54 protein-coding genes and 1 pseudogene are annotated in these 55,831 nt (G+C 40.5%); 24 read left to right on the top strand and 31 right to left on the bottom strand.

Features of this window, described 5'->3' with window-relative positions; all coding sequences use genetic code 11:
- Nucleotides 1-356: KGG domain-containing protein (locus F993_RS20680; protein ID WP_004653275.1), on the bottom strand; the 356-nt coding region annotated here is incomplete at its 3' end.
- A gap of 387 nt (nt 357-743) precedes the next feature.
- Between F993_RS20680 and F993_RS13765 the strand changes: the two genes are divergently transcribed.
- From F993_RS13765 to F993_RS13775, 3 genes are all read left to right on the top strand, one after another.
- Nucleotides 744-1,169, top strand: coding sequence for a hypothetical protein (locus F993_RS13765; RefSeq protein WP_004653274.1), 426 nt, complete (start codon nt 744-746; stop codon nt 1,167-1,169).
- A 152-nt stretch (nt 1,170-1,321) separates the two neighbouring features.
- Entirely contained in the window at nt 1,322-2,200 is an 879-nt protein-coding gene (locus F993_RS13770) for an SDR family oxidoreductase (RefSeq protein WP_004653273.1), read from the top strand.
- 54 nt (nt 2,201-2,254) lie between these two features.
- Nucleotides 2,255-3,226 (top strand): N5-glutamine methyltransferase family protein, encoded by a 972-nt coding sequence (locus tag F993_RS13775; protein WP_004653272.1) that lies wholly within the window; start codon nt 2,255-2,257, stop codon nt 3,224-3,226.
- A gap of 51 nt (nt 3,227-3,277) precedes the next feature.
- Here F993_RS13775 and katE read toward each other — a convergent pair whose 3' ends face one another.
- On the bottom strand, nt 3,278-5,413 hold the full coding sequence (katE, locus tag F993_RS13780) for a catalase HPII (protein WP_004653271.1): 2,136 nt from the start codon (nt 5,411-5,413) through the stop codon (nt 3,278-3,280).
- 58 nt (nt 5,414-5,471) lie between these two features.
- Nucleotides 5,472-6,881: an iron-containing redox enzyme family protein gene (locus F993_RS13785; protein ID WP_004653270.1), complete on the bottom strand. Its 1,410-nt coding sequence runs from the start codon at nt 6,879-6,881 to the stop codon at nt 5,472-5,474.
- A gap of 231 nt (nt 6,882-7,112) precedes the next feature.
- On the opposite strand from F993_RS13785, the gene F993_RS13790 reads away from it, so the two are divergent.
- The 4 genes from F993_RS13790 to F993_RS13805 all read left to right on the top strand — a co-directional run bounded on the left by F993_RS13790 (nt 7,113) and on the right by F993_RS13805 (nt 9,200).
- Nucleotides 7,113-7,580, top strand: a complete 468-nt coding sequence (locus tag F993_RS13790) for a CinA family protein (RefSeq protein WP_004653269.1) — start codon at nt 7,113-7,115, stop codon at nt 7,578-7,580.
- A gap of 248 nt (nt 7,581-7,828) precedes the next feature.
- Nucleotides 7,829-8,011 carry a hypothetical protein gene (locus F993_RS13795; protein ID WP_004653268.1) on the top strand — a complete coding sequence of 61 codons (183 nt, stop codon included), beginning with the start codon at nt 7,829-7,831 and terminating at the stop codon, nt 8,009-8,011.
- Nucleotides 8,012-8,105: 94 nt separating this feature from the next.
- The gene (locus F993_RS13800; protein ID WP_004653266.1) at nt 8,106-8,426 is read left to right on the top strand and encodes a hypothetical protein; all 321 of its coding nucleotides are present in this window, start codon (nt 8,106-8,108) and stop codon (nt 8,424-8,426) included.
- 96 nt (nt 8,427-8,522) lie between these two features.
- Nucleotides 8,523-9,200: a DUF421 domain-containing protein gene (locus F993_RS13805; protein WP_004653265.1), complete on the top strand. Its 678-nt coding sequence runs from the start codon at nt 8,523-8,525 to the stop codon at nt 9,198-9,200.
- 30 nt (nt 9,201-9,230) lie between these two features.
- On the opposite strand, the gene F993_RS13810 is transcribed toward F993_RS13805, so the two are convergent.
- The 4 genes from F993_RS13810 to F993_RS20470 all read right to left on the bottom strand — a co-directional run bounded on the left by F993_RS13810 (nt 9,231) and on the right by F993_RS20470 (nt 10,778).
- Nucleotides 9,231-9,464: a hypothetical protein gene (locus F993_RS13810; protein ID WP_004653264.1), complete on the bottom strand. Its 234-nt coding sequence runs from the start codon at nt 9,462-9,464 to the stop codon at nt 9,231-9,233.
- Nucleotides 9,465-9,518: 54 nt separating this feature from the next.
- Nucleotides 9,519-9,947, bottom strand: a complete 429-nt coding sequence (locus tag F993_RS13815; RefSeq protein WP_004653263.1) for a hypothetical protein — start codon at nt 9,945-9,947, stop codon at nt 9,519-9,521.
- A 268-nt stretch (nt 9,948-10,215) separates the two neighbouring features.
- The gene (locus tag F993_RS13820) at nt 10,216-10,470 is read right to left on the bottom strand and encodes a hypothetical protein (protein WP_032812668.1); all 255 of its coding nucleotides are present in this window, start codon (nt 10,468-10,470) and stop codon (nt 10,216-10,218) included.
- A 146-nt stretch (nt 10,471-10,616) separates the two neighbouring features.
- Nucleotides 10,617-10,778, bottom strand: a complete 162-nt coding sequence (locus tag F993_RS20470) for a hypothetical protein (RefSeq protein WP_004653261.1) — start codon at nt 10,776-10,778, stop codon at nt 10,617-10,619.
- Nucleotides 10,779-11,075: 297 nt separating this feature from the next.
- Between F993_RS20470 and F993_RS13825 the strand changes: the two genes are divergently transcribed.
- Nucleotides 11,076-11,261 carry a sporulation protein Cse60 gene (locus F993_RS13825; RefSeq protein ID WP_004653260.1) on the top strand — a complete coding sequence of 62 codons (186 nt, stop codon included), beginning with the start codon at nt 11,076-11,078 and terminating at the stop codon, nt 11,259-11,261.
- 207 nt (nt 11,262-11,468) lie between these two features.
- On the top strand, nt 11,469-11,936 hold the full coding sequence (locus F993_RS13830; protein WP_004653259.1) for a hypothetical protein: 468 nt from the start codon (nt 11,469-11,471) through the stop codon (nt 11,934-11,936).
- A gap of 176 nt (nt 11,937-12,112) precedes the next feature.
- Here F993_RS13830 and F993_RS13835 read toward each other — a convergent pair whose 3' ends face one another.
- From F993_RS13835 to F993_RS13845, 3 genes are all read right to left on the bottom strand, one after another.
- A complete protein-coding gene (locus F993_RS13835) occupies nt 12,113-12,655 on the bottom strand; it encodes a glycine zipper domain-containing protein (RefSeq protein WP_004653257.1) in 543 nt (180 codons plus the stop codon).
- 241 nt (nt 12,656-12,896) lie between these two features.
- Nucleotides 12,897-13,376 (bottom strand): hemerythrin domain-containing protein, encoded by a 480-nt coding sequence (locus F993_RS13840; protein ID WP_004653256.1) that lies wholly within the window; start codon nt 13,374-13,376, stop codon nt 12,897-12,899.
- A gap of 79 nt (nt 13,377-13,455) precedes the next feature.
- Nucleotides 13,456-13,908 (bottom strand): hypothetical protein, encoded by a 453-nt coding sequence (locus tag F993_RS13845; protein WP_032812424.1) that lies wholly within the window; start codon nt 13,906-13,908, stop codon nt 13,456-13,458.
- Nucleotides 13,909-14,189: 281 nt separating this feature from the next.
- Here F993_RS13845 and F993_RS13850 point away from each other — a divergent pair, with 281 nt between their 5' ends.
- Both F993_RS13850 and dsdA read left to right on the top strand, forming a co-directional pair.
- On the top strand, nt 14,190-14,636 hold the full coding sequence (locus F993_RS13850; protein WP_004653254.1) for a hypothetical protein: 447 nt from the start codon (nt 14,190-14,192) through the stop codon (nt 14,634-14,636).
- Between the two features lie 88 nt (nt 14,637-14,724).
- Nucleotides 14,725-16,050 (top strand): D-serine ammonia-lyase, encoded by a 1,326-nt coding sequence (gene dsdA / locus F993_RS13855; RefSeq protein ID WP_004653253.1) that lies wholly within the window; start codon nt 14,725-14,727, stop codon nt 16,048-16,050.
- Nucleotides 16,051-16,134: 84 nt separating this feature from the next.
- Here dsdA and F993_RS13860 read toward each other — a convergent pair whose 3' ends face one another.
- Both F993_RS13860 and F993_RS13865 read right to left on the bottom strand, forming a co-directional pair.
- Nucleotides 16,135-17,967 carry a DUF1302 domain-containing protein gene (locus F993_RS13860; protein ID WP_004653252.1) on the bottom strand — a complete coding sequence of 611 codons (1,833 nt, stop codon included), beginning with the start codon at nt 17,965-17,967 and terminating at the stop codon, nt 16,135-16,137.
- Nucleotides 17,968-18,198: 231 nt separating this feature from the next.
- Nucleotides 18,199-18,792 (bottom strand): RBBP9/YdeN family alpha/beta hydrolase, encoded by a 594-nt coding sequence (locus tag F993_RS13865; protein ID WP_004653251.1) that lies wholly within the window; start codon nt 18,790-18,792, stop codon nt 18,199-18,201.
- Between the two features lie 299 nt (nt 18,793-19,091).
- Between F993_RS13865 and F993_RS13870 the strand changes: the two genes are divergently transcribed.
- A complete protein-coding gene (locus tag F993_RS13870) occupies nt 19,092-20,108 on the top strand; it encodes an AraC family transcriptional regulator (RefSeq protein ID WP_004653250.1) in 1,017 nt (338 codons plus the stop codon).
- A gap of 75 nt (nt 20,109-20,183) precedes the next feature.
- Here F993_RS13870 and F993_RS13875 read toward each other — a convergent pair whose 3' ends face one another.
- The 8 genes from F993_RS13875 to F993_RS13910 all read right to left on the bottom strand — a co-directional run bounded on the left by F993_RS13875 (nt 20,184) and on the right by F993_RS13910 (nt 27,632).
- Nucleotides 20,184-21,188: a YeiH family protein gene (locus F993_RS13875; RefSeq protein WP_004653249.1), complete on the bottom strand. Its 1,005-nt coding sequence runs from the start codon at nt 21,186-21,188 to the stop codon at nt 20,184-20,186.
- Nucleotides 21,181-21,507, bottom strand: a complete 327-nt coding sequence (locus tag F993_RS13880) for a Rieske (2Fe-2S) protein (protein WP_004653247.1) — start codon at nt 21,505-21,507, stop codon at nt 21,181-21,183. Before F993_RS13880 ends, F993_RS13875 begins: the two co-directional genes overlap by 8 nt.
- A gap of 5 nt (nt 21,508-21,512) precedes the next feature.
- Nucleotides 21,513-22,160, bottom strand: a complete 648-nt coding sequence (locus tag F993_RS13885) for a DsbA family oxidoreductase (protein WP_004653246.1) — start codon at nt 22,158-22,160, stop codon at nt 21,513-21,515.
- A complete protein-coding gene (locus F993_RS13890) occupies nt 22,157-23,497 on the bottom strand; it encodes an MFS transporter (protein WP_004653245.1) in 1,341 nt (446 codons plus the stop codon). Before F993_RS13890 ends, F993_RS13885 begins: the two co-directional genes overlap by 4 nt.
- A gap of 121 nt (nt 23,498-23,618) precedes the next feature.
- Nucleotides 23,619-24,671 (bottom strand): beta-keto acid cleavage family enzyme, encoded by a 1,053-nt coding sequence (locus tag F993_RS13895; RefSeq protein ID WP_004653244.1) that lies wholly within the window; start codon nt 24,669-24,671, stop codon nt 23,619-23,621.
- 60 nt (nt 24,672-24,731) lie between these two features.
- Nucleotides 24,732-25,580 (bottom strand): TauD/TfdA dioxygenase family protein, encoded by an 849-nt coding sequence (locus F993_RS13900; protein WP_004653243.1) that lies wholly within the window; start codon nt 25,578-25,580, stop codon nt 24,732-24,734.
- 11 nt (nt 25,581-25,591) lie between these two features.
- Nucleotides 25,592-26,578 (bottom strand): quinone oxidoreductase family protein, encoded by a 987-nt coding sequence (locus F993_RS13905; protein WP_004653242.1) that lies wholly within the window; start codon nt 26,576-26,578, stop codon nt 25,592-25,594.
- A 145-nt stretch (nt 26,579-26,723) separates the two neighbouring features.
- The gene (locus F993_RS13910) at nt 26,724-27,632 is read right to left on the bottom strand and encodes a LysR family transcriptional regulator (protein WP_004653241.1); all 909 of its coding nucleotides are present in this window, start codon (nt 27,630-27,632) and stop codon (nt 26,724-26,726) included.
- Nucleotides 27,633-27,879: 247 nt separating this feature from the next.
- On the opposite strand from F993_RS13910, the gene F993_RS13915 reads away from it, so the two are divergent.
- Nucleotides 27,880-29,025: a YbfB/YjiJ family MFS transporter gene (locus tag F993_RS13915; RefSeq protein WP_004653239.1), complete on the top strand. Its 1,146-nt coding sequence runs from the start codon at nt 27,880-27,882 to the stop codon at nt 29,023-29,025.
- 25 nt (nt 29,026-29,050) lie between these two features.
- On the opposite strand, the gene mobA is transcribed toward F993_RS13915, so the two are convergent.
- The 5 genes from mobA to F993_RS13940 form a co-directional block, all read right to left on the bottom strand.
- The gene (gene mobA / locus F993_RS13920) at nt 29,051-29,677 is read right to left on the bottom strand and encodes a molybdenum cofactor guanylyltransferase (protein WP_004653238.1); all 627 of its coding nucleotides are present in this window, start codon (nt 29,675-29,677) and stop codon (nt 29,051-29,053) included.
- Complete coding sequence (locus tag F993_RS13925; RefSeq protein WP_004653237.1) at nt 29,674-32,454, bottom strand: nitrate reductase; 2,781 nt, start codon at nt 32,452-32,454, stop codon at nt 29,674-29,676. The genes mobA and F993_RS13925 overlap by 4 nt, the downstream gene beginning before the upstream one ends.
- Nucleotides 32,455-32,773: 319 nt before the next feature.
- Nucleotides 32,774-34,393 carry a nitrite reductase small subunit NirD gene (gene nirD / locus F993_RS13930; RefSeq protein ID WP_004653236.1) on the bottom strand — a complete coding sequence of 540 codons (1,620 nt, stop codon included), beginning with the start codon at nt 34,391-34,393 and terminating at the stop codon, nt 32,774-32,776.
- Nucleotides 34,394-34,404: 11 nt separating this feature from the next.
- On the bottom strand, nt 34,405-36,951 hold the full coding sequence (gene nirB, locus F993_RS13935) for a nitrite reductase large subunit NirB (RefSeq protein ID WP_004653235.1): 2,547 nt from the start codon (nt 36,949-36,951) through the stop codon (nt 34,405-34,407).
- A gap of 28 nt (nt 36,952-36,979) precedes the next feature.
- Nucleotides 36,980-38,332 (bottom strand): MFS transporter, encoded by a 1,353-nt coding sequence (locus tag F993_RS13940; protein WP_004653233.1) that lies wholly within the window; start codon nt 38,330-38,332, stop codon nt 36,980-36,982.
- Nucleotides 38,333-38,864: 532 nt separating this feature from the next.
- Between F993_RS13940 and F993_RS13945 the strand changes: the two genes are divergently transcribed.
- From F993_RS13945 to accC, 5 genes are all read left to right on the top strand, one after another.
- Nucleotides 38,865-39,455, top strand: coding sequence for an ANTAR domain-containing response regulator (locus F993_RS13945; RefSeq protein ID WP_004653232.1), 591 nt, complete (start codon nt 38,865-38,867; stop codon nt 39,453-39,455).
- Nucleotides 39,456-40,490 (top strand): ABC transporter substrate-binding protein, encoded by a 1,035-nt coding sequence (locus F993_RS13950; RefSeq protein ID WP_004653231.1) that lies wholly within the window; start codon nt 39,456-39,458, stop codon nt 40,488-40,490.
- 724 nt (nt 40,491-41,214) lie between these two features.
- Nucleotides 41,215-41,664 carry a type II 3-dehydroquinate dehydratase gene (aroQ, locus tag F993_RS13955; RefSeq protein ID WP_004653230.1) on the top strand — a complete coding sequence of 150 codons (450 nt, stop codon included), beginning with the start codon at nt 41,215-41,217 and terminating at the stop codon, nt 41,662-41,664.
- Between the two features lie 27 nt (nt 41,665-41,691).
- Complete coding sequence (gene accB, locus F993_RS13960) at nt 41,692-42,111, top strand: acetyl-CoA carboxylase biotin carboxyl carrier protein (RefSeq protein WP_004653229.1); 420 nt, start codon at nt 41,692-41,694, stop codon at nt 42,109-42,111.
- 17 nt (nt 42,112-42,128) lie between these two features.
- Nucleotides 42,129-43,493, top strand: a complete 1,365-nt coding sequence (gene accC, locus F993_RS13965; RefSeq protein WP_004653228.1) for an acetyl-CoA carboxylase biotin carboxylase subunit — start codon at nt 42,129-42,131, stop codon at nt 43,491-43,493.
- Nucleotides 43,494-43,540: 47 nt separating this feature from the next.
- Here accC and F993_RS13970 read toward each other — a convergent pair whose 3' ends face one another.
- Nucleotides 43,541-44,020 carry a hypothetical protein gene (locus tag F993_RS13970; protein WP_032812423.1) on the bottom strand — a complete coding sequence of 160 codons (480 nt, stop codon included), beginning with the start codon at nt 44,018-44,020 and terminating at the stop codon, nt 43,541-43,543.
- A 202-nt stretch (nt 44,021-44,222) separates the two neighbouring features.
- Here F993_RS13970 and F993_RS13975 point away from each other — a divergent pair, with 202 nt between their 5' ends.
- A complete protein-coding gene (locus F993_RS13975; RefSeq protein ID WP_004653226.1) occupies nt 44,223-45,713 on the top strand; it encodes an amidase in 1,491 nt (496 codons plus the stop codon).
- Between the two features lies 1 nt (nt 45,714).
- Here F993_RS13975 and F993_RS13980 read toward each other — a convergent pair whose 3' ends face one another.
- The 3 genes from F993_RS13980 to F993_RS13990 form a co-directional block, all read right to left on the bottom strand.
- Nucleotides 45,715-46,884, bottom strand: a complete 1,170-nt coding sequence (locus F993_RS13980; protein ID WP_032812422.1) for an MFS transporter — start codon at nt 46,882-46,884, stop codon at nt 45,715-45,717.
- Nucleotides 46,885-47,213: 329 nt separating this feature from the next.
- On the bottom strand, nt 47,214-47,684 hold the full coding sequence (locus F993_RS13985; protein ID WP_004653224.1) for a nucleotide triphosphate diphosphatase NUDT15: 471 nt from the start codon (nt 47,682-47,684) through the stop codon (nt 47,214-47,216).
- A gap of 188 nt (nt 47,685-47,872) precedes the next feature.
- A complete protein-coding gene (locus F993_RS13990; RefSeq protein WP_004653223.1) occupies nt 47,873-49,261 on the bottom strand; it encodes an amino acid permease in 1,389 nt (462 codons plus the stop codon).
- A 356-nt stretch (nt 49,262-49,617) separates the two neighbouring features.
- On the opposite strand from F993_RS13990, the gene fahA reads away from it, so the two are divergent.
- The 4 genes from fahA to F993_RS14010 all read left to right on the top strand — a co-directional run bounded on the left by fahA (nt 49,618) and on the right by F993_RS14010 (nt 53,172).
- Entirely contained in the window at nt 49,618-50,922 is a 1,305-nt protein-coding gene (gene fahA, locus F993_RS13995) for a fumarylacetoacetase (RefSeq protein WP_004653221.1), read from the top strand.
- Complete coding sequence (gene maiA / locus F993_RS14000; protein WP_004653220.1) at nt 50,909-51,541, top strand: maleylacetoacetate isomerase; 633 nt, start codon at nt 50,909-50,911, stop codon at nt 51,539-51,541. The genes fahA and maiA overlap by 14 nt, the downstream gene beginning before the upstream one ends.
- A 19-nt stretch (nt 51,542-51,560) precedes the next feature.
- Complete coding sequence (locus F993_RS14005; RefSeq protein ID WP_004653219.1) at nt 51,561-52,109, top strand: VOC family protein; 549 nt, start codon at nt 51,561-51,563, stop codon at nt 52,107-52,109.
- Nucleotides 52,110-52,392: 283 nt separating this feature from the next.
- Entirely contained in the window at nt 52,393-53,172 is a 780-nt protein-coding gene (locus tag F993_RS14010; RefSeq protein ID WP_004653218.1) for an IclR family transcriptional regulator, read from the top strand.
- 68 nt (nt 53,173-53,240) lie between these two features.
- On the opposite strand, the gene hppD is transcribed toward F993_RS14010, so the two are convergent.
- Nucleotides 53,241-54,296, bottom strand: a complete 1,056-nt coding sequence (hppD, locus tag F993_RS14015; RefSeq protein ID WP_004653216.1) for a 4-hydroxyphenylpyruvate dioxygenase — start codon at nt 54,294-54,296, stop codon at nt 53,241-53,243.
- A gap of 469 nt (nt 54,297-54,765) precedes the next feature.
- On the opposite strand from hppD, the gene F993_RS20605 reads away from it, so the two are divergent.
- Nucleotides 54,766-54,999 (top strand): hypothetical protein, encoded by a 234-nt coding sequence (locus tag F993_RS20605; RefSeq protein ID WP_004653215.1) that lies wholly within the window; start codon nt 54,766-54,768, stop codon nt 54,997-54,999.
- Here F993_RS20605 and F993_RS20895 read toward each other — a convergent pair.
- A pseudogene (locus F993_RS20895) lies at nt 54,987-55,831 on the bottom strand (VENN motif pre-toxin domain-containing protein); the annotation flags it as partial. The gene F993_RS20605 and the pseudogene F993_RS20895 overlap by 13 nt on opposite strands.

The raw sequence follows: 55,831 nt of genomic DNA, 5'->3' as shown, positions 1-55,831 counted from the left end.
TCATAATCATCGTCGCTACGGCTGCGACCACGGCCGCCTGAACGATTGCCTCCACGATCATCATAATCATCGTCATCGCGACTACTAGAGCGACGATCATTTTTATGACTTAATGAACCCGCTTCGCGCGCTTCTTCGGACGTAAATTCATGAGCATTACCTCGTGAATGTGCAATGCGGCCAGCTTCGCGGGCCTCTTCTGAGGTAAATTCATGTGCATTGCCACTTGCATGAGCGGCACGTCCACCCATACTTGCTATTTCCTTTACTCTGTCTGGATCCATACTTGCAAATCCGCGAGTTGATGTACCAGAGTTATTATCTTGATCGTCTTGTCTAGAATTTTGATTAGCCATGATTATCTCATCCTCTATTAAAATTATATTTTCGCCGTTGTTATAAAGCGGCTTTATTCACCATAAGAGATAATAAATATTTAACCTAACCTAGCTATGTTTCAATATTTTTAAATGTTTCACATTTATTATTAATACAAAAAATTAATAGCTTGTTATTTTTATATTTTTTACTTTTATTTACCACCAAAAATATAGGTTAAAATTACGCCACAAATAAAAAAGGAACAATTGAATCATAAGAGCAACAGATATACATTCTTTTACAACCAGAATTCAAACCCCCAAAGAATATATAAAAAAATACAAATAAGTTATGCAAAAAAACATTTATATTTAGGAAATTTCAAATAGAATCTTTGTTAAAATTTATCAGGAGATTTTAAAATGACAATTCAAGATCACCATAAATCCATCCCAATTAAGCCGATATTTGTTCGTTTAATTGCCCCCGAAATTTTGTTAGCCCAAATCAACATCAATAATAATGAATGGATTCAATACACAGATGGATGGTTTTATAAGGTAGATAAAAAGGATATATCCTTACCATTTCAGCGCAACTTTTTCCTCACCAACAATTTTAAAAAAATAGAAGTATCAAATATTAAAAAGAGAAATTTAAAGAATAAGGATATTAAAACTGTTACACCTACAACTCAGCAATTAAAAAAGATTGAAACAATGATTAGAGCGATACTGAATTTGGAAAGATCAACTCCAATTGAAAATTGGAGTCAAGATACTGAAGAAAAAACACTGCTCGAGCATATGACTGCCAGTAATCATATTAAGATTTTATCCATAGAGTAATTGCAAGCTTGAAAAGAGAAAAATTTATATTTTTTTACGTCCTTCAACTGAAAATGTACAAACACAACTAATCAAAACATAGTCCTTACTAAAATTAACATGCTTTTAAAAGATGATTGAAGTTATTGTTTAAATGTATAGGACTCTTAAAAATGAATAACGAATCTAATCATTATCCTACCTCTGTCCCAGCTCAACATCAGCAGCATCAGCCTGGCGAACAGAATGTCATGCATCCCGAACCAGAGATAATTAAAAGCACGCATCAAGGTAGCAATAAACTGAAAGGTAAAGTTGCTCTGATTAGCGGTGGGGATAGTGGAATAGGTCGTTCTATTGCCGTTTTATTTGCACGTGAAGGTGCGGATATTGCAATTATTTATCTTGAAGAAAAAGAAGATGCAGAAATAACTAAACAACTTGTGGAGCAAGAAGGTCAACATTGTCTTCTTTTACAAGAAGATATTACTGAACCCAAAGTCTCGGAAAAATGTGTGGAACAAACACTTAAAGCTTTTAGTAAAATCAATATCTTGATTAATAATGCTGGCGTACAATTTCAACAAAAAGATTTGGTGAATATTAGTACTGAACAATTAGAAAAAACATTTAAAACCAATATTTTTTCTATGTTTCATTTAACTAAAGCGGTACTTCCCCATTTAAAAGAGGGAGATAGTATTATTAATACTACAAGTATTACAAGTTATCATGGCCATGATGAGTTAATTGATTACGCCAGTACCAAAGGGGCAATCACAACATTTATCCGCAGCCTATCCAATAACTTAATGAAGCAGAAGAAAGGAATTAGGGTCAATGGAGTAGCACCTGGCCCAATCTGGACACCCTTAATTCCTAGTAGTTTCGATGCAGAAACAGTTGCAAAATTTGGTAAAGACACACCTATGGGGCGCATGGGCCAACCCAGTGAAGTCGCGCCTGCCTATTTATTTTTAGCTTCTGATGATGCCAGTTATATGACAGGGCAAGTCATCCATGTTAATGGTGGCGAAATCGTCAATGGATAAGATAAGTAAAAAAACCTCCCATAGGAGGTTTTTTTATAACAGGATGAGATCAAAATGAATCAGCTTTTAAATAGTGAACTTATACAGCAAAAATCTCTACTTTCTTTATTACACTTTTTAAAAGAACAGCATTATCACTTTACTGTCATTACGCCACAAACTCATCAGCGTATTTTCATGCGTAAAATAAACTTATCGTCTGAGCCTAGAAGTCTCAAAGATATTTTTGGATGGAATCTTCCCTTTCATCCCGAAGACCTTGACCCACAACTTTTCAACACTTTAAAAAAAGCCCTGTTGATTCGACACGTAGGTGATCAATGGCTGAGTAATATTCGAGTAGCAGCATTAGAAGATGAACTCTTTATTCATTCTGCCTTTCCAACACTTGAACAGGATGCTGTTTTCTTTGGTCCAGACACCTATCGTTTTTACTATCATCTTAAACAGTATTTACTTAATCAATGCCAGCCTTTTGGACGCACGCTCGAGCTCTGTTGTGGTACCTCAGCCGTTGCGATTGTAATAGCCAAAACATTTCCCGAACTTAATGAAATTTTTACTGCCGACATTAATCCTAAGGCTTTATTTTATAGCCAAGTGAATAAAAAGTTCATTGGCTTAAAGCATATTTTTCCAATCCATAGCAATTTATTTTCCAATCTACAGGGCGATTTTGATCTTATTTTTGCGAACCCGCCTTATCTAATAGACAGTCATGAACGGCAATACCGACATGGAGGTAATTGCCTAGATGGGACAGATTTATCTTTTAAAATTCTACAGGAAGGCATCAAAAGGCTAACACCTCAAGGTAAATTATTTTTATATACAGGCATTGCCATAAGCCACCAAGGTAATAAGTTTTTAGAAGCATTAGAAAACTGGATACAACACTATCCTCATTTCAACTATAGTTATGAAGAAATTGATCCCGATGTTTTTGGTGAAGAACTCGATCAATGTGTTTATCAACACATTGAAAGAATTGCCGTTGTACTCATTACAATTTCAGCAATAAAATAGTTACGTTTAAGCTAGCAAATAAAAAAGCTCCATCAAGGAGCTTTTTAAGTTTTATGCTGGTATAGCATTCATCAGCGCTTCTCTAGACCAAATGCGGTGATGGCGCAACAACTGCTTTAACTTCTCAGCGACATTGCGAAAATCTTCTTGCAACAATGTTCCCTCATCAGGAGTTAACGATAACTGATCGAATAAATCGACTTTGTTTCCTAAAAAGACAACCGGTTTAAGATGCTTATATGCTTCAAATAAATAATGTTTGGTGACACCATCAGCCAAAACTGTATCCAAATTATCGCCATCCGCAATGATAACAGCATCATAAATAATAGACGGTTCAGCCTTTTGCATACCATCAGAGGTGATTACTTCACCTCTTGAGCCTTTTACGGGAGCAAGCATTGGTGTCAGCAAATGCGCAATTACATTTTCTTGCAATGACCAGTTAATAATGACTCTTAACGTTTCGGCATTCACCTGATCGTGAATCAGTACTGCAACTTTACGTCCTTGAATATCATCTGGAATAAAAGCCTGCATAGATAGGCGTTCAGATTTTTCAATACTGGCCTGTTTATAATTTTCTTGAGGCGGTACAACGTCTATTCCCAAATTTTGTCCGACTTGCTGCGCCAGATCAAGATCAATATTGGCCAAAATCTCTTGAACCTCTCGTGCCCGAATATGTGCTCTCTGTACTTTACTTAATTCAAAGGTATAGGCATCCACCACATGCTTCTGTTCATGAGGTGCAAGACTTTGATAATACAAGCGGGCTTGAGAGAAATGGTCTGAAAATGACTCGCTGCGCTGACGGATTTTGTGCCCATCAATTCTTTCTTGGTAGCTTTCAAAGCCACCATTTTGTGCTGCTGAAGGGACTTCAATCGGCCAGTTATTATCAATTGAGTTTGGTTGATACGAGGCTTGACCTTTATGAATCTCGTGCTGATGCATTGCATCACGTTGGTGGTTGTGAAATGGACAGACAGGTCTATTAATCGGAATCTGATGAAAATTGGGTCCACCTAAACGGCTTAATTGTGTATCTGTATATGAGAATAATCGGGCCTGCAATAATGGGTCATTGCTAAAATCAATCCCTGGTACGATATGTCCTGGACAAAATGCAATTTGCTCGGTTTCTGCAAAAAAATTATCAACATTACGATTCAGTATGAATTTGCCAATTGGGGTTATCGGCACTAATTCTTCAGGAATAATTTTAGTGGGGTCAAGCAAATCAAAATCAAAGCTCATTTCATCTTCTTCTGCGACAATCTGAACGCCTAGCTCCCATTCTGGATAAAGCCCCTGTTCAATGGCTTCATATAAATCCCTACGATGAAAATCTGGATCTTTACCTGCTAATTTCTGAGCTTCATCCCATACCAAAGCGCTGAGTCCTTGTTTAGGTGTCCAATGAAATTTAATAAAGCATGCTTTCTCATGTTCATCTATAAAACGGAAAGTATGAACACCAAATCCTTGTATCGAACGCAAATTACGAGGAATGGCACGGTCTGACATTGCCCACATCACTGTATGTGCTGACTCAGGCACCAATGAGACAAAATCCCAAAACGTGTCATGTGCAGACCCCCCTGTAGGCATTTCGGTATGAGGTTCTGGTTTAACTGCATGTACAAAATCAGGAAATTTGATTCCATCCTGTACAAAAAATACAGGTACATTATTTCCGACTAAATCAAAATTCCCCTCTTGGGTATAAAATTTTATCGCAAATCCACGAATATCCCTTACTGTATCCGCCGAGCCGCGCGGGCCTTGCACGGTAGAGAAACGAACGAATATCGGTGTTTGAATATTTGGGTCAGTCAAAAAGCCTGCTTTGGTAAAACGCTCATTACCTTCATAAGCTTGAAAATAACCATGGGCACCTACACCACGTGCATGTACGATGCGTTCAGGGATACGCTCATGGTCAAAATGCGTGATCTTTTCACGTAAAATAAAATCTTCAATCAAGGTTGATCCACGAACACCAGCCCTTAAACTGTTCTGATTATCAGAAATTTTAACGCCTTGATTGGTGGTTAACGCTTCGTTGGTCGCATCATTTCTGACAAGATCAAGCTGTTTAGTTTTTTCCGTCTCATTACTTTTGTCTGGTGTATTTCCAGCTAAAGCACTTTTTATTTTGCTATCTGTAATATTGTCATTCATTGGGCTACCCTATTTATTGTTGGCTAAAATGAGTGGATAAATCGTAAAATTCCTCTAATTAACGGGCAGAAACCGATAAATATGGGAATAATAATTCAACATATTTCTGGGTACTCCACAGACCTATGCTTTTATGGTGAGATTCGGGCGCTAAAAAAGGTGTTAATTTACAAAGCTTCAATGCAAAATTATCAGTTTGACTGACTCGTTTTTGTAAGCTCTCCAATTCACCATCAGAAATATAGCTAAACAGAAAGTCATGCAAAGGTTGCTCAGTATTCAAACCCTGATGGTAGGGTAAGAAATGGGTTGCGTATTGTTCTCCAGCAATCCAATCATAGATAATCTGTCTTTCTGCTGGGGTGAATACACCATACATTTTTCCATCTTCATGCCCGATCATCCTCCAAAACATACTTTGTTCAGGATCAAGATTGAACCTAATCCATTTTTTCTCGACCAATTGCTGAATAAAACTGCCAATTTCATGCGGATTTGCTAACCATTGATTGATTGATTTACAGCCAATCAATTGCTTTTCGTTGTGCACTAATTGGCCGATCATTGCCTTGCGCTTTAAGATTTTATGAACAAATTTTTCTAGATCTAAACTTTTTATGATCTGTGTAGATGATATGCCATGCTGATTTAAGGCATAGCCTTGTTTAACCTTTTGCATAAACAATTTTTTATCTTTATATTTTTTATAAACATTTTCGAGCACTTTTAAAGATTTGTGCGCATGACCATTGGCAAGATTATCAATGGTAATGTGTAAATTGAAATATTTTGCATCAATCCCTAATTCTTTAAGCTCATAGTTGGTAATTAAAAGATGTAACGGAAGTTGTTCGTAGCCTAAATTATAACCAATAATTTCTGGAATAAATTCAGGGGGTGCATAACCTAGAGCAAGTTGAACAGCGGCATGATGATAATATTCATCCTCTAAAAGAAATTCAAAATCATCCAATCCTAGGCAACGGAGCAAATCATCATACATACACACATGATTAGATTTTGCTTGTCCTAACCCCAACTCTTCCAAATAAATCAAAATAAGATCATGAAAAATAGGATCATTCCAATAATTCACAATACTATAAAGCCAAGAACCATCTACTTTTTTTGTAGGCGCCACTTTCACCAAGAATTCAAAGGCCTGACCTATGTTCTTAAAGTATGTCCGCTCACATCCAGACTTACGTTGAGTTAAATATGTCTGATAAAGTTGACATGCTTTACGATTTTCACTTTGGTACCATTCTTTTATTTCCTCTATATTTTCAGGTACAGATATTTTATTTAAGTTAACCGTATCTAATTCATGTCTTAATAAATGAACTGACTTCTTTTCTTTTTCAAAGTTAGAAATATCTCCATCAAGGAAGAAAGAAACTAACTCGTAATAATTTTTATGATCATCCTGCAATAAATCAATTAATCGTTTTTTTACGACAACAGACATTTCCATTCTCCGAATTGAAAATATAAAATCACCTTACTTTGCTCATCCTTTATTCCCATTTACATTTTGTTAAATCTAGTTAACATTGCAACAAAAAATATTAAAAATCATTCCATATCAATAGACTATAATTTATTTCTATTTACATTTTAATATTTTGAATTATTTATTTATAAAATAAGTTAAAAAAAAGGCAATAATTTAAGAAAATATCATTGATATGAGGCCACTATGTTGAATAAATCCTGTCAGCTTTTAGCTCAAGAAAAGTTAACTATATTTTTTATCGAAAGTGCATCAGCGGGTTACTTATCCTATCATTTCTCTTTGAGTCCTTTTTCTGGAGATATCTTAATTGGTGGTTTGGTTTGTTATGACTTAAAAGTTAAAGAGAAAATATTAAAAATTTCTCCAAAACTGATAGAAGAATACACTGCAGAATCATTACAAGTCACTGAAGAGTTAATCAAAAATGGAAAGAAAATATTTAAATCAGATATTTGTATATCTTGCACAGGATTGCTCAAGAAAGGCGGGTCAGAAACCAAAGAAAAACCAGTAGGTACTTTTTTTTACTGTATATATTTTAAAGATAAGATTCATCACTTCAAGTCCATTTATCATGGAAAGCCTGAATTAAAACTAAAAAGACTGCTCAACGATATCTGCAAGAATCTCATTATAATTATTAAAAAATAAGGAAAGATAATTTTCACGTGCTCTTCTGTTTTTTTATGTAAACAAAATATAAGGTTATATTAATACTGTTTTAATTCAACTCCCAACAAATAGGATAACCCCTTAGAAAACCTACAAATACTTAACCTTAGAATATTACATTTAAATATAGTGAAACAGCCTCTCACTATTTTAAATAAATTTTTATGTTTTAATTAAATCATCTGATTTGCTCAGATAATATCTAAAACCAAATGAGGTGTACGATCATGAGTAATACAAATAATCAACGCAATGAAGAGCGTAATAATCCACAGCAACAACAGAAAAATCAAAACAATGACAATCGTCAACAGCAGCAACAACAGCAAAATGACAATCGTCAACAACAAGGATCTCATCAAAAAGATTCTAACCGTCAAGGATCAAACCAAAATAATCAACAGAAGTAATTCTTGATTGTTTCCGATCTATAGCAATTTAGGAGAATAAAATAAATATTCTCCTAAATTTTATTTAAGCTGAAAAGTTTGCTGGAGAATTTTCATGACAAATCAAAATTTATCTAATCAACAGAATCAAGGTTCGCGTGTCAATATCGATCCAAATGATCATTGGCGTTCTAGTTATTTGACTCGTCCTTATTATCAAGAAGCTCAACTCGACACACCCGACTTAGATTATGATCGAGATTTTTCAAAAGCCTATGAATTAGGTAGCCGTGCACGTTCTGAGCATGATCGTAGTACGCAATTTGAAGATGTTGAAGGTAGTCTCAAAGAATCTTGGGAAGAGTTAAAAGCTGAATCCAGATTAAAATGGGAACATGCCAAGCAAGCCATCAAAGATGCTTGGGATCGAATATAGTATTGATCACTCGATAAAAATAATGAGCTTATTTAAAACATAAGCTCATTTTTTGTTTTCAGAATTTAATTATTCATTATAAAAAGAGAAAATTTCATGAATATCATCGACATTTTTATTTATGACACCAGCTGGGATCTTGTACTAGAGATCATTGTTCGGTGTTTTGTCATGTTTTTTCTGATTCTGATTTTCTTAAAGCTCTCAGGTAAACGTGGTATTCGACAATTGTCTATCTTTGAAGTGGCTATCATTCTAAGTCTAGGGAGCGCAGCAGGAGATCCGATGTTTATAGATGAAGCCCCCATCGCTCAAGCGTTTGTGGTGATGTGTACCATTATTGTCTTATATCGTCTGATCACTTGGGCCATGATGAAAAGTAAAAAGTTTGAAATACTTTTAGAAGGAAAACCTTTATGTATTGTGGAAAATGGCTTAATGGTGATTCAAGATATGCAGAAAGAGAAATATTCACATGATGAATTTTTTGCTGAAATGCGTCAGCAAAGCGTAGAACACTTAGGTCAAGTCAAAGTTGCTTTACTGGAAACAGATGGTTGTTTAAGCCTGTTATTTTTTACAAAAGATGAAACAAAATGGGGACTCCCGTTATTTCCACATGATTATAAAAAGACTGATTACCTGGATACTGAACTTTTTTATTCTTGTATGTATTGTGGAATGACGCAACGTTTATTAAACCTAGACCATGAATGTGTTCGCTGCAAAGGTAAAGATTGGACCAAATCCTTACAAACACCTCATATCAATTGAGCTCATTTAAAAGAAATTTACATTCCAAGCTTAAAAATCATGGATTCTAAAAACCTTGCCACTCCGTGGATGTGTAAATGTCAAATCGTCATTCAGTTGAATGACCATATCTCTAATCACAACTTTAAATATTGGTGACCATAAAGACACCTTATTGTTATCGGACTCAGGTGCCAATCCCTTCTCATAAATTTGCTCAACGATAATTTGATCTCCCCTTTCGCTACTTGCATTGACCTCCTTTAACATATAATGCTTTGCCATCTCAGAAACTCCTTTAGAGAAAAATTCGCAGAATTTTTGTTAAATTGGTTAGCTTTATATTGACTCTTTGTGTTTGAAATACGAAACAATGTCATCCCCATTATTATTAGAACTATTTACTATATTTCCCACTTCATCATAATAGTAACTCGGCATTACGACTTTACTTTTCATAGTGATAGATTTTTTATGAGAAGATATTGTAACTTTCTCTATAAAACTAGCAAGCCATAAAATATATTCAGTTTTATTTTTACTTTTAGGTAAAATACTTATGTCTAAAATAAAAGGTAAATCTTTAGAATTCATCAACAAATCTTCGAAATTTATATAGTTATAACGCATCTTAAAATCTGTATTTTTAATTTCACTTCTAAGCTCACACATCAAATTATTTAAATCTTCCAAAGGCTCATCTATAAACCCCTTTGACTCTTTAACATTTACATATATTTTTTCAGCTAATTTTAAATATTGAGGCATGAGATTATTCCTTTAATTTTTCTATTATGCGATTCTGCTCTATTTAAAGTAATCAATTGTTAATATTGTTTAGACTTATGCTACTAAAATAAAAAATTGTATACATAAGAATTACACAATAAGTGCCAAAAACATCATTAATAAAAAATAACGTAGATAGCATCACATAAAAATCAAAATCTAGCCTTATATCTCCTTCTAAAAAGGCTGAAGTTATTGCTCAAACTTCAGCCTTTTCTTATAGGTGTATTATATTTAGTATTTACAGCTAAGGTGTCTGCTGCGTGGTGGCGCTACCAGTATGTGCTTCAGATGTACCATCTTCATTTGTTACAGGCACAGAGGCATCATGCTGCATATCATCATGCAACTGATTGCTATTCGTTGCTGGTTCTGTTTCCATTGAATGAGGTGTGGTTGTTTCCTGCCGAAGGGCTGAATTATCTGTCGTTTTGTTCTTTTCACATGCTACAAGTGTGAAAACAAAACTCAATGCTAGACTTTTCACCAATAGATTTTTCATCATGATTACCTCTCATCTTGTCGTCGTACATTAACAATATTATTTATTCATGCATCCGCGCTATATACTTCAATACTAATCGCTTTATTCAGATAATAGTTTTAATTAAAATAAAAAGAAGCTTGACGACAAGCTTCTTTTTATACTTATTTTAGAAACTTACTGAGAACTTTTTTCCCCTTGACTTCACCATCAAGATTGATATCGTCCTCTTTTTTCTCATCTGATAATTTAGTTTTATCTTTATGAGACTTACAATAGCAGCCTAAAGCAACACCTGTTCCCAAAGTAATGATCGTTTTTAACATGTGGCACCTCTTGGTATATTTCAAAAACTTTATATTGACAATTTTTGATGTAACTTTCTCTGTTATTTATTTTAACTTTCATAAAAAACGAAAAATTATGTAACCCCGTTCATTATTTTATAAATTTATAAAACATCATAACCTTCTAAAAAAAAAGAAATTATAACTTTACAGCCAAGCTTTTCAAAACATTTAGAAACAAGTTAAAATTGAATAAATTCTATTTATTATATAAAAATAGATTAATCAAAAAACATAGCAACATAAAATATCATTTAAATTTAGAGAGGAAGATTAATGGCTAAAGTAAAAACCTTTGAAACCGAATCCATTCAAGACTTAGAACAGAAAATAAATGATTGGCTTCGAGCAGAACTTATCAGCAATAATCACAAAGTCAACATTAAGGCGCTAAGCCATGATTTTTTCAAAGAAAGATCTAAAAATATAGCAAGTGCAGTCATTGTATACGAGTACGTTTAAGGTCAGATATTAAACCCACTTATATTTGAATAATTTTCATTAAAATAATTATAATATTCAGTTCTTTAAAATCACTTCCTTGTTCTATCATTTAATCCTTAATTTCAAAAACCACTAACTTCTCACAATAAGTGATATAACAGACACAATAAGAAACGTAAAACCCTTCATAATTCCTAAATATAAAGGGCTTAGGGAGAGCGAAGCATGTCACTTTACGTACAAATAGCAGAAAAAATTTATAAAAAATTAAAGAAAAATAAGGAGTTTAGTACTGATAACCTTGAAAACCTCAACACCTTAATAGTTGAAATACGTCAGGAAATAAAGAACTCCAAACTTAAACTCCTTTATAATTTCATTGATTTTGAGGAATGCTTAAATAATGTAAACTCTGAGTGTAAAAATCATTTGGATATAAGCTTGATCCCGATTATAAAACATGAAGGTGAGTTTATCTTATGGTTAGCGAGTTTTATCCAAAAAATAACCACTGATGGTAAACGAAAACTCCCCCCAATTCGCAAAGATATTCCCCCTGAATTCAAATATACATTGCCTAAAGAAAAGAAAAAAATTCAACCCTTTCAACCTCAGTATTCAGAAAGTGGTGAGTTGATTAACTCATATTTCAAATCGGATGAGTTTATTGAAGTTTTAAATAAGAATCCCTAATTCACAAAATAGAAGTGGGCTCTTGACCGTTCACACTTCTATTGTTCGCTGATTGATTCAGCAACCGCCTGTATGGGCGGTTTTCTTTTATTTTATCCACCTTCATTTCTTAGTTCGCATAAAAAACCCTATTCTAGTAGGAATAGGGCTTAATGATATTTTATCTAAATTTTAGGTTATTTCAGCTGCTGCCGATTTCGATTCCATGCATCGCGAGATGCATGTCTTGCTTCATCCCAAGATAAGCGTGATTCCGCTTTTGCCTGTTCCCAATTGCTTCTCAACTCAGGTTCAACGTCTTCGAATGCCACATCTGGATCATAGCCATAGCGTTTTTCATAGCCCACTCGATAAGCATCACGATAATCCCGATCATAATCCAGATTCGGATATTTTGTACTTGCCTCATTATAATAAGATTGATTTAAATAGTTTTCTCGCCAGTACGCATCTTCGACAGTAGGATCAATTGCTTCACCTACTGCACTTCCTGCTAATCCGCCTACAACGGCGCCTACGGCACCACCGACTAAAGCCCCCACTGGACCACCAGCACTACCAACAGCAGCTCCAGTCGCGGCGCCACCTACAGCACCGATTCCTGTGCCCACTGGATGGGAACCAGGCTCCCCTGTAATTGGGTCAGCATTTAAGTCTTTCTTTACTTGATCTGGTGCATTTTTAATACGTTCACGGTCATAATCATCTTGGTTTATCATGTTTATTCTCCTGTAAAAAATAATTCACTGAAAACATAATTCTCAACTGGAATTTGAATAAATGAATTGTTTGTATTTTCACCATAATTGAGTTGTTTGTTAAAATCAGTGATAAGAATTTTTTTTAAGTTAATATGTATAACTTCTAGTAAATATAGAAATATCTTGAAATAAAAATTTAATTATAGGTATAAAAAAACCCTCCTATCGAGGGTTAGAGCATTTAATTAAATCTGAACATTTAAACTAAACTGTCTGTGTCTTTATTTAAATATTTTATATATTCTGCATGATATTTTTGCGCCAACTCTTTTTTCTGTTTCTCTGGCAAAATTTTTCCTGCTTGTTGAAAAAAACGATGCTCTTCTTCTTCTAAGTGATGATGAACGACATGTGACAGTTTTTTTGCAATTGCTAACCATCCAGAATTACTAAATTCAGTCTGGGTGAGCTGTTCTAACAACTCATCCATTTCATGATGCTCTGATAAAGCATGACGCGTGATATTTAAGCCAGCGTCTGTCATCATCAACGGAATATATAAAAATCGGTCTTCAGCCACCGCATGAGCAAATAATTCATTTTTTAGCAACTCAAAAAGCTCTCGTCTTTCTTGACTATCACCTGATGTTTTAATCAATTTTTCAGAGAATGTTCTTTGTTTTTCATGGCTTTCACGCAAAGCCTCAAATATCGTCCATGTTTTTTCATTTGTTGGCATCACTAACACCTATATTTGAAAGAAATTTTTCTATTGATTTAAACAGTTCACGATATAAATTTTCAAATTTATTTAGGTTTCAAATACCTTTCACTTCTTCAGCGAAATCATCACTTCTAAAGTATGAAACGATTCTTTCTCCACTGTGTTCATTTCGAATATCGAGAATGATATTGGGATCACTTTGGAAAGTGAATTCAGGAGGAATATCTTTATGTAGCGGTGGCAAACGTTTCACCCCACCTTCTGTAATTTTTTCAATAAAACCAGCAAGCCATAATACAAATTCATCCTTATGCTTATAGCTAGGAATAAGACTAATATCCAAACTAATGCGGCCATCTTTCGCGGGTTCTTTAAAACCTTCAACAAATTCTATGTAGTTGTAAATCAGCTTAAGATCTGTATCAATCAACTCTTTTCGTATTTGCTTGATAACAAGATTGAGACAGTCTTGTTTATCAATCATAAACTGATCATTTTTCTGAAATTTTCTATAAATATTTTCAGCAATTTTAAGGTATTGAGGCATGGTCATGTCCCCCTTAAAGTTAGGTACTTAATTTTATTATGAAATGAAAAGTATTCTTGTTTGTAATAAATCACTTCAAACTTGTAAATAGTTTAAGCATTATGCAACTTTTTAACATTTCGAAATAATCTCTTGTATGGTCCATCATTAATTTGATGAAAGCATTAGTGTTGGTATTACAACAGGTAATAGTCTTAACAATTCAACCAATAAATTTAGTTAAATCTTACATTTAATAGGCTTTACTAAAAGAACACTTATTACTTTAAGAATTAGACCACATGGCTTATGAAAATGATGTTCAAACACTTACTCATATTGCACAAGCTTTTCGTGAAGCTTTAGATCATGTCACGCAAGGTTTTATTACGGGGACATTTAGTAAATTTCCAAAAGAATGTGGAGCCGATGCTTGTGATCTATTGCAATACTATTTGCTCAATGTTCACTACATCAAATCTGATTATCGTGTCGGTAAAGTGCAAATTTCTGCACGAACGCCAGAAATTGCTCACTGCTATTTAATCGTGAATGGGATCATTCTCGATATCACCGCGGATCAATTTCACAAGGAGTGGTTTCCTAAAGTGATTGTATGCGAAAGTGGAGAATATCCTCTAATTCCTTATTTTAAATATGTTCGTAGTAAGTCTGGTCAGACGCTCGTGCCATTAAATAATTATCTTGAATCAATCTATCAACAAGTGATAAAAGTTTTACACGGCTAAAAGAAGTGAAAGATCCATTCAAAGCCTAAATTACGCCAAGCTGTCTATTCTGCTTAGTCGTTGTATTTTAAATTTTATGAGAAATCAAATGAATTCGAATCAAATTCAAGACCTTGTTTTACATTATCCAATTGTTAAAGACTTGATCGAACTTAAAGAGAGCATTTGGTTTAATCTTGATTTTACGACCCTAGATCAGGGCTTGCCCTATGTGGGCCTAACTCAACATGATATTGATGATGCACGAGATCGTTTGCAGCGCTTTGCGCCCTATCTGATGGCTGTTTTTCCAGAAACAGCTGCAACTCATGGCATTATCGAATCTGAGCTAAGCATTATTTCAAATATGCAGCAGTCGCTTGAAAGACACTATAATCAAAAAATTGCTGGAAAGTTATGGCTTAAAAAAGACAGTCATCTCCCTATTTCTGGATCGATTAAAGCACGTGGTGGTATCTATGAAGTACTTTATCGAGCCGAGCAGCTTGCGTTACAAGCCAATTTACTCACTCTTGACGATGATTATGCCAAACTGAATAGCCCAGAATTTAGAGCCTTTTTTAGTCAATACAGCATCGCGGTAGGTTCAACGGGTAATCTTGGCCTCTCTATTGGCATCATGAGTGCAAAGCTGGGCTTTGATGTGACCGTGCATATGTCAGCAGATGCACGGCAATGGAAAAAAGATAAATTACGCGCTCATGGTGTGACGGTCATTGAATATGAGCAAGACTACGGCATTGCGGTACAAGAAGGTCGAAAAGCGGCGTTGAAAAATCCGAATTGCTTCTTTATTGATGATGAAAATTCCAAAACATTATTCTTAGGCTATGCCGTTGCCGGTGAACGTTTAAAGAAACAGTTGGATCAACAGCGTATTGTTGTGGATCAAGCACATCCTTTATTTGTTTATTTACCTTGTGGTGTCGGTGGCGGGCCTGGTGGCGTTGCATTTGGTCTAAAAATGGCCTTTGGCGATCATGTCCATTGTATCTTTGCCGAACCTACTCATTCTCCCTGTATGTTACTCGGTGTAGCCACTGGTTTACATGATGAAATTTCGGTTCAGGATATTGGTATTGATAATATTACGGCGGCAGATGGCCTCGCTGTAGGACGTGCTTCGGGCTTTGTTGGTCGTGCCATGCATCGATTATTAGACGGTTTTTATACACTGGACGATCAAACCATGTATCGCTTGCTCGGAATGCTCAACCAGTCTGAAAACCTTAAACTTGAACCATCTGCACTCGCAGGTATGTTAGGGCCAATTTTAATCAGCAACCATCAAGCTTATATCGATTTGCACCAATTTACTGAGCAGCAGTTACAGCACGCCAATCATATTGTATGGGGAACGGGTGGTGGAATGGTTCCTGCAGAAGAAATGCAAAATTATCTGGCAAAAGCTTAAAGCCCTTTATTTAAACATTCAAACAGCGTGACAAAAGCCATGCTGTTTGATTGCTTATTACTGACCTTATTTATGTTGAATGAGTTAAAAACTATATTTAAAGGTAAGCGATATAAAGTCTCTATCATCAATGGTACTAAACTCATTTGAACCAAAAAAATTTTGATAGATCACTTCTGCTGAATATTTTTGTCGAAAATTTGCCGATACTGCTGCTGCCAGACTCATTTGCCCTTGCTGAAAATTTTGGCTATATCCAGATATATCATGGCGGAAAGTTAAACTAGGTGTAATCACCGTTGCAGGTAAAAGGTCTTTATAACTTAATGCCGCGCGTAGGCGGTAACCATAGGACCATTCACTAAAAAAACCGTCTTTATTGCAATAACGTTCATTCAAACGATCAACAGCATCATTCGGAAGGTTTGCTGTGCCATAGGGCGTACACTTAAAGTCACCTGTTTCTGAATCATAAGCGCCTGTTGATAATTCACTGCGACCAAAAACCCCAACTCGACCAAAGCGATGATTGCCAATATTAGCGATATGATTCACAGCGAATTCTGCACCCCAAGACAAACCATCTGCTTTTAAAATGCCTGCAATGCTATTAGTGGCGCCAATGGAGAATTGTGTGACTGGCAGACGGACATATCCTTGCAGATACTCGCCAAACTCAGCAGCAACACCTACAGGTTTAAGTGGCGTTTCTTTTGAGAGCACCTGAGCATAGACAATATCTGTTCCGTTCAGCTGTAAGGGTTGATTGGGTTTATAGCTCAACTCACTGAATAGCTGGGTTGTACCGACCTTTCCACTCAGGCTTAGACCATAGATCTTGATATTTTCAGGATAAATAGAAAAAAAACGTGCCGTTTTAAAGTTTTCAACGCCAGCAGCAGTCACGGCGATACCATCAAAGTTTGCATTTCGATTATGATAGTTGGCGAAATAAACACCCAATTCAGCTTGATTCAGGCTCGATAATTTCCGTTTCAGTGCAACACCATATTGCCCACTGTCTTTTGCATAATGACTGGCTGAACGAGGGATATAAGTTTGCGCCTTAGCGGCAGTTTCCGTTAATTTATCCCCCGGTGTCACGGTTAGCATAATCGGGCCACAATTTTCCGGAACAAAATCCGAAATCGCAAAAAACGTCCCGCAACCATCCACCACAGAAGGCCTAAATTTGAATTGATAGAATCCTTCTAGTTTTAAGTCAGGTTGAATCGCGGCTTCAAAAGACAACATCTCAACTGGAATTATCCGTTCTTTGGCTTCACTGGCAGGTCGATTGATGGCAGCAAAATCAAAGGCGCTGACCGAGTTCAAGCCATTTTGAAAAAATTGGGATTTCCCCCAATTCAAGCGATGTTTACCCAGTTTCAGGTTGAGAGACTGCTTGGAATCAAATTCGATATTTTTCCAAAGATAGGCATCCCATAACTCAATTCCTTTAAACTTCACCAAGTTTGGCCATTCAGAATCATCGAAAGGCTTTAAATCACCTTGCCCTGTTTCATAGGAATGGTCATACCAATACTTGGCGCTCAACACCGCACCTTGCTGTGCTCCGTTTAAACGAAATTCGGTTAAACCTTTAACGATTTGTGAAATGGCATCACCACGATCGAAGTTGGCCCGACCATCATCACCGTTAATATCTACACTCAAGCCATTTTTACCCATATGATTGGCATCGGGTTTATATAACAATGAGGCTGATGGCGCTTGGGTACTCCAACTCGCACCCAGCGCAATCGTGGTATTGCTCTCTAAACTCCAGTCTTCATTGATTTTATAAGGGGATGCTGAAGCATCTGAAAGTGAACACAGCAGTCCCAACAGCACTGTTGTTTGAGCGAGGACACGAGCAGTTATTTGTTCACTTGAATGTTTAACATGACAAACCATACCATCTCCATATCGATATGATGTATGAATAATTAACACCTGACCCATTCAGCAAAATGCAATCATTTTCAGGTCGTTCTATTTTTGTTTTAAGCAACTGGGCTCAAACCCTGCCTTTCGATGGGTCTTTATGCTTCAAGGCATGCTTTACTTAAATGCGAAATCAAAGAAATCTAGCCAAACATGGCTCGGCATAAGACAATGTTTTAGGTTGGTTTGTAGCAAGATTAATTATGCAATCAGGCTTGGTTGATCAGCCTGCCCATCCAATTGCTGAATCAACTGTTCTGCCTGAGGCCAAGGACCAAACCCAGATACAGGATTAAGATGTCCGACAGCGCCTAGATTAATGACTGTACTGCCCCATGTTTTCGCCATTGCCGCCACGGCATTAAAATGCGCTAGTGGATCATTAACACTAGCCGCCACAATACTTGGAAATGGCAGCACTTGATTAGGCAATGGCGACCATCCTGCTTGTCTGAGCATTTTGGGCGAAGGATAATGTTCTGGCCAAACGTCATTCAAGTCTGGTGGTGTCACCAGCAATGCCCCTTGAATAGGATGTTGATATCGCGCGGCCCAATGTATCGCCATCAGTACCCCTGCGCTATGCGCCACCAGAATCACTGGACCTTGTATTTTTTCCAGTTCAGCCTGTATCGCAGCAACACGTTTTGCACAGTTGAGCTTATCTTCTTGCAAAGGTGGCACTGAACGGACCTTGGCTAAGCGTGTTTCTAAAATGGTTTGCCAATGCGAAGCCACATGGTCACGTAAACCAGGGATAATTAAAACCGTTGCCTTTGTTTGTATTTTTTCCATCTTTACACCAATCAACCCTTGTTTTGATAAAAATAACGGGGACGCAGCACGTCATATTCAACATAGAGGGTCAATAGAACGACGGATATACATGGCACGACAGCCACTTTTCATTTGATGACAGCACGCTTCAAACGATCTCATATATATCAATATACTTTGCAGAAAAAGTCGCTTCAAAAACAATAATCATCATGCCAACATGAATTTATGTAAGTCTTAGTACTTTTCCAAACACCGTATTTTAGTTATAAATACAGCATAACTAGGAAGGTTATTTTAAAAATCGGGAGATCAGCATGGTGCCACTTGCCCACACTGCTGTGCTTAAAAATTATTTAGCTGTCAGTCAGCAATTAGACCTGAATCCATACCAACTGTTGTCCGATGCAGGCATTTACCCTGCGCAACTTCAAGACAGTACGCAGCGTATTCCCGTAGACAAAGCGGTGACGTTGCTGGAACAATCAGCCCAATTGAGTGGTTGTGAATACTTCGGTTTGCATATGGCAGAACAACGCCAACTCGCAGATTTTGGTGAGCTAAGTTTATTATTGAGTTATCAACATACCTTGCGTGATGGGCTATATACCATTGTTCAGTATCGAAACCTGATCAATAATGCACTGGAAATGTATATTGAAGAAGTCGGTCATACCGTCATTATTCGAGTCGAGGTAATTACTGCAGCAACAGAATACAGCCGCCAAGCCATCGAGCTTGCTTTAGGCATTACCCATCGTTTCTGTGCTGCTTTTTTGCAAAAATGGCAGCCGTTGAGCATTCATTTTACCCATGATGCTCCGCATGATACAGCCATGCACCAACGGATGTTTGGTTGCTCGCTTGAGTTCGGTAGCGAATTTAACGGTATTGTTTGCAATGCAACGGAACTGGACAAAACCAACCCTCATGCCAATACCACGATGCTGGCACACGCCAAACGTTTTCTTGAAACGGATTTATTGCACCGGGAAAGTGAATCTTCGATTATTTTTGATATTCGTAAAAGTATACATCTGCTTCTGCCTATGGGACGTGCCACCATTGATCAAGTCGCTCATACCCATGGCGTCAATGTCCGTACCTTGCAGCGCCGTCTGGAAGCAGCACATACCAACTTCAGTGTGCTGATCAATGATGTGCGTCGCAATCTGGTTTTCCGCTATCTCAAAAACCTGAATTATTCGCTTGGGCAAGTTTCGGATATTTTAGGCTATTCGATGCCAAGTTCATTTACCCGCTGGTTTAGCAGTGAATTTGGTATGTCACCCACAACTTGGCGTAATAACAATAAGACGGTTATGAAGTCTTAATCATAAGACTTTGAGATCGAAGCTGGTTTAATCATCTTTGATCTCAAAAGTCGTATGTTGCTGAGATAGTAGTCTCTAGAACATCCAATGCATCAACAGTAAAACCAGCACGACCAGGAAAATGGTTTCACCCAGCATCAGCAAAATTGGCTTGATTCCAACAGAAGCCAGTTCCTTCAATTGTGTTTTCATGCCTAAAGCACTAATTGCAATCACCAAACACCATTTCGATAATTCATTCACCCCTTGCTGCAGCATACTTGGAACCCAACCGGTGCTGTTGATACAGGCAAGAATTAAAAAACCAACTGCAAACCAAGGCAATAAAGGTGGATGTTTGCCTGTAGCGTCTCCGCCTTGCATACGTGTGATCATTGCCGCGCAAATAATGACAGGCAATAACATGGCAACCCGCATCAATTTAACTACGGTAGCAGTATCGCCTGTTTCTGGCGACATGCTATAACCCGCGCCAACCACTTGTGCGACGTCATGGATGGTTGCCCCTAAAAACACACCTGCCTGCTGTGGCGATAGTTCTAACCATCGTGCAATCATCGGATAGATAATCATAGCCAGTGTCGACAGTGCAGAAACCCCAATCACGGTGAATAGCGTGGCTTTCTCTTTTTGGGGATGTTGCGGAAATGCAGCGGACAAAGCCAAGGCTGCTGATGCACCACAGATTGCGGTTGCACCGCCTGTCAGCATTCCGAAAAGTTTTTTGAAACCCAGAATTTTGGCCGTTATCACGGAAACCGAAATCGTCACGATCACCAATGTGATCACCAGTACAATCGGTTGCCAACCCAAAGCCGTGATTTGTCCTAGTGTAATCCGCATCCCCAACAAGGCAATCCCGATGCGTAACACTGTTCGTGCCGTAAATTCGATGCCTGCTTTACATTGACTTTCACTAGAAAGAAAGTTCAAACCCATTCCCAACAGCAAAGCAAATAACATCACGGGTGCACCATAATGCTCTGATAAAAAACAGGCTGCTGCTGCGACAACGCTACTGACAATGAAGCCTGGCATCAACTCACGGGTGCGCAGACGAAAATCCATGAATTTAGTCATTGTTTTCTCCTGAACCGATCAGGATAAATAGCTGTTCTGCATCGAATTCAACTGGATATGCCGCCACTTTTAAATGCTTCGAATTCAACATATATCCTGTCGCCAGATCGAAAATCAAACCATGGGCACAACAACGAATCGCTTGTCCTTCTAATTTGCCAGAAAATAAAGAAGCACCTTGATGCGGACAGCGATCCTCAATCGCATAAAACCGTGTGCCGATATGAAACAGTGCAATATTCTTTCCCTCAATTTGCAGAAAGGCTCTTGCACCTAATGCTGGGATTTTTTCTTGTGGAACCTGAAAACGAACAGTCATTGTATTTATCCCTGTACCACCAAGGCCTCTAACATGGCTTGATAAAGCACATCGACCGAATGTGCACCTGCCAGAGTCAGATAACCATCAAAAATAAAATAAGGTACGCCGTTTGCCCCTGTATAGGTGGATTGAATCGCTGGATTGCACTCCGTCCATCCACGACCTTGTTCATTTACCGAATATCCAGATTGCTTGAGAATCCTTTTCAGCACAGTGCTATCCCCAAGGTTTTCACCTGCCTCGAAATAGGCAGCAAAAAGTTGTTCCAGTAAATGCTCGGCTTGCTGTGCTGTTCCCAGCTGAACAACGCTTTGAAACATATGATGGGCTTGGGCGGTGTTTGGCATCCATTTGATTTTTTCAAAATGCAGCTCGACACTAACTGTCTTGGCTGCCTGACGCACTTGGGTTTGCCGTTGTTTTACAGCGTCTAAACTGCCCAATCGATTTTGATAGAACTGTTTGAAATCGACACCAGCTATCGGAATCTCAGGAAGTAACTGCATACCATGCCAATGTACAATGACTTCAACCTCAGGATCACTTTGCTGTAATTGCGCAATTGCAGCCTGTAACTGACGTTTGCCGATCAAGCACCACGGACAAATAAAATCAAAAAAGACATCGATATTTAATTCACGCATCATCATTTTTCTTCCGCACCACATGAACGAGTACTGTCTAGATTGGGTAAAACTGCTTGCTCAGTTAATCGTGCAATATCTTGGTGGTAGTAATTTTTGGCATAGAGAAACACGGCTGCCGCGACCATGCTGACCAAAGGCATCCATTGAAAGGCATGATCTAAACCAACCACATCGGAGAGCTTGCCTATAACTAGAGGACCGAGTGCCAATCCCAACAAATTATTGGCTAAGGTTAAGGTCGCGAAAGCTGTGCTGTGTACGCTGTTATGCGTCAGATTGGCCACCATCGCACTGGATGGGCCATTGGTTCCCAACGCAATAAACATGCCCATGCATATCAGCAACAATTGAGATTTTCCCGCAGGCATTGCAAACGCAATCGAAAGAAGTAAACAACTCCCGAGACAGTAGCCAATCGCTAAACTCACCTTACGGTCTGGGTTGTTTTGACCAAAGCGATCACTGAGCATGCCGCATAGAATGCTCCCGACCGCACTACACAGTACAATCACGGCGGCCAATACACCTGCGGAATCGGTATTCATGCCGTAATAACGATTTAAATAACTCGGCATCCAGACAATGACAGTTCCGCCAACAAACAGTTGAAAGCCACTACCGATATAAGTTGCGAGCACTGATCGACTTGAATAAATCGTGCTTAAACATTGTTTGCTCTGTTGCTGTTTCTGAGTGTTGTGGGATGTTTTTCTGCTTTGATTGACTCTTTTTTCTTTAACCACCATGGGATAAAGCAAGGCCAAGATCAAACCAAACAACGCCATGCCACCAAATGCCCAGCGCCAGCCAAAATGCTCAGCCATCACACCGCCCAGTGCCATGCCGAGAAATGAGCCGAATACGCCACCTGCCATAAAAGCACTGGCTAGCGTGGCTCGCATTTCGCGTGGAAAAATCGCCACCACCACTGCAATGCCAACACTACCATAAGCAGCCTCACCCACACCGACCATAAAACGGGCCACAAACATTTGCTGATAGTTTTCAGCAACAGCACAACCCAAAGTCGCCAAACTCCATAGCACTGCCATAATGACCAAGCTTTTCACACGTCCAAAACGGTCCGCCAGTAAGGATAAGGGCAAGGTTAAAATACCCACCATCAGGGCCACAATGCCGCTTAATAAGCCAAGTTGGCTATCGGTCAAGGCCCATTCAGTTTTAATCAATGGAAATACGGCATTCAGTACTTGCCGAGACATATAGTCTGAAATCAACAAGCCAAATGTCAGCGCAAATACCAGCCACGCATAACGGCGCGGGACCTTCATTGAGGTATCAACATGATCCGTATGCACGGTATATGGATGAGCACCCATAGGGACCTCCTTGTTGTCTTGTTATCATTGCTATTTTTAATTGCAGTACGTGGCTTGCTATTTGAATACGCTTGCTGAGTACTGCATTTTATTGTGACGTTCAATCCATTGCTGCTCTGGCTTAATGGCGCTGAGGCACACCTTTCTGTTTTGGTTGACGGTTTGGCGACATGCCATTGGCCTGCAAAGTTTCTTCAATACTTTGATATTGCACTCCAATCCGGTAGATTTCTCGTGCCTCAGGGCCTGTTGCCACTTCACGGCCTAATTCATGTGCAATACGTACAGTTTGCTGAATTTGCTGTACAGATGAGAAACGCTGACCACGATGATCGATAATGGTATCTTCATTACCAACCCGTGCATGAAAACCCATCGCCATCGACATGGTATTGAATGGCAATACATTTTTAAGCAATGATTCCGAAGTCAGTGTGCAGCCATCTGGTACACGGTGAATAAAATTAAAGAAGTTAAATGGATTTGGTCCATCGAATCCGCCACCAATGCCAATCCAAGTTAAATTCAATGGTCCCATGTATAAGCCTTTACGTACCATCCGTTCTAGGGTCTCTAGGCCATGCATTCCTGTCAGTTGAAAATGTGGTTGAATATTATTTTGGCAAAGGCGTTTTAAATGCTCTGCCACCCATGCTGGTCCAGCTGGCACAGTCATTTCAGCATAAGCTTCCTGAATTGCAGGATGTGCCAAAGATGTGCCTTCCAGATATTCTGGATAGAGCAACTCCATGATGTTCATTTGGGTGGTGTTAATTGCGACCGTGACCTGATCTGGTTTTGGTGTTAATTCAGCCAGCATATGACGGGTATCATCACTGAGCCACAAAGCCGCTTCACCTTCGCTTTCAGGTGCAAAGGAGATCGATCCACCGACCTGAATAATCATCTCGGGTACGGCTTCACGCACCCCGGCAATCAGTTCATTAAACTTGGACAAGCGTTTAGAACCTTTACCATCCAGTTCACGTACATGCAAATGCAGCACTGTTGCACCAGCCTCATAGCATTCCACCGCTTTCTGAATCTGCTCATCCATGGTCACTGGAATATCTTCTGGAAAGTCTTCTGGCATCCACTCTGGGCCATAGGGTGCAACGGTAATGACCACTTTTTCCATATTTTCTGGGTGCAAAGAATCATCAAAGAATTGCATGTGCATCTCCTGTTTGTATTTTATAAAACGCTATTAAGTTAAAAAGTTTGGATCTGAAATTTAATAGGTCGCATCACCGACGATACCTGCCCGTTCCATTTTGCGATGGCACGGCGGGTAATCCATCACGGCATAATGTTGGGTACTACGATTATCCCAAATGGCGATGCTATTCGGCTCCCAACTCCAGCGCACCTGATATTCAGGAATTGCTGCTTGGGTAATTAAGTAACGCAGTAAATCTCCAGCACCCGGATTGGCATCCTGCCCAAAACGCACGCGATCTTTAGTGTGGTAGTTACTAAAATGGGTGGTGAATGCATTGACGTAGAGAATCTGCTCGCCTGTCTCTGGATGTGTTCGTACCACAGGATGCTCGGCGTCGGGAAACTGTGCCTTCAATGCCAGACGTTTTTCGATGGGCATGGCAGCCCCAAAACTGGCTTCGATACTGTGATAGGCACGTAAAGGTGCGATTTTTTCCTTGATATCGTCATGCAGATTTTCGTAGGCCATGACCATATTGGTCCACATGGTATCGCCGCCAACGGGTGGGCATTCCACACACCGCAATACACAGCCCATCGGTGGAATTTTGCGCCAGCTGGCATCGCTATGCCACGCATTCTCATACCGGTCAATCGGACTGTCAGGATGTTTATAAATTTGCACCAAACCTGGGTGATCAGGGTGACTACCCACCGCAGGGTGATCCTCCAACGGCCCAAAGCGTTCGGCAAAAGCCACATGCTCAGCCCGTGTCATCTGCTGATTACGCAAGAACACCACGCGATGTTTCAGCAATTGCGCCCGAATTTCAGCAAATAATCCATCATCATGAATCGCATCGGCTAAGTGGACACCACGTAGTTCTGCGCCGATATTGCAAGTTAACTGTTCAATTTGCATCAGAAATCCCTTCAAATTACAAAAATGGATGAGCCTATGGTTTTGCGTGCTTCCAGATCACGATGGGCTTGTACGGCATCTTCAAGTGCATAACGATGGTTGATCTCGATTTTGATACGCCCACTGCTGACATGATCAAACAGCTCCTTGGCCAAGGCTCTTTTTTCTTCTGGATCGGCGATATAATCGGCCAAAGCAGGACGGGTGATAAACAATGAACCTTTCATTGCCAGTAACACAGGATTAAAGTCAGGAATTGGCCCTGATGCCGTACCCACGCAAACCAATAAGCCTCGGCGTTTGAGCGAGTCTAATGAGGCCATAAAGGTATTTTTACCCACACTATCAAAAACCACATTGACCCCGATGCCATCGGTCAATTCACGTACCCGTTCCGCTACATTTTCATGGCTATAATTAATCACATGATCACAGCCATAGGCACGTGCCACGGCTGCTTTTTCAGCCGTAGAGGTAGTTCCTATCACGGTTAAGCCTAACAGTTTAGCCCACTGCGAAACGATTAGCCCCACACCACCTGCGGCTGCATGTAATAAAATGCAATCACCAGCTTTAAAGTCATAGATACGACGCATCAGATACGCTGCCGTTAAACCACGCATGGTCATTGCAGCCGCAGTTTCACAGGAAATATCGTCAGGGAGTTTGATTAATGCATCTGCGGCAATAAGGCGTTCGGTGCTATAAGCGCCAAGCGTATTCAAAAATCCGGTATAGGTGACGCGATCACCCACTACAAAATCGGTTACGCCATCACCGACCGCTTCGATAATGCCAGAGGCTTCAACACCCATACCATTTGGTAAGGGAATCGGATAAGTCCCATCGCGGAAATAGGTATCAGCATAATTAAGGCCCACCGCTACGTGGCGTAGACGTACTTGACCAACCGCAGGTGCACCGACTTCGATGTCCTCATAGCGCATCACCTCTGGTGTCCCTGTTTCGTAGAACCGTATCGCTTTATTCAACGTCATTTTCCTATCCATCTTGTATTTTTATTCAGTGCCGAAGCAATATGACTAAAAAATACAATACTCAGGAGAACGTCGACTTTACTTAACACGACACGCGCATCACCTTTGGCGACAAATACACAATCGACATGATTGTTTTATAGGATTACATAAAGCTGCTGGATTCTTCCTCAAGCTGCTGATTCATGCCTTTCACATGCGCAATAAAATGATGCATATTGGTTGCCCATGTACTCATATCACGATGTGCAATCAGGTAGGTATTGATCTGGGCTGTAGCTGAGTCAATGGGATGAATCTTCACACTTTGGGCAAAATGAGATTGCTGTACATAGCTGATCGGTAAAATTGCAAGGCCAACATCTAGACTGACACAGCTGATAATGCCATCTAGGCTGCCCATTTCAATTACATTGGCTGCGGGTAAATGATGTGCAGATAAGAACTGATCAATCGCTTTGCGGTAACTACAACCTTGTTTAAAGGCAATAAATTTCTTTTGAATCAGATCGTCATTTGTAAGTCGTTCAGGTACATGCTTTGAAGAAATAAGCACCAATTGCTCAGTCCAGACATGTAAATTAAACATCCCATCAATCGGTGCATGATGTGCTACAAATGCACAATCCAGCTTGGATGCATGGACCAAATCAATCAAATCTCGTGTGGGTGCGGTCGATAATGTAAAAGGAAAATCTGGGCTGTGCTGTTGTAAATCGCGGATCAACGCTGGCAGTCGAACCGCAGCCGTGGTTTCCATACTCCCAATCGCTAAAGGAAAACTGGCTATCAGCTGATTATGGGAAAACGTGTCTAACAGCTCTTTTTGTAGATGCAGCATTTTTTCAGCATAACCATACAGTTGTACTCCAGCTCTGGTCGGTTGAATTGGATTCTGCCGATGTAGCAATTCGGCATTCAATTCTGTTTCCAGTTTTTTGATATGACTGGTGACATTGGATTGTACGGTATAGAGCATTTTTGCCGCCTCGGAAAAACTGCCTAACTTCACCACCATCATAAAAATTTCTAAAGATTTAATCTGCATCGCCATCACTATTAGAGATAGTTGGTATCAATTCAAATCATTTTACATGATTAATGCTGCCTGTTTAAATGCTTATTCGCTTCTCAAGACCTAAAGGTGATTCAAACCATGTCTGCAACTAAGCTGTTATTTTTAATTTGTATTTTGAGTTTTTTCAGCTATGGACTTTATTTACTTGACTATAAATTTCTTGGCAAAGCACAAGCTCTAGAGCACATCAGTCATAGCGACTAATTGTAGGAGTAAACAGGTCATGACTGAGCTAGCAAAAAACAGAAACAGTGCCCTACAAACAGCAATCAGTGCAGCGCTGATTATGGCAATTGGCATGGGTTTCGGGCGCTTTGCGTTTACCGCGGTCTACCCGCATATGATTGATGAAGGCATCATCAATCTACAGCATGCCAGTTTGGCTGCTTCTGCGAACTATGCGGGCTATCTGTTGGGTGCTTTATTTGCGATCAAGATGAAACCCCAGCAGAGTTATCTCGGTAGTATTGTTGCCACAATGGGTACCGTATTTTGTCTGATTCTGTTGAGCTGTATTAACACAATTAGCCTGATTATCTTGATTCGCGGTTTGGCTGGCATTTTTAGTGCTCTCGCGATGGTGTCCGTCTCATTATGGCTACTCGAACAGCAGAAACAAACACATCAAGCCCCTATTTTATATGCAGGGGTTGGTCTCGGGATTGCCCTTTCTGCCGAGCTTTTGGTTTTCGTCACACATCTCAGTTGGCACAGCAAACTACTGTGGTTATTGCTCGGCATATCCAGTCTGATCCTTGGCTGTATCGCGATGTTTGGTTTATCACGGGCTCAACCGAATACTGTTGCAACTCATGAGATATCAAGTACAAATCGCAAAGTACCCCATGCCTACGCTCTGATTGTGATTTATGCCTTGGCAGGTTTTGGCTATATCATTACCGCAACCTATTTACCCTTATTGGTCAGAAATGCCCTGCCGAATCTTGATGCTGCACAGATCTGGGCAATCTTTGGTTTAGGTGCGATTCCTTCCTGTTTTTTCTGGCATCGCATCCATAGCAGCTTTGGTACACAAGTCGCTTTATCTTCTAATTTAGGATTACAGGCTTTCGGTGTTGTATTGCCCGTCCTTCTACCAACGACTTTAGGTTATTTACTTAGTGCATTCTTGGTCGGTGCAACCTTTATGGGAACGGTGACCATTGTCATGCCGGTGGCACAGCGTATCGCTCGCCAAGCACAAAATAATTTAATTGCCTTGATGACTGTTGTTTATGGCTTAGGTCAGATCATTGGCCCAATGCTATCAAATGCTTTATTTTCTATTCATCACACATTCAACAGTTCATTGCTGGCTGCATGTTCTGCTTTATTCATTGCCACAGCGATCAGTCTAAAAGCAATCTAATTGAATGGGGTAAATTAAGCAAAGATTAGTCTGAAAACATCTGCTTAAAGGCTTTCATTTGTTTGTATTGCTGCAATTCATCCAAGGAGTTAATACTATGACAGAACAGGCTTTGCTTTTGAAAATGTACCACTTGGGCATTTAGTTGCTTAAAACATTCACGTAAGCTTAAACGATCCTCAGCAATCGCTTGTCCCAACACCGATATACTTTCTCGCTTAAGTAAACAAAATGGATATAAAGCATCTCCATTGATATTGACATAAGCCACTTGTGCCTGCGGCTGCTTTTGCAAAGCACGATGCAGTTTGAGCACAACCTGATTGGGAATATAAGTCACATCACAGGGAATGAATAAAGCATAGTCGGCTTGCAAATGTGACCATGCACTTTTCATCCCCATCAAGGGTCCGAGAAAACCATTTTGGTCATCTGCATAACACTGAATATCAGGTTCAATCTGTTTATATATCGAGTTATCACGGTGGCTATTCACCCAAATGTGTTGAACCTGAGTCTTAAAATATTCACAGATTTTTAACAGTTGAATCTGATCATCAAACTGTTGCAGCAGCTTATTCATGCCATTCATACGGCGGGCTTGCCCTCCCGCCAAGATCACCAGATCTGTAGCGGGATATTCTGTATTCATGCTTCTGCCTCCAATTGACAGGTTTTAATCAAGCCGCGAATCTCAGGTAAACAAGAACCACAATTGCCACCCGCTTTTAAACAGGCCGTGACTTGTTTTTCATGCGTGATCTTTTGCGTTTTAATGGCTTCGATAATCTTATTTTTACCCACTTTAAAGCAACTACAAACCAGTGGTCCATCATTATTTGCAGCGGACATCGGCATACCCGCCAACAGAGCTTTACGATGCAAAGCACTTAAACGTTCACGTTTAAATAGACTCGCCACCCAATCCCGATTTGGCAATAACTCAGCCGGTGCAATATATAAACTGGCAATCAGGATACCGTCTTTTAAAATCACACTATGACTGAGTTGCGATGAAATATCTTCAAGGCTTAACCATTCATAGGTTTCATCGACAAAAGGCAGGAAGCTTTTCAGATTCTTTTGGGTCTCATCAATACTGTGACGATCAGCAATTTCATAACGGATGGCTTTTGCAGTTTTGATTTTGGTCCACCATGCACAACGTTGTAAAGATGCTTTAATCTGATGTTCAAAGCCTTCACGGACATAGAGTACCCCTTGCCATGTGGTATGGAATGGCTGAATGGCTACAGGGGTATGTTTAAACTCCGGCTCTCCTGAAATCGTATCCACCACAGGATTGACCACTTTACCAATCCTTGCATCAGAAGCCACCTGCTCAGTCCAGTGAATTGGGGCAAAGATTTGGCCACGGCGCACACCTTGTGCCAAAGTCACCCGCAACACACAACGGCCCCATTCCGAGCGAACCTCAACCAAAGCTTTATCACGGATACCAAATTTTAATGCATCATTCGGATGAATCTCACAAAATGGTTCAGCGCGATGCGTGGTGAGGTTTGCCGATAAACCCGTACGGGTCATGCTATGCCATTGGTCACGGATACGTCCTGTATTCAGTACCAATGGATAATCTTCGGAGATGGCATGCACTGGATCAATGGCAACGGTAGGAATCAGCTTGGCTTTTTTGTTGTTATGACTAAAACTGCCTCGATCAAATAACTGTTCAACAGCAATGCTTTGCCCTTTCTCCCACACAGGCCATTGGATTGGGCGTAAATGGTTATATTCATCCAGACTTAAATTCATTAAACCTTTTAAATTGAAATAGCGGAAGTTTTCAACTTGGTCGCGTTGATCAACACTGGCATTTTGATAGGCCGATAAAGCCGCGTGTTCATTAAAAATGTCACAGGCATTACTAAACTCAAAACCTGAAAAACCAAGTTTTTTTGCAACTTCTGCCACCGCCCACCAATCCGCTTTGGCTTGTTTTGGCGGATTTAAAAAGGCACGTTGCCTTGAGATACGGCGTTCAGAATTGGTGACCGTACCATCTTTTTCTCCCCAACCTAATGCAGGTAACAAGACATCGGCATAGGCTGTGGTATCGGTATCTGCACAAATATCGGAGACTACGACAAATTCACATTTTTCCAAGGCGCGTTTGACTTGATCTGCATCGGGTAAGCTCACCACAGGATTGGTTGCCATAATCCAGATGGCTTTAATTTTGCCACTTTCTACCGTTTGGAATAAATCAACGGCTTTTAAGCCGGCTTGCTTGGCAATCACAGGACTGTTCCAAAAGCTTTGGACTAAATTTTGATGAGAAGGATTATCCAGATCTAGATGTGCTGCCAACATATTGGCCAGTCCGCCAACCTCTCGACCGCCCATGGCATTGGGTTGACCGGTCATTGAAAATGGAGCTGCACCTAATTTGCCAATTTTTCCCGTCAGTAAATGACAGTTGATAATGCTATTGGCTTTATTGACTCCTTGAGATGATTGATTGACGCCCATCGAAAACAAGGAGATGACTTTTTCTGTTTGAGCAAACTTATCAAAAAACAGCTGTAATTTTTCTGCGGATATTCCAGTTCGTTTGACTAAAGCATTAAAATCTTGCTCACTTTCACTCGCCGCTAACAGTGCCGCTAAACCTTCGGTATAAGTCTCTACAAAATGATGGTCGATGTAATCATGATGGTAAAGATGCTGAAACAGACCATTAAATAACGCCACATCCTGACCCGGTAAAATTGGCAAGTGTAAATCTGCTTGCTCGCAGGTACTGGTAAAACGAGGATCGATCACCACCACAAATAAATCTGGATTCTTGCTCTTCGCCTGCATGATGCGTTGATATAGTACGGGATGACACCACGCCGTATTGGAACCAACCAGAACCACCATATCCGTATGTTCAAAGTCTTCATAGCTGGCAGGCACGATATCCTCACCGAAGGCACGTTTGTGCGCTGCAACCGCAGACGACATACATAGACGTGAATTGGTATCAATATTGGCAGTGCCCAAATAGCCTTTCACAAACTTATTCACCACATAATAGTCTTCAGTCAGCAACTGCCCTGAGACATAAAATGCAACGCTGTCTGCTCCATATTGATCAATACACGCTTGGAACTGCTCTGCAATTTTCTCAATTGCCTGATCCCATGTCGTGACTTGACGATGGTTTTTACGGCCAAACATGGGATGTAAGACACGAGTTTCCATGCCTAAGGTATCGGCTAAATTACTGCCTTTAATGCAGAGTCGTCCAAAGTTTGAAGGATGATCCAGATCACCCGCAACTTGTACCGTCGTGCCATGCGATTTAGGTTGGACACTGACATCCACGCCACACCCCACGCCACAATAGGGACATGTTGTTTTTGTAATGATTGTTTCTGTTTGATCGGAGCGACTGTGTTCTAAATTTTGAATACTGTTCATGACTGCCCCTTTTACCTAGTTAATCCGCTGAACTTTACACTCAACTAAAAAATCATTCTGAGTTCTTCTCCAGTTTCAGCTTATGGACAAACCTTCTAAAACTAGATTTTTCTCATCACACACTATCGTGACAGGCGGCATGGATGCCGCCTTGTTGAGCTGCGGTAGCATGGATGTACCGTCAGCTTAACAAAGGATTTTTGTTACTTTTCATCCTTGAAAAGTAAGGCAATGCCTTTACAACAATTATCTGCTCATACATTACATATGCGGCAATGCCATTCATCCTTAACCTATTCTTCTCGAATGGGGTCAGCTTTCACCCTGCCTTTTTCATTGCAAAATCCTTACCAAATAACAGCTTATTTCTAAAAGTAGAAACAGGCGTTTGATCTGCAATCAACTCGGCATACCACATCCCATCTTCCGTATCACCAAATAGAACCGCACCAATCACTTTGTCCTTTTGGATAATGATGCGTTTATAAATTTGACGCTTATCATCATTGAGGATGATGTCTTCATAATCTTCTTTTGGTTCAAAGTTTCCAGCCGAGAATACATCAACCCCACTGACTTTTAACTGCGTTGGTACGGTCGGCGATTTAAAAGTTAAGCTGCCATGTTCAGCCAAATGCGTTGCACAGATAAAGGCTTGCCCCCATAACGGCTCAACTAGACCAAAGGTTTGATTACGATGTTCGATGCATTCACCTACCGCGTAAATACTTGGATCAAAAGTTTGCATGGTGTCATTCACCAAGATGCCACGGTTACAACGCAGCCCAGCACTTTGGGCCAAGGTAATATTCGGACGAATCCCGACCGCAAAAATCACTAAATCAGCATCTAACACAGTTCCATCTTTAAGTCGGACTTGACTGACATGACCCTCTTCACCAATCAACGCTTCAGTATTCGCCTCGGTAATGATATTGATGCCCTTTTGCTCAATACTATGGTGCAACATGCGACTGGCACGTCCATCCAACTGACGTTCCATAATTCGATCCATCAGGTGCAGAACCGTGACATTCATGCCACGTTGTTTCAGTCCATACGCTGCTTCCAGACCCAGCAAACCACCACCAATCACCACCGCATTCTTTTTGGTTTCGCAATATTTAATCATGGTGTTGACATCATAAATATCACGGAAGCTAATTACGCCTTTTAAATCCACGCCTTGTACAGGTGGAATAAACGGTGATGAACCTGTGGCAATGATCAAACGATCATAATCAACGCTTTCACCTTTCTCGGTATGTACCACTTTACGGGTACGATCAATCTTAATTGCAGGGTCATCGGCAATAAATTGAATCCCTTTGTCGCTGTACCACGCATGTGGATGCAACATGATGTCATCAATGGTTTTTTCACCTGAAAGCACTGGCGATAGCATAATCCGGTTGTAATTGCCCCAAGGCTCCTCACCGATCACGGTGACATCATAACGATCTGGTGCCATATCCAATAAGTCTTCTAGGCAACGCATCCCCGCTAGACCATTGCCAATCAGCACCAGTTTCAGCTTTTCTTGAGCGGCACCATTGTTGGTAATATAAGTCTTTTGCGGAACAGACCCGACCCAAACACGACCATTTTCAATTTTGGTTGGGAAAACCAACAGCTTTTGATCTTTATCTTCCAAACAACGGCCCGTCGCTAAGCTGAAATGTTGTTTATAAATCGGCGATGCAATCACACGCTCACCTTGTAAATCACCAATGATGCCGCGACACATCACATTGGCTTGGCTGAAGGGATCTTTATTGCTGAGCGCATAAATTCGCTTTTCATGCCCGACACGGAACAGTGCAACCGATTGACCTTCAATTAGTGCCCCCACACCCGTATTCGGTGTAATATCTTCCAACGCACACACCTCGACCCATTGATTTTCTGGCAGCATATCGATGTTCTTTAAACTGGTCATTTGAGTTCTCCTTATGCTTCAACCATTGAGATACGATCGACTGAACGTTCAGCGTCATTCAAAGGGCGAATCTGATCACGTACTTGGGTAAATTGAATATGTGGGTCAGCTTGCTGTTCTGCACTAGCATTGATATAAGTTTGGAAACGTTTACGAATCTCAGGGTCTTCAACCGCAGTACGCCATTCATCTTGATAAGTGCCAATCACATGGCTCATACGGCTTTCAAGCTCTTCAGCCAATCCTAAGGAATCATCGACAATCACTGATTTGAGATAATCCAAACCGCCTTCCATATTGTCACGCCATACGCTGGTACGTTGTAAACGATCTGCGGTTTGGATATAGAACATAAAGAAACGGTCGATATAACGAATCAAGGTTTCGGTATCAAGATCTGATGCTAATAGCTCGGCATGGCGTGGTTTCATACCACCATTTCCACAGACATACAGATTCCAGCCTTTCTCGGTTGCAATCACCCCAACATCTTTACCTTGGGCTTCGGCACATTCACGGGTACAGCCCGACACCGCCATTTTCAATTTATGCGGTGAACGTAAGCCTTTATAGCGATTCTCAAGTTCAATCGCTAAGCCCACAGAATCATCCACCCCATAACGGCACCATGTGCTACCCACGCATGATTTCACGGTACGTAAGGATTTACCGTAAGCATGACCAGATTCAAAACCTGCTGCGTTGAGTTCCTCCCAGATAAACGGCAGTTGATGAATTTGCGCACCAAATAAGTCGACACGTTGTCCACCGGTAATTTTGGTATACAGGTTATATTTTTTGGCAATTTGACCGACAGCAATTAAGCCATCTGGTGTGACTTCACCACCTGCCATACGCGGAACAACCGAGTAAGAACCATCTTTTTGGATGTTACCAAGATAATAATCGTTACTGTCTTGTAGGCCCGCATGGCTTGGTTCAAGTACGAAATCATTCCAGCACGATGCCAAAATATTGGCCGCCATTGGCTTACAAATATCACAACCTAGTCCATGACCGTGTTGGTGAATCAAATCATCGAAGGTCTTGATTTCATTGACACGAACCAAGTGATAAATTTCTTGGCGTGAGTATGGAAAGTGTTCACAGACGTGGTTGTTCACTGTTACGCCTTGGCGTTGTAGCTCAGACTTCAACACTTGTGTGACTAAAGGTGCACAACCACCACAGGCTGTCGCTGCTTTGGTACATTTCTTCAAAGCACCAAGTGAGGTTGAACCGTCACAAATCGCTTGGCAAATATCCGCTTTAGACACGTTATTACACGAACAAATGGTGGCGCTATCTGGCAATAAATCTACGCCGCTGCCGCCTGCTTTCGCACCTGAATCGGCAAATCCTGGCATGATCAAGCTTTCAGGCGTTTCTGGTAGCGCCAGCCCATTCAGCATCATTTGTAGCAGGTCATTATATTCTTTGGCATCACCGACCAAGACCGCACCAAGCAACTTGGTTTTATCTGCATCGACCACGATCTTTTTATAAACTAAGCTATCTTCATCGGCATAGAAATAGCTAAGTGAGTTTGGTGTCATAGCATGCGCATCACCGACAGAGGCAACATCCACCCCCATCAATTTCAACTTGGTGCTCATATCGGCACCAGCAAAACAATGGGTTTCTTCGGCTAGGATATGTTTTGCGGCAATGCGTGCCATGTCATAACCGGGTGCAACCAGACCATAGATTTTGTTATCCCACAGCGCACATTCACCAATCGCATAGATATGTTGATCTGAGGTTTGGCAGTAATCATTGATTTTAATCCCACCACGCTCACCCAACGCTAAACCACTCACCCGCGCTAATTCATCACGTGGGCGAATCCCTGCTGAGAATAAAATGATGTCTGTTTCCAGCTCGCTGCCATCTGCAAACTTCATGATGTGCGTCGTGCTATCACCCGCTTCAATACATTGCGTGGCTTTTTGGGTATGGACTTTCACCCCAAGATTTTCAATTTTACGGCGCAATACCTTGCCACCGAGATCATCAATTTGTACCGCCATCAAACGCGGAGCAAACTCCACCACATGCGTTTCCAGATTTAAATCACGCAATGCTTTGGCTGCTTCCAGACCTAATAAGCCACCACCAATCACCACGCCAGTTTTGGCATTTAAGCTTGCAGCACGAATAGCATCTAAATCTTCAATGGTACGATAGACAAAACAGTTTTCACGATCATTGCCTGAAATCGGTGGAACAAAGGCATAAGAACCTGTTGCTAAGACCAATTTGTCATAATGAATCACATCGCCAAAGTTGGTGGTCACCGTTTGCTCAGCTGCATTAATGTCTACCGCTTTGGTATTCAGTCTTAAATCAATACCGTGCGCGTCCGCAAAATCAAAACGAGCCAGTGATAAGTCTTTGGCTGTTTTGCCAGAGAAGTATTCAGTCAAATGGACACGGTCATAGGCAATACGTGGCTCTTCAGCAAGAATGGTAATTTCTAATTCATCATCCGCTTTCTCTAAGATGGCTTCGATGAATTTATGCCCCACCATACCGTGACCAATCATCACTAATTTCATTGTGTTTCTCCTCAAATCGAATCTTTGATTAAGCTGCGCTGCTTTGTTCTGAACGACGTTCCAACATGGCTTGTTCAAACAGCTGTTGTTCTTTTTGTTTATGCTCGACCGAGAATCGGATCAGCATCACCGAGCTTGCAGCAATCACCACCAAGCCACCTAAAACCATTAAACAAGTTTGAAAATCGACCATTCCTTTTAGCAAGAATCCTGCTGCCACCGCACCGACATTGCCGCCTGCACCAATAATGCCAGCCACACCACCGAGTGCTTCACGATCAATAAATGGAACCAAGGCATAAGTCGCACCACATGCCATATGGGTAAACAGTGCGAAGATGGTCATACTAAGAATTGCGAGTACCGCGCTGTTCATATGCGCGAATAGCATCAGGAATAGACCTTCACCCAAGATCAACAGAAACAAGATTTTGGTGCGGCCATCTAGACCTTTCTTCAGCGCCACTTTGTCTGAAACAATACCGCCAAGTGCACGGGCAAATAGTGCCAACAAACCAAAAACCCCTGCTGCCAGTCCAGCTTCTTTTAAGCCAAAGTTGAAGTGCTCGACGTAATACATCGCAATGATGTTGTGCATGAAGATTTCAATGCCGAAACATGCCGCATAAGAGCAGAATAGAATCCAGACCCTATAGTTACGCGCTGCGTGCATTAGGATGGCCAAGCCACCTTTTTTATCGCTTCCAACTACAACACCTTGCGCGCGCAGTTCTTTAAAATCACCTTGTGGGCAGTCTTGGGTCAGCTTCCAATAAAGCACACCCACGATCAGCATCATCACACCCGGTACAAGCAATGCAATTCTCCACCCCATGGCTTGTTCTACACCGAACATCACTAAGGCAGACAACAGTAAAGGCATCAAAGCTTGTGTCGCACCGCCACCTGCATTACCCCAACCCGCTGAAGCTGCATTTGCTGTGCCCACAACATTGGGCGCAAACATAATGCTGGTATGGTATTGAGTGATCACAAAGCTGGCGCCAATTGCACCAATCAATAAGCGGAAAAATAGAAAGGATTCATAACTATTTGCTGCAGCGACACCAAATACAGGAATGCTGCCCAGCAGTAACAATGCAGTATAAGTTTTACGTGGGCCATACTTATCACACAGAGGACCAACGATTAATCGAACCACAATCGTGATTGCAACAGCAGCAATATTAATATTGGCGATCTGATCTTTGGTGAGATGGAACTCGCCTGCAATCACTGGCATTAACGGTGCACAAGCAAACCAAGCAAAGAAACAAACGAAGAAAGCAAGCCAACTCATGTGGAATGCCCGCATCGCTGGTGCGGAAAAGTTGAATAACTTAATTGATGTGGCTTTTTTCGCCGATAAATCTAAAGACATTGCCATCTCCCATACTGAACGTATCTTGTGTTGTTGACACATCACGCTGTATCAACAAACCGATCAGATCGGACATCGTTGGCCGTCTTACAATTTTGCAAGTCATCTTTGACTCAAGGAATAGACAGCAAATGCTGTGCCAAGTATGAGAGCCCTCCCCAAAAATACAGAATTAACTATTGTTTTATATAGATTTTATATATTTTAAATTTATAAAAAAATATAATCAATTTGGGTCTATATGATGCATTCTGTGCAATGACCTGTTTTAAAGCACAATCCGCACTGCTTCAAAACAACTCTTTTTACGCACTTAAAGAGTGCATGTTTTCTTCTCAGATACAGAAACCCATTTTCTCCATTTCTTCTCTTCCCTCATAACGGTACAATAAAGCGCATAAACAATACGCCCCATGGAGCGATTGCACCGAATAAGAAATCAAAATACTTTTACTGGCACTAATTTTGCTTCAAAAACAATACGCACAGCACTTTATACCTGTGCACAACCCCACCGTTTGACCTAAATATTATGCCGAAACTCAAGATCGCACTTATTGATGACGACCAGGCTCGGGCTGAATACATAAAAACCTGTTTGATTGAACATGACTTTGATGTAGTCGCTTGTTTTACTCTGGATCATCTCAATATTTTTAAACTCGAACATCTTCAAGCCGATGTGATTCTGCTTGATATGGATCATCCACATCGCGATGTGATTGAAAGTTGTGTTAGCAACTTTGATCTACCTACGGTCTTGTTTACCAAGAACACCGATAAAGACACCATCAAACAAGCCATTGATGCCGGGATTACTGCCTATATCGTCGATGGTATTGATCCGAGTCGCTTACACACCATTTTAGACATTTCAATTGAGCAATATAAAAAGCATAAAAAGCTGGAATGTGACCTCAAAGATGCTAAAACCAAGTTGGCAGACCGTAAGGATGTCGAAAAAGCCAAAGTATTGCTAATGCAACTGCATGGCTTAAGTGAGGATACTGCATTTCAATTACTTAGAAAAAATGCCATGAGCCACCGCATGACCATTGGAGAAATGGCACGGCGTTTACTGGATGCCCAACAACTTTTAAATAATCAACTAAAGGATGAATAGATGAGCCATTTAGTCGAATTAGCAAAAGTAGAAAAAACCGAATTACAACTGGGCTATATTCCCTTACTTGATTGTGTCGCATTACTCTGGGCCAAACAGCGTGGTTTTTTTGAAGAAGTTGGTTTAAATGTCAATTTAGTCAAGGAAGCATCTTGGGCCAGCTTACGTGATCGTTTAGCTTTTGGCTTACTCGATGCCGCTCATTGCCTGTCTGCCATGCTGCCAGCAGCAGCAGTCGGAACCGATCAAATTGGGATTCCCCTGCAAACCCCTATCGTATTGAGTGAAAATCGAGCCTTTATCAGCTTAAGCCAAAAGCTCTGTTATGCGCTAAATATTCAGAAACAAGACAACGCAGAGAGCTCCGCACAGAAACTGACGGATTATATCCGCCAAGATCAAAACGTCTCTTTGGCACATGTATTCCAACACTCGATTCATCACTATTGTCTCAGAGAATGGTTGGCCTTGGCTGATCCTAAACTGGCGCAATCCATTCAAATGAAAACCCTGCCACCTCCTTATATGGTCGAGGCGATCAGTAACCATTTAATAGATGGGTTTTGTGTCGGAGAACCTTGGAATACTCAAGCCGAGTTACAGGGCTTAAGCCACATCGTCTGTTCGAGCCAACAGATTATTCCCAATGTTGCAGACAAAGTCTTAGCTGTTACGCAGGAATGGGCGCAACAACATCCGCACTCTTTGATTGCCTTAACCAGTGCAATCATGAAAGCGCAGCAAGAGTTGCGGCAACTAGATGATTTCACCCCTGTATGGCAACTTATGATTGAATTTGATGTAATCCAATTCCATTGCTCAGCAGAAATACATGTCGAAAAATATTTTACCATCCAAAATATCATTCGGAATTTTGTGCAAGACAGTGCTGAACCGAAAGTAAAAGATTTTGAATGGCTATTTCAGCAAATGCATAAATGGAATAGTTTCGCATTAGATAAAACGTCTTATTCGGATCAGGCACAACGCTGTTTACTCACTCAGACCTATCAAGCAGCTTCGACCCAGTCATAGAAACAAAAATAAAAAAAGCTGTCTTGATGTACCAAGACAGCTTTGAAAGACCCATAAGAGATTGCCCCAATCAAAAGCAAGCTCTTAAGTAATGTTATCTTATTCAAAGCATGGATATCTTTTTCGGACATTTTTATGTCATTAACTGCCATCTCCAAAGTGAAATTTTATCATTTCTGCCAACTGGATAAGCGATATAAATGTTCAATTCATAATCATTGGAGTCAATAGGATTCAGTGCTGTACTTCTCTTGCTTTGTGCGTAGTAAATAGTATCTAAAAGTGGATCTGCAGTTTTTTTCAACTTTGTATGAAATATCTGCATAAAAAAGAATTAAAATATTTAAAAACAATATGTTAAAATCAAAAAATCACGCACTCCTTTCTCATTTAATTGTATATCAAAATGTCTTTTTGCTGGTATTTAAATTAGATCGTTAGATATAAATTTAAATCATTTGACTGCTGAGTTACACAATTGCCATGAACGAAATGGGGCAATTCAGTTTAAAATGTTTAAAAATTAAATTACGCTAAATTTTGTCATATTTTAACATTGCCAATTCCTTGCAAAGTTTTCATTATATGCACCATGCTTGGTATGCAAATTTCTTCATCGATTAAAACAAATTATAAAAAAATTGCAGAATTTTGTGCCATAATAAGCAAACTTTGCAGACATCTTGCAAAAAACTTTTGCAGATTTAGAATTGGAGCAGGCTGAATGAGCTCAACCATTTTGGTGATTCACGGACCGAATTTGAACTTGCTAGGAAAGCGCGAACCAGAGGTTTATGGTTATCTCACTTTAGATGATATTAACCAGCAACTCACTGCTCAAGCTCAACATGCATCACTTACTCTAGATTCTTTTCAAAGTAACTGGGAAGGTGCGATTGTCGATCGCATTCATCAAGCACAAACCGAAGGTGTGAAATTTATCATCATCAATCCTGCTGCCTTGACCCACACATCAGTTGCTTTACGTGACGCCCTACTTGGTGTTGCCATCCCATTTATTGAGGTTCATTTGTCAAATGTTCACGCCCGTGAATCATTCCGTCATCACTCATATTTATCAGATAAAGCCATTGGCGTAATTTGTGGCTTAGGTGCAAAGGGTTATTCCTTTGCTCTCGATTACGCTATCGAAAAAATTCAATCTTCTAACTAATTTTAAACACATTAGGAATGCTCACTCATGGATATCCGTAAAATCAAGAAACTCATCGATTTGATGATTGAATCTGACTTACAAGCGATTGAAGTTAAGGAAGGTGACCAATCCATCTCATTAACTCGTCCTACCCCTGTTTATGCAGCAGCGCCAGTTGCAGCAGCGCCAACAGCTTCTGCTCCAGCGCCAGCAGTAAAAACCCCTCGTGGTGCTGTTGAAACTTCTCCAATGGTTGGTGTGTTCTATGCAGCACCGAGTCCAGGCGAAGCGCCATTTGTAAATGTAGGTCAAACAGTTTCTGCGGGTGAAACATTGGGGATCATTGAAGCGATGAAAATCATGAACCCGATTGAAGCGACTAAGAGCGGTGTCATTGAAGAAATTTTAGTGAAAAATGGTGAAGTGATCCAATTCGGTCAACCACTTTTCCGCTACCGTGCATAATTAGTCTGGGGATTCCTATGTTGCAAAAAGTATTAATTGCAAACCGTGGTGAAATCGCTTTACGAATTACTCGGGCTTGTAAAACTCTTGGCATTAAAACAGTAGGTATCTATTCAGATGCCGATAAAGATTTAATGCACTTACGCTTCGTTGATGAAGCAGTATGTATCGGACCGGGTGCAAGTAGTGAAAGCTATTTAAATATTCCTGCAATTATTACTGCTGCGGAAATTACAGGTGCGGATGCCATTCATCCAGGTTATGGCTTTTTATCTGAAAATGCTGAATTCGCTGAAATTGTAGAAAGCTCAGGCTTTATCTTCATTGGGCCACGTCCTGAACATATTCGCCTGATGGGGAATAAAGTTTCTGCGATTATCGCGATGAAAAAGTCAGGCGTACCAACCGTACCAGGTTGTGACCATGCGGTAACCATTCACAATGCGCTTGCTGAAGCCAAAGAAATCGGCTTCCCATTGATCGTCAAAGCGGCTTCTGGTGGTGGTGGTCGTGGTATGCGTATCGTAGAGCGTGTCGATACCCTGCTTGAATCTGTTCAAGCGGCACAACGTGATGCGGAAATGTGGTTTGGTGATGATACAGTGTATATGGAACGTTTCTTACAGAAACCACGCCATGTCGAAGTACAGGTTCTCGGGGATGGTAATGGCCATGCGATTCACCTCTATGATCGCGACTGTTCTTTACAACGTCGCCACCAAAAAGTGTTGGAAGAAGCACCTGCTCCAAACTTACCAGAACAAGCACGTGCTGATATTTTAGAAGCGTGTGTGAATGCCTGTAAGTTAATGCAGTATCGTGGTGCGGGAACATTCGAGTTTTTATTTGAAGATGGTGAATTCTTCTTTATCGAGATGAATACCCGTGTTCAAGTAGAACACCCTGTCACTGAAATGGTGACTGGTGTAGATATTATTGAGCAGCAACTTCGTATTGCGGCCGGTTTAGGCTTAGAGCTTGAACAAGACCAAATCGAAGTAAAAGGTCATGCGATTGAATGCCGTATCAATGCTGAAGATCCAACTACCTTCTTGCCATCTCCTGGGAAAATTGAAAATTTCTATGCACCAGGTGGCGCGGGAATCCGTTTGGACTCGCACATTTATCAAGGCTATAGCATTCCACCTTACTATGATTCAATGATTGCAAAATTAATTGCCCATGGTAAAGATCGTGAAACCTCTTTGGCTCGCATGCGCCAAGCTTTAGATGAAATGATTCTAACTGGTATCAAGACCAATATTCCATTGCATAAAGATCTGATCTTGAAAGATAAAAACTTCTGTGAACAGGCAATGGATATTCATTATCTTGAAAAACATTTGCTAAAGCAGCTAGAACAACAAGCTGAAAAAGCCTAAATAAAAAAGCCTCTTCAATAAGAGGCTTTTTTTATAACTCAATCGATTTAGGGTAAAACACGGCGTAGCGTGGCAAAGCATTTATCACCTTTTTCACTGGCACAAAAATCAATGGTCGAATCATTGGCCCACTTCACGAAATATTGAGAAACCTCACCTGTTTGATCTTGCTTTTGACCTGAACAGTCCATTTCATTATTGTCATATTTGATTTGTAAAATCAGTGCAGGTAAACGCTCTTTATGATCTTCTGAAGGTTGATAATCATATAAGCCATAAGACCATTCTTGACCGCTTTTAACCACGACATCACTGGTACCACGGAAATTATAGTACTCGACACATTTTTTATTGTTCGGAATTTCCATTCCCCACAAGCCCATGATTTCTGGACGAGTAGTAACACGAATTGCGTTTGCTTTCGTGATCTGCTGTGGGGTTACTGTTGCTTTGTCATTTACGACCGTCTCTGCCATAGTCCATGTTGAGCAAGCCCATAATAATCCAATAATATAAATATTTTTCATAGATTTAATTAAGTCGTCATCTTAACGGTGCATAGGCTTAAATTAGCATATTTTTTGATAAAAACATGCATTCATAACCATATAAACACAATATTTTTACCATATCATTGAATTGCATGTTTTGGCTTTTTTTAGGTATGCTATTTTCCAATTTGTGCTTAATTATTTACTTTATAAAGATTTAGCTTTAGGGATAAAAGCCATGAAATTTTCTGAATACGTACAATACGACGGTCTCGGACTAGCTCAACTGGTCAAAAACAAAGAAGTTCACCCGTCAGAGCTGCTTGAAATTGCATTGCAAAGAAGCAATCAAGTCAATCCGAAACTGAATGCCATCATTATCCCAATGTACGAACAAGCCAAACAACGTGCGCAACAAAACCTTACTGGTGCATTTGCAGGCGTACCTTTTCTCGTCAAAGACCTATTCCAAGAATACCAAGGTGTGCCCACCTCTTATGGCAGTCAAGCATTAAAAAAAATCAGTTACACGCCAGACTTTAATGCAGAAATTGTCAATCGCTGGGAACAAACTGGTATTGTCACTTTTGGACGAACCAACACGCCTGAATTTGGTATTAAAGGGATTACTGAGCCTGATGCTTGGGGAGCATGCCATAATCCTTGGAATTTAAAACATAACAGCGGTGGATCTTCAGGCGGTTCTGCTTCGGCTGTTGCAGGCGGCTTAGTCCCTATTGCGGGTGCGGGTGATGGCGGTGGATCAATTCGTATCCCTGCTTCATATTGTGGTTTATTTGGACTCAAACCCAGTCGTGGACGTACGCCTTGGGGACCAAAATTTAGTGAAGCCATGCATGGCGCGGCTATGCAACATATACTCAGCAAAACCGTGCGAGATAGTGCAGCCATGCTGGATGCAGTACAAGGTCCAGAACAAACCTCATTATTTCGAATTGAAGCCCCTGAACAAAAATATTTAGATGTAATTCAGCAAGCACCAAAGAAGCTCCGCATTGCGTTCAGTACCCAATCACCAATTGGCACCAAGCTTTCTAAAGACGCAATCCAAGCCGTGCAACAAACTGCGAAGCTATTAGAGTCATTGGGTCATATTGTGGTTGAAGATCGCCCACAAATTGACGGTTTGGAACTAGCAAAAGATTTCGTTACCACATGGTTCTGCCAGTTCTCTTATATGCAAGCGCAAATCAAGCAAATGGCAGGTGCTACCGATCGCGATTTTGAACTAGACTCGATTGCTTTGGCCGCTTTTGGAGCAAAGACCACAGCGACAGAATATATTCATACCCTCAATAATTGGGGACTATACAGCACCCAGATGAATATTTTCTTTGAAAAATATGACTTCTACCTCACCCCAACCACCGCTTCAGTCGCCCCAAAAAATGGTGAAGTTGCCACCCCAACTTGGCAGAAACCTATTTTAAAAGGCTTGTTAAAAATGGGTAAAGCACATTATCTGGCTCAAGGCAAACTGGTTGAGAAAATGGTGCAGGACAATTTAAGTTGGGTACCTTTTACCCAGCTCGCCAATGTAACAGGCCTACCTGCCATGTCAGTCCCTTTGTTCTGGAATAAACACGGTATGCCACTGGGTAGCCAGTTTATTGCACCTTTTGGACGTGAAGACCGCTTGTTGCAACTTGCTGCTCAATTAGAACAAGCACAACCGTGGCTGCCACAATATAAGAATATCCAAATCTAGTCTAAGTTTTGGCTGCTGTTTCCACTTGATTTGGCAGCCATAGCACCAGCAATAAACCAAACAAAACCACCACACTGGCACAGTAGAAAATGGTCGCACCTGAAAATATTTGCCAGTAATGCCCTGCCAATAAACTTCCAGATGCCACCCCTAAGCCCCACATGGTGCTATACAACGCCTGTCCTCGGCCTTGTTGCTCTGGTGTAAAGTTCTGGAAAATCACTTTCATGGCAATCAGATGGAATAGACCAAAACTAAAGGCATGTAAACATTGCGCTAACAGCTGCCCAATATAGTTGCTTCCCAAGATGCCAACCAAGAACCAACGTAAACTGGTTAAAACAAGGCAAATCACCACCAATGTTCGCCAAGAAAAGCGGGTAAAGAACAGCTTTTGTGCCACAGCAAACATGACGATTTCAGCAATCACCCCCATCGCCCATAAACTGCCGATTTGTGTGGTGCTAAAGCCAATTTCTTTTAAATAGTTACTATAAAAGCTATAAAATGGCGCCAATGAAAACAGCAAAATAAATTCGATACTAAAAAATACCGCGACGATGGGCCGTTTTAAAATCGGTAGTAGCGGTTCAAGCGTTTTCTGAGAGCTCGGTGCATGCTCAGGTTCTTTGATACTAAATGACCAGAGAAAAGCCAGAAATGAAACAGAGAGAAGTAAGATTGGCAACATTGAAATCGGAATGACTTCCAGCAAAGCCCCTATGACAAATACACCCACAATAAAACCAACAGATCCCCATTTACGTACTTTGCCATAGAGTTCCGCACGTTTTTCGCCTAACCAGAATAAAGTCACTCCTTCAAACTGCGCCAAGATGGCATTTTGGAAGAAACTGAAAATCAACATCAGTAAAGCCACTGATTGGAAACTATTCGGGATTACGAAGATAGCAAACCAGATACAGGCTTCCATCCATGTCGCAATACGCACCAAAAGCATTCGCTTTCCTGATTTATCAGCAATCCAGCCCCAAATTAATGGTGCAAAAAAACGGGTAATAATCGCAATTGAAGAAAGAATACCGATCTCTTGATAATTGAAACCCTGATCTTGTAGATACAGGTTCCAATACGGCATAAATGTTCCGACTATGGCATAGTAGAAAAAGTAGAAGCCTGCGAGTCTGGTATTGATGGTCAGTGATGGCATTGATTCATTTTATTCGTTGGGTAAGCCTGAAATAATGGCTTATATCTTTCTATTTGAAGCTTTAACTCGCATCCAAATATACACGCTTTCATCATTCATACTAGCTTGTATCAAAACATCATACCTCTAAACCACCTCGAATAATTCATTTGATGAATATAAATCCGAATATAGAATCTAAGTTCATTTCTATATGAATAAAATCCAATCATCACTATTTATTTTCGCGTCTCATAAAACCGCTTTTTGCGATGGCCCTAGCTCCAAGGTTTAAATTAAAAAACCTTTTAAATCACATATTCACCAGAGTAAATCATGGTTTACAGTGATCAAGCCATTATCGGATAAGAAACCCATGACTCATGTAGCTTTTCTTCTTTCCAAACATTTAACATTGCTTCCGATGCAGGAAATAAATTAGAGGGTAAGTCTGATAAGCTAAACCAAGCCCATTTATCAAAAACATCGGGTTCGGTGACCACAATTTGTGCTTTCATCTTATTATTGTGTAACTGACACGACAGCCCCACCGTAGTATTTACAACGCGCGAAGACTGATCAATAAGTAGCGTAAATGGTTTAATATTCTGTTCTTCTAACTTTAAGCCTGTTTCTTCAAATACTTCTCTTAGCGCTGATTGTTCATACCTTTCACCAGCTTCAATTTTTCCACCTGGAAAACACCAAGAAGGTTCTTCACCAACTTTAATGCGCAGGCCTAATAAGACTTGATCTGCATCATCTAATATCATCACACCAACACCAACTATGGGTGCTAAATTTAAAGTCTGAATCATCATATAATACCTTTGCAATACTTTTTATCTGAACTAAGTTATTTGAGATCTTAATTATGGCGACTTACGATGGCAGTAATAATACCAACTGAAGAGAACACCTCAATATAATTTCTCATTCAATATAATTTTCCCAACATAAAAACAAAAAGGGCTGAAAATTCAGCCCTTTTTAACGATCAATTTACAACTTACGCATCCGTATTCAACGCCACACTCGGCTGAGCATTTCTCAACTTACGTTGCTTTACATAATACGCTAGCATCAAACACAGAATCCATGCAGGAATCATCATGACGGCGATACGCATATCCGCAGTCAATGACATCACCACGAGAATACCCAACATAAAGATCATGCAAAGATAATTACTGAATGGATAAGCAATACTTGGAAACTTGGTAGTGACACCCTGTGCTTGCATGGCTTTACGGAACTTTAAATGCGTCCATGAAATCACCACCCAGTTAATCACAATCGCAGCAACCACCAGCATCATCAACAAACCAAATGCCTTTTCAGGAAATGCATAGTTCAACAATACACACAGTACCGTGACGAATGCAGATACATAAACAGCATTGGTTGGAATACCACGTTTGTTGATTTTCTGAAGAAACTTAGGTGCATTACCTTGTTGGGCCAAGCCCAATAACATACGGCTACTGCAATAGCTGGTTCCGTTATAAACAGATACAGCCGCAGTCAAGATCACAAAGTTCAACATGGTTGCAACGCCTTGGCTATCTAATGATGCAAAGACCATTACGAATGGACTACCACCTTGTGCCATTTGATTCCAAGGGAACAGCGCGAATAAAATGAAAAGTGTTGCAATATAGAAAATCAAAATACGGTAGATAATTTGATTCACTGCTTTCGGCAAGGTTTTATCAGGATCACGTGCTTCTGCCGCAGTAATACCAAATAACTCAATGCCACCAAAAGCAAAGATGATCACAGCCATTGCCATGACCAAACCTTCTACACCAAATGGAAAGAATCCACCCAATGCCCAAAGATTACTGATACCCGCTTGTGGCCCTGCTGTTCCTGTTGCAAGTAAATACGAACCAAAACCAATCATGGCCAAGATTGCTAAAATTTTGATGATGGAGAACCAAAACTCCATTTCACCAAAAAATTTGACATGCAAAAGGTTGATACCGTTAATTAAGATAAAAAAGGCCAATGCCGAAACCCATGTCGGGATTTCAGGCCACCAATATTGAATATATAAGCCAATCGCACTCAACTCTGCCATACAGACCAGCACATTGAGTACCCAGTAGTTCCAGCCAGACATAAAGCCTGCGAAAGAACCCCAGTATTTGTACGCAAAATGGCTGAATGAACCACTGACTGGCTCTTGTACCACCATTTCACCTAGCTGTCGCATCATTAAAAATGCAATAAGCCCTGCAATCGCATAACCCAGAATGACCGATGGGCCAGCCAGCTTAATCGATTGTGAGATACCTAGAAACAAACCTGTGCCAATCGCACCACCTAGCGCAATAAGCTGGATATGCCGATTGCTTAAACCTGGGTTCAGGTTTCCTTGCTCCTGTTTTGACATATGATTATTCTCATCCGTGTCGCGTAATTTTTCTGTCTAAAATTACGTATATCATAAGTTAATCACAAATGCCTATATCTAATCCGAAAAATAATTAATTCATTTTTCGAATAACCGCGCATATAAACAGAAAATTCAATAAATAACAAATATTATGAATAATGTAATTAAATTATGTATTGCGTAATTAATTATTTTCAGTATGATAGAAATGAAGACGCAGGGATTTTTGCTCTAAGTAAACTAGAATTGGTAGATAAATACTTAAATATCAATCTATCTTTCAACCACTTAATCAAAACACTCCCTAAAAAACCAGATTAGACCAACAGAATTAAAGACAAGGAAAGCGAATCATGGCACATCATTTAACTTCTTTTCTTGAGATTGATGCCCAATCAGATTTCACAATACATAATTTGCCATACGGTATTTTTAGCGAGACCGCACAAGCTGACAAACGCGTTGGCGTTGCAATTGGTGAATGGGTGCTTGACCTCGCGGCATTAGAGCAAAAAGGCTTATTACAGCTCACAACAGCAAACTGCTTTAATCAGCCGACACTGAATAAATTCATCGAAACAGGCAAACAGAATTGGCATACGGTTCGCAGCACTGTGCAAAGCTTATTGTCTGCGGAAAATCCGACCTTACGTGATGATGCCGATTTACGTCAGCAAGTGTTGTTTAAACAAGAAGATGTGGTCTTACATTTACCGATTCATGTTCCTGGCTATACCGACTTCTATTCATCGAAAGAACATGCCACCAATGTTGGTACCATGTTTAGAGACCCTAAAAATGCGCTATTGCCGAACTGGAGCGAATTGCCTGTCGGCTATAACGGTCGTGCCAGTTCTGTGATTGTCAGCGGTAAAGACATTGTGCGCCCTTCAGGCCAAATCAAATTACCTAATGAAGAACGCCCTGTATTCTCGGCAACCCGTAAACTCGACTTTGAATTAGAAACCGCTTTTGTCGTGGGTAAAGCAACTGAATTGGGTGAGCCGATTGCCATTGAAAATGCATGGGAACATATCTTTGGCATGGTGTTGCTGAATGATTGGTCAGCACGTGATATCCAACAATGGGAATATGTCCCTTTAGGCCCTTTCAATGCCAAAACTTTTGCCAGTGCCATTTCACCGTGGGTGGTGACCATGGAAGCGCTTGAGCCATTTAAAGTCAAAGGTCCAGAGCAACAGCCAAAACCATTGGGCTATCTACAAGAAAACACTGCAAACAGCTATGACATTCACCTTAGTGTTGAAGTGCAAACACCTCAATCAGAACAAGCCGATGTGATTTGCCAAACCAACTTTAAATATATGTATTGGTCAATGTCACAGCAACTGACTCACCACACCATTGCAGGCTGTAATGTACAAGTCGGCGATTTAATGGGTTCAGGCACAATTTCAGGCCCAACTGAAGATTCTTATGGCAGCTTACTGGAACTGACTTGGAATACCACCAAACCGCTCAACCTTTCCAACGGCGAAAAGCGTGGCTTCTTGGAAGATGGTGACCGTGTCGTGATGAAAGGCTACTGTGAAAAAGATGGAATTCGCGTGGGCTTTGGTGAAGTTGCCAATACCATTTTACCAGCACGTCACTTTCGTTTTAATGAACAAAAGGACGAACGCTATGAAACTGTATAGTTACTTTCGTAGCTCCGCGGCTTATCGGGTACGTATTGCACTTAACCTGAAAGCATTGCCCTATGAAACTGAAGCAGTGCATCTCGTTAAAAATGAGCAGCAACTAGCAAGTTATCGTGCCCTCAATCCGAGTCAGTTGGTGCCAACGTTGCTTGACCAAGATCAGACCTTTACTCAGTCGCTTAGTATTTTGGAATATCTGGAAGAACGTTATCCAGCCAAAGCGCTATTACCCAAAGATCTGGTTGAACGTGCCAAAGTCCGTGCCTTCGCACAAAGCATTGCCTGTGACATTCATCCAATCAATAACCTGAGAGTGTTGAAGTACCTGCAAAACGATCTTGCGATCAGCAACGAACAAAAAACGTTGTGGTACCGACATTGGATTTTAGAAGGCTTTCACAGCTTAGAAATGCAATTACAGCATTCCAATGGGCAGTTCTGTTTTGGCTCACAGCCAACTTTTGCCGACTGCTGTTTGATTCCTCAAGTCTACAACGCCAAGCGCTTTAAAATTGATTTAAGTGCTTTTCCCAAGATTGAGTCGATCTACCAACATTGCTTAACCCTTCCCGCATTCTTAAATGCGACCCCAGAACAACAACCAGATTGGGAATAGAGATAAAAGGAGTTTTATCATGAGCTTTGCAATTAAAAAAATTCACCATGTAGCTTATCGCTGTAAAGATGCGAAAGAAACCGTCGAATGGTACAAAAAAATGCTGCATATGGATTTCATTCTAGCCTTTGCAGAAGACCATGTGCCATCCACCAAAGCCTTTGATCCGTACATGCATTTGTTTTTAGATGCGGGCCAAGGCAATGTATTGGCATTTTTTGAACTGCCGACGCAACCAGATATGGGCCGTGATGAAAACACACCACAATGGGTACAACATATTGCCTTTGAAGTAGAAGATTTAGATGCGCTGATGGCAGCAAAAGCACATCTTGAAGCCAATGACGTGAAGGTATTAGGTGTGACCAACCATGGTATCTTCCATTCGATTTACTTCTTCGATCCAAATGGTCATCGTCTGGAACTGACCTATAATGATGTCCATGCCGATGCCAAGATTGCACGAATTACCGAAGAAATGAAATTAGAAATGCTGGATGAGTGGAGTCGCACCAAACGTGCACCGCATCATACTCATTTCTTACACGAAGATGAACTTGGTGCATAAATCCAGTTCCATGAAATTGGCATTAGCGTTGTAAAATGCTAATGCCTTTTTTTATGGTCTAAATTTAAAGCATTTTGTATGTTTTTAAGGCATAGTAGGCTCAGCAAAATAGCGTGCAATCTCTCTAAAAACAATTGTATGCTTATGCAATTCACCGATTTGATTCATTTAAAAAGATGATTTCTATTTTGCCAACTGCTCAGGCATTATGTGCTGGATGTAAATTGTCCATGATTGACAGCAACAAACACGGCGTGAAAGCACGCAGCTTAAGGGTTATTGAATGATTGAAGAAAAGTTATCTGGTGGGGTTCAATCACTTGAGGTCGGCTTAGCTGTACTGAATGCCCTTTTAGAACATAACAAGCCCATTATATTAAAAGATCTATCCAGCAAACTGGATATGCACCCTGCCAAGGTACACCGTTATCTGGTCAGTCTGATTCGCATGAATTACGCCAAGCAGCTTACCGATGGTCAGTATGCCTTAGGTGATCAAGCATGGCGTTTAGGCTTGAACTGTATCCAGCATACCGATGTATTACAGCTGGTTCAGCACCTGATTTATGAATTACAAAACAAGATTGGCTGTGGTATTCAAATCAGTAAATGGTCACCTAAAGGACCTTTAGTGGTTCAATCAATTGAATCCAATCACCCGATTTCGATTGTGACCAAGGTTGGTTCAATCATGCCATTGGTCAATTCCGCAGCGGGTCGTGTGTTTGCCTCTTATATGCCTGAAGCCGTGATTAAGCCACTCATGCAAGCGGAATGGGAAAAAGCGGCTCATAACCATTACCCGATTAAACCGACCGATTGGGATGAGTTCTTAGTATTAAAAGAAAATGTTCTGCAACATGGTATGTCGATTGCTCAAGGTGATCTTTTGGTCGGGATTAATGCAGTGGGTCTACCGATCTTTAATGCGCATCATTCAATGGAGTTTTGTATTGTCGCGTTGGACAGTGAAATGTTTTTCTCAGTTCATGAGGGCAGCGAGAACTTAGAACTGTTTAAACGTGAAGTTGCAGCAATCAATCAATATATTCAAACCCGTTAATAATTCATCCATATAAAAAAGCCAAGAAGCAAACTTCTTGGCTTTTTTGTTTCAAGCGTTGAGCTGAATTATTTTGCTTCTAGTACACCACGGCGGATCTGGTCACGTTCGATGGATTCAAACAATGCCTTGAAGTTGCCTTCACCAAAACCATCATCATCTTTACGTTGGATAAATTCAAAGAACACAGGTCCAAGCATGTTCTGCGAGAAAATCTGCAACAACAGTTTTTTCTGACCATCTTTGGTATTGCCATCTAACAAGATACCGCGTTTTTGCAGTTCTTCCGTTGGCTCACCATGATTAGGTAAACGCTCTTTCAACATTTCATAGTAGGTTTCAGGTGGTGCGGTCATAAACTGCATGCCGATCCCCTTTAACTTGTCCCATGTAGAAATCAAGTCATCGGTAATAAACGCGATATGCTGAATGCCTTCACCATTGAAATCTGCCAAGAACTCTGCAATTTGACCGTTACCCTTGTCTGAATCTTCATTCAATGGAATACGAATCATCCCATCTGGTGCAGTCAAGGCTTTAGAGGTTAAACCTGTATATTCGCCTTTGATGTCAAAGTAGCGGATTTCTTGGAAGTTAAAGATTTTTTCGTAGAAGTTGGCCCAATACTCCATACGTCCTTTATAGACGTTATGGGTTAAATGGTCGATTTCGTTCAGGCCTGCACCTTTGGGATTTCTGTCCGCATCATCAAAGAAAACAAAGTCATTTTCATAGATATCACGATCCACAAGGAAAATTGGCATGCCACCAATTCCTTTAATCGCAGGGATATTGAGTTCCATTGGCCCAGCTTGTGAATAGATTGGCTCTGCACCAAGCTCCACGGCTTTGCTAAATGCTTTGGCTGCATCACGAGTTCTGAAACCCATTGCACAGGCTGAAGGACCATGTTCTTTAAAGAAGAATGAAGCATAAGATTCAGGCTGGTAGTTCAAGATAATGTTGATATTACCCTGACGCCATAAATAAACTTTTTTAGACTTATGCTTTGCGACTTTAGAAAAACCGATGGTCTCAAAGATCTGATCTAATCCGTTTTCCGTCGAAACAAATTCAATAAAAGCAAAACCACATAGTTCTAATGGGTTATCTAAAATGTCCATCTAGTTTCCCTTATTTAGATAAATTCATCCGTTTAATGCTCTGTATAGGTCTTATTCTTCAATTGCTTAATCGCTATCTAAAAGCATCAACCTATACATGCGTTATCAGAAAAGGCGACAGGTGTTTTTATAAGTATGTAAAAGCATCCGTGTTAAAGCCCTTTCCGTCCATAAGTCAGCCAAATGAAGAAATCATGATTCTTGATCTTGGCTCTCAGCTATAAATTCATGCTACAAGAAAGTCCAAATTTATGCAATACATAATTCAATTATGTTATATGTAATTTTATTACTATTTGGCTCTGCCAATTAAAGGTCGCTATTAAAGAATAATTGGCGATATCTCTAAATCAGACTATGGTCTCAAGCTGATAGGAATAAATGTATTGTGAGTAGACTGCCTGTCTTATTTCCTTAACAAAGTTCGATTAGCTTAAGCCTATGAGCTACGCAGGCGAATGAGATAGACATGACGCAAACTTCGATTTTAGAACAGTTAACTCAACTCATTGAAAGCTATAGTCATGAGCATAGTGGTAGACCGCAAAAAATTTTGATTGGTTATAAAGCCTATTATGACTTGATGGGAAATTCGAGTTTTGCCACCGAAGTCACTGACTCCGCTTTAAACCCGAATAAAAGAAAGTATAAAAAGATTAAAATCAAAGTCACCAAAGATGACTATCAGCTTGAGCTAGAGTAATTTTTCTGGCTTGACGTCAAATCTTTAGCTTTCTTACCATACAAATACTCAGCAAGTAACGGCGCCGCCGCCTCAGCACCACCTGCTGCAATACCCGCACTCAAGGCATTATTACTACCTGTCGCGGCAACCGCTGCACCTAAAATCGTATGGGCCAAGATATGCGCTGCGCTACCTTCGGCATCTTTACCTTTAAAGTACTGACCAATCTCATAACTGATTTTTGGACTGAGCGTTGATACTGCAATTCCAGCACCACTTGCTGTTGGTGCAGACAAACCTGCCGACACCATGTCTAATAACACACCCGCTTTTTGCCACTGGCTGGCATCTTTCCCTGCTGCTTTTAACTCATCAATCTGCTTATTGATTTCAGCCTTGGCTTCTTGGCGATTGGCATCAAACTTCTTGGTCACATCCATCTGTAGATTAATTTCTTTCTGAACCTTGTCCTTATCAAACACATTGTTCAGCGCACCACTGTTTTCACGCGCTGTATCCGTCGTAACATCAGTTAAAATTTCAGATTTAAGCTGCTCCGCAGTTTTTCCTGTCAGTTGTTGCTGACCTGCTTCATTGGTGATGTGATATTTTTCGTATTCACTCCACTCTTGGTCACACTACTGTCTTTATCACTGTCCAGACCAAACCCTATCGACTTGCTTACACCCACTTGGCTGGAAGCATGCCCATCAATCTTATTCGGCTTCGACAGTACCGTATCCGGTTGCTTTTGTCCCTGAGCATCATTTTTCCCAGCATTAAAACCAGCACCAATTGAAATGCCTTTGGCATCATACTCACTGACATTACGCAGCTCAGAATGCGTCAA

It is taken from the genome of Acinetobacter proteolyticus (assembly GCF_000367945.1).
Taxonomy (GTDB): domain Bacteria; phylum Pseudomonadota; class Gammaproteobacteria; order Pseudomonadales; family Moraxellaceae; genus Acinetobacter; species Acinetobacter proteolyticus.
The sequence above is the reverse complement of the archived record's forward strand: the minus strand, read 5'-3'. Positions and strand labels throughout refer to the sequence as shown.

Bases quoted from the DNA above. Each gene is read 5' to 3' on its own strand.
- F993_RS13765 (WP_004653274.1), top strand. From the start codon at position 744: ATGACAATTCAAGATCACCATAAATCCATCCCAATTAAGCCGATATTT.
- F993_RS13770 (WP_004653273.1), top strand. From the start codon at position 1,322: ATGAATAACGAATCTAATCATTATCCTACCTCTGTCCCAGCTCAACAT.
- F993_RS13775 (WP_004653272.1), top strand. From the start codon at position 2,255: ATGAATCAGCTTTTAAATAGTGAACTTATACAGCAAAAATCTCTACTT.
- katE (WP_004653271.1), bottom strand. From the start codon at position 5,413: ATGAATGACAATATTACAGATAGCAAAATAAAAAGTGCTTTAGCTGGA.
- F993_RS13785 (WP_004653270.1), bottom strand. From the start codon at position 6,881: ATGTCTGTTGTCGTAAAAAAACGATTAATTGATTTATTGCAGGATGAT.
- F993_RS13790 (WP_004653269.1), top strand. From the start codon at position 7,113: ATGTTGAATAAATCCTGTCAGCTTTTAGCTCAAGAAAAGTTAACTATA.
- F993_RS13795 (WP_004653268.1), top strand. From the start codon at position 7,829: ATGAGTAATACAAATAATCAACGCAATGAAGAGCGTAATAATCCACAG.
- F993_RS13800 (WP_004653266.1), top strand. From the start codon at position 8,106: ATGACAAATCAAAATTTATCTAATCAACAGAATCAAGGTTCGCGTGTC.
- F993_RS13805 (WP_004653265.1), top strand. From the start codon at position 8,523: ATGAATATCATCGACATTTTTATTTATGACACCAGCTGGGATCTTGTA.
- F993_RS13810 (WP_004653264.1), bottom strand. From the start codon at position 9,464: ATGGCAAAGCATTATATGTTAAAGGAGGTCAATGCAAGTAGCGAAAGG.
- F993_RS13815 (WP_004653263.1), bottom strand. From the start codon at position 9,947: ATGCCTCAATATTTAAAATTAGCTGAAAAAATATATGTAAATGTTAAA.
- F993_RS13820 (WP_032812668.1), bottom strand. From the start codon at position 10,470: ATGAAAAATCTATTGGTGAAAAGTCTAGCATTGAGTTTTGTTTTCACA.
- F993_RS20470 (WP_004653261.1), bottom strand. From the start codon at position 10,778: ATGTTAAAAACGATCATTACTTTGGGAACAGGTGTTGCTTTAGGCTGC.
- F993_RS13825 (WP_004653260.1), top strand. From the start codon at position 11,076: ATGGCTAAAGTAAAAACCTTTGAAACCGAATCCATTCAAGACTTAGAA.
- F993_RS13830 (WP_004653259.1), top strand. From the start codon at position 11,469: ATGTCACTTTACGTACAAATAGCAGAAAAAATTTATAAAAAATTAAAG.
- F993_RS13835 (WP_004653257.1), bottom strand. From the start codon at position 12,655: ATGATAAACCAAGATGATTATGACCGTGAACGTATTAAAAATGCACCA.
- F993_RS13840 (WP_004653256.1), bottom strand. From the start codon at position 13,376: ATGCCAACAAATGAAAAAACATGGACGATATTTGAGGCTTTGCGTGAA.
- F993_RS13845 (WP_032812424.1), bottom strand. From the start codon at position 13,908: ATGCCTCAATACCTTAAAATTGCTGAAAATATTTATAGAAAATTTCAG.
- F993_RS13850 (WP_004653254.1), top strand. From the start codon at position 14,190: ATGGCTTATGAAAATGATGTTCAAACACTTACTCATATTGCACAAGCT.
- dsdA (WP_004653253.1), top strand. From the start codon at position 14,725: ATGAATTCGAATCAAATTCAAGACCTTGTTTTACATTATCCAATTGTT.
- F993_RS13860 (WP_004653252.1), bottom strand. From the start codon at position 17,967: ATGGTTTGTCATGTTAAACATTCAAGTGAACAAATAACTGCTCGTGTC.
- F993_RS13865 (WP_004653251.1), bottom strand. From the start codon at position 18,792: ATGGAAAAAATACAAACAAAGGCAACGGTTTTAATTATCCCTGGTTTA.
- F993_RS13870 (WP_004653250.1), top strand. From the start codon at position 19,092: ATGGTGCCACTTGCCCACACTGCTGTGCTTAAAAATTATTTAGCTGTC.
- F993_RS13875 (WP_004653249.1), bottom strand. From the start codon at position 21,188: ATGACTAAATTCATGGATTTTCGTCTGCGCACCCGTGAGTTGATGCCA.
- F993_RS13880 (WP_004653247.1), bottom strand. From the start codon at position 21,507: ATGACTGTTCGTTTTCAGGTTCCACAAGAAAAAATCCCAGCATTAGGT.
- F993_RS13885 (WP_004653246.1), bottom strand. From the start codon at position 22,160: ATGATGATGCGTGAATTAAATATCGATGTCTTTTTTGATTTTATTTGT.
- F993_RS13890 (WP_004653245.1), bottom strand. From the start codon at position 23,497: ATGGGTGCTCATCCATATACCGTGCATACGGATCATGTTGATACCTCA.
- F993_RS13895 (WP_004653244.1), bottom strand. From the start codon at position 24,671: ATGCAATTCTTTGATGATTCTTTGCACCCAGAAAATATGGAAAAAGTG.
- F993_RS13900 (WP_004653243.1), bottom strand. From the start codon at position 25,580: ATGCAAATTGAACAGTTAACTTGCAATATCGGCGCAGAACTACGTGGT.
- F993_RS13905 (WP_004653242.1), bottom strand. From the start codon at position 26,578: ATGACGTTGAATAAAGCGATACGGTTCTACGAAACAGGGACACCAGAG.
- F993_RS13910 (WP_004653241.1), bottom strand. From the start codon at position 27,632: ATGGCGATGCAGATTAAATCTTTAGAAATTTTTATGATGGTGGTGAAG.
- F993_RS13915 (WP_004653239.1), top strand. From the start codon at position 27,880: ATGACTGAGCTAGCAAAAAACAGAAACAGTGCCCTACAAACAGCAATC.
- mobA (WP_004653238.1), bottom strand. From the start codon at position 29,677: ATGAATACAGAATATCCCGCTACAGATCTGGTGATCTTGGCGGGAGGG.
- F993_RS13925 (WP_004653237.1), bottom strand. From the start codon at position 32,454: ATGAACAGTATTCAAAATTTAGAACACAGTCGCTCCGATCAAACAGAA.
- nirD (WP_004653236.1), bottom strand. From the start codon at position 34,393: ATGACCAGTTTAAAGAACATCGATATGCTGCCAGAAAATCAATGGGTC.
- nirB (WP_004653235.1), bottom strand. From the start codon at position 36,951: ATGAAATTAGTGATGATTGGTCACGGTATGGTGGGGCATAAATTCATC.
- F993_RS13940 (WP_004653233.1), bottom strand. From the start codon at position 38,332: ATGTCTTTAGATTTATCGGCGAAAAAAGCCACATCAATTAAGTTATTC.
- F993_RS13945 (WP_004653232.1), top strand. From the start codon at position 38,865: ATGCCGAAACTCAAGATCGCACTTATTGATGACGACCAGGCTCGGGCT.
- F993_RS13950 (WP_004653231.1), top strand. From the start codon at position 39,456: ATGAGCCATTTAGTCGAATTAGCAAAAGTAGAAAAAACCGAATTACAA.
- aroQ (WP_004653230.1), top strand. From the start codon at position 41,215: ATGAGCTCAACCATTTTGGTGATTCACGGACCGAATTTGAACTTGCTA.
- accB (WP_004653229.1), top strand. From the start codon at position 41,692: ATGGATATCCGTAAAATCAAGAAACTCATCGATTTGATGATTGAATCT.
- accC (WP_004653228.1), top strand. From the start codon at position 42,129: ATGTTGCAAAAAGTATTAATTGCAAACCGTGGTGAAATCGCTTTACGA.
- F993_RS13970 (WP_032812423.1), bottom strand. From the start codon at position 44,020: ATGAAAAATATTTATATTATTGGATTATTATGGGCTTGCTCAACATGG.
- F993_RS13975 (WP_004653226.1), top strand. From the start codon at position 44,223: ATGAAATTTTCTGAATACGTACAATACGACGGTCTCGGACTAGCTCAA.
- F993_RS13980 (WP_032812422.1), bottom strand. From the start codon at position 46,884: ATGCCATCACTGACCATCAATACCAGACTCGCAGGCTTCTACTTTTTC.
- F993_RS13985 (WP_004653224.1), bottom strand. From the start codon at position 47,684: ATGATGATTCAGACTTTAAATTTAGCACCCATAGTTGGTGTTGGTGTG.
- F993_RS13990 (WP_004653223.1), bottom strand. From the start codon at position 49,261: ATGTCAAAACAGGAGCAAGGAAACCTGAACCCAGGTTTAAGCAATCGG.
- fahA (WP_004653221.1), top strand. From the start codon at position 49,618: ATGGCACATCATTTAACTTCTTTTCTTGAGATTGATGCCCAATCAGAT.
- maiA (WP_004653220.1), top strand. From the start codon at position 50,909: ATGAAACTGTATAGTTACTTTCGTAGCTCCGCGGCTTATCGGGTACGT.
- F993_RS14005 (WP_004653219.1), top strand. From the start codon at position 51,561: ATGAGCTTTGCAATTAAAAAAATTCACCATGTAGCTTATCGCTGTAAA.
- F993_RS14010 (WP_004653218.1), top strand. From the start codon at position 52,393: ATGATTGAAGAAAAGTTATCTGGTGGGGTTCAATCACTTGAGGTCGGC.
- hppD (WP_004653216.1), bottom strand. From the start codon at position 54,296: ATGGACATTTTAGATAACCCATTAGAACTATGTGGTTTTGCTTTTATT.
- F993_RS20605 (WP_004653215.1), top strand. From the start codon at position 54,766: ATGACGCAAACTTCGATTTTAGAACAGTTAACTCAACTCATTGAAAGC.